Genomic DNA, 57,348 nt, shown 5'->3' with positions numbered 1-57,348 from the left:
CCCGGTGCCGATCGGCCCGGACGGGCCGGATACCCGCCGGATCGCCGAGTTGGTCGCGGCCGACCCGGCGATCAAGGGGCTGTGGGCGGTGCCCAACTACTCGAACCCGAGCGGCGTCGTCTTCTCCGAAGAGGTTGCGCGCGAGCTGGTCTCGATGCCGACGGCGGCGCCGGACTTCCGGCTGCTCTGGGACAACGCGTACGCCGTGCACCCGCTCACCGACACCGCGGCGCCGGTGCTCGACGTGCTCGGGCTCGCCGCGGCGGCGGGGAACCCGAACCGCCCGCTGGTCTTCGCCTCCACCTCCAAGATCACCTTCGCCGGGGCGGGGGTCAGCTTCTTCGGGGCCGCGACGCCGAACCTGGAGTGGTACCTGAAGCACGCCGGGAAGAAGAGCATCGGCCCGGACAAGATCAATCAGCTGCGGCACCTGCGCTTCTTCGGCGACGCCGATGGCGTGCGGGCGCACATGCAGAAGCACCGGGAAATCCTGGAGCCCAAGTTCGCGCTGGTGCTGCGCATTCTGGAGGACCGGCTCGGCGCCTCGAAGGTGGCGTCCTGGACCGAGCCCAAGGGCGGCTACTTCATCAGCCTCGACGTGCTGGAGGGCACCGCGGCCCGGGTGATCGCGCTGGCGAAGGATGCCGGGATCGCGCTCACCGCGGCCGGTTCGGCGTTCCCGTACAAGAAGGACCCGGAGGACCGGAACATCCGGATCGCCCCCAGCTTCCCCGGGCTGCCCGAGCTGGAGCAGGCCATGGAGGGGCTGGCCACCTGCGTGCTGCTGGCCGCCACCGAGAAGTACCTGGGTAACTGAGCCGGGGCGGGCGGCGGAGCGCAACCGCCGCCCGCGCGCGGCTAGGTGTTTTCCGGCTTGTGCGCGAGCACCGCGAACATGGTCACCGAGAGGTGGATGTCGCCGGACTCCGCGCCGCGGGCGAGCTCGGCGAGCAGCTCGTCGCGCTGCGCCTCGGTGATCCGGCCGCGGGCCACCGCCATGGCGGAGATCTTGGTGACCAGCGAGCCAGCCCCGGCGGCGCGCTCCTGCACCAGCGCGTGCGAGCCGATGTCGTCGATCGTCAGCCCCGCCCTGGTGAGCAGGCCGGGGAGCCTGCGCCCGGAGAGCGGGTTCGTGGTGCTGGCCAGCAGCGTCTCGATCACCTCGCGGGTGATCTCCCGTGCGCCGGGGTGCAGGATCGCGGTGCCCCAGTCCACATCCATCACCACCGCCCTGCCGCCGGGCCGCAGCACCCGCTCGATCTCCCGCGCCGCGCGCAGCGGGGTGGTCAGGTGCTGGAAGACCCGCTCGCAGAGCACCGCGTCGAAGGAGTTGGCGCGGAACGGAACGCCGTAGGCGTCGCCGGGATGGAACTCCGCGTGCGCGCCGAGCTGGGTACCGCGGCGCTGTGCGGAGGCGAGCAGGTTCTGATCCGGCTCGACGCCGATCGCGGAGCCGGTGGGGCCGACCGCGTCGGCGAAGGCGAAGACCTCCGAGCCGGTGCCGGAGCCGATGTCGACCGCGCGCTCGCCCGGTGCCAGCGCGAGCGCTTCGTGCGCCCAGGTGCGCAGCCGGTGGATACCCGGTAGCGCGGCTTGCAGGTCGCGAACGTCGACCAGCTGGTCGTGCCCTTCGCGGTCGAATCGATCCGGTCGCAACCCGTCGGTGTTCATGGTGTGCTTTCCGTCCGTCTGTGGCGCCGTCGGCTGTGGCAGGGGCGTCGTCTGAGGCATGGGGCGAGCCTACGTGGGGGGTGATGATCGCGCGCGGCCGGTTTGTGAGGTGGGTCACCAGCGGTTCGCCGGCGCGTGGGGTGCGATGATGGGGACGCCCGCCCCGACCGAGGAGTACCGATGAGCCGCACGCTCTGCCTGGCCCAGGAGCCGGAGGCCGACGCACTGCTCAGTGCCGATCACTTCGCCACCCTGCTCGGCATGCTGCTGGATCAGCAGTACCCGATGGAGCACGCCTTCCGCGGGCCGAAGAAGATCGCCGATCGCATGGGCGGCTTCGATATCCACCGCATCGCCGAGGCCGATCCGGCGGAGTTCGAGGAGCTCTGCGCCACGCCGCCCGCCATCCACCGGTACGGCCGGTCCATGGCGCGGCGGGCCCAGGAGCTGGCGCGCTACCTCATCGAGCACTACGACGGGCGGGCCGAGCAGCTGTGGACCGCCGGTGATCCGGACGGCGCCGAGGTGCTGCGCAGGCTGCGCGAGCTGCCCGGGTACGGGGAGCAGAAGGCGAAGATCTTCCTCGCGCTGCTCGGTAAGCAGCGCGGGGTCGAGCCGGCCGGGTGGCGGGAAGCCGCGGGGGCGTACGGCGACGAGGGGTCGCGGCGGTCGGTGGCGGATGTGACCGATGGTGAGACCTTGGCGCAGGTGCGGGAATTCAAGAAGCAGGCGAAGGCGGCGGCCAAGGATGCCGCGGGGGCGGCGCCGGCGAAGAAGGCGACGGCGAAGAAGGCGACGGCGAAACGGGCAGTCGCGACGAAAGCGACGGCCGGTGCGAAGAAGGCCACTGCGGCTCGGGGCGCGAAGAAGTCCGCCGCCGAATAGCGCGGTCCGAAAAGCCCTGTCCAGGGCGCTTGAAGCAAACCGCAGCGGATACTTCGCGCGGCGGAGTCTTTTCGCTCGGGATGGAAAGAAGTCCGCCCGTACAACCCCGGGCCCTTTGGAATCGCCGTGCTTTTTTCCCTCGTCGCGTGACCCTCCCGTAACACATGCTTTCCGGCGAAAGCTCTACGAGATGAGGAAAGCGCCATGAGGATGAGGAAGCTGGCCGTGGTCGCGGCCCTGGTCACCGCGGTGACGGGCGTCGTATCCGGTACCGCGGGGGCAGCACCGCACGTCCCCGCCGAGCCCGGCGGCGTCAATTTCACCGCGCACGCCACCGATACCCAGTCGATCATCGAGATCGACCGGGGCTCGCTGGTGGTCGAGGACAACGAATTCCGCATCAAGGCACCGGACGGCACCGTTGTCGCGGGCACCGCGCTCAATTTCCGGATCGACGAGTTCGAGTTCCCGATCGCCGCGAATATCGCCGGGAACTCCGCCACCCTGACGCCGCTGGTCGACCTGGCGCACGCGCAGTACCGGCCGGTGGCGCTGCCCTACGAGGAGAAGGCGCCGTGGAAGAACGAGTACGACCGTGAGGTCGCGGCCTGGACCAGGCTGACCAGCACCATCAGCGCGGGCGCCACCATCGGCACCCTGGTCGGCGGCCTGGTCGGCGGCGCCGCGGGCTGCGTGCTCGGCGGCATCGCGGGCGCCACCGTCGCCTCGGCCACCATCGTCGGGCTCTTCGGCCCGTTCGTCCCGGCGGCGGTCATCGGCTGCTTCGGCGGCATCATCGCCATCGGCGCGCTCGGCACGCTTGCGGGTCAGTTGCTGGTCACCGCGCCGGTTGCCGTCCTCGCGGCCGTGCAGTACTTCCAGACGATCAACGCACCGGCCCCGGCGCCCGCGAAGTAGGCAGCCGCCCGCCGCGCGCGGCCGTGCCGGAACGTCGGTCCGGCACGGCCGCGCATCCCACCACGAAGCCCCGCCCGGCGCCGCACCCGCCGAGCGGGGTTTCGTGCTGCCGGGAGAACGTCCGCCAGCCCACCCCGCTCACGAAAACTATTCTCAGCAGGGGTGATTCGGCACCGGAATGAATCCGATCGGAAGGTATTACCCGGTTTTTCACCCCCGAAAGCTTGGTGCGCCCACGACCCCGGTGTTACCGTCTAGTTATGCCTGCCAGCCGGACCGCCGCCCCGAAGGTCACGTACGTGACCTTCGCGCTCGGCCTTCGGCTGCCGCTGACCCGGGAACTGTGTTGTTCCCGCTGCCGCGGCTGAGCCCACACCAAGGGTTCGTGCTGCCTCGTTGCCGCACCCCGTAGGTTATTCGTCCCGATCGGGACATTGCATAAGGAATTCCGATGTCGTCTTCCACGATGTCCACCCGTACCGCCGAACGAACTTCGCGGTCCGTGTCGACTGTCCGCACGCGTACCCAGCGCCCTGTCGTGACCCCTGAGCTCCGGGTCGCCGACAACCCCGCCGCCGCGGTGCTCCGCGCGGCGACCACCGGCCCGGTCTCCCGCGACGATGCGGCCCGGAGCACCGGTTCCAGCATCGCCACCGTGAACCGCCAGGTCTCCGCGCTGCTGGCGGCCGGACTGCTGCGCGAGCGGCCGGATCTCACCGCCGCGGGCGCCGTCGGCCGCCCGCGGGTCCCCTTCGAGGTGGACCACGAGAAGTACCTGACCCTCGGGATCCACATCGGCGCCGCGGCCACCAAGATCGTCGCCGCCGACCTGCGTGGCCGGATCCTCGGCGGCCTCGCCATCGCCACCCCGCAGTCCGGCCAGCAGTTCGCGGTCAACACCGTGGCCCGCAGCGCCCGCGCCTTCCTGCAGCGCTGGCACCGGCGCAAACCGCTCTGGGCGGGCGTCGCCATCGGCGGCCGGGTCGATCCGGTCACCGGCGTGGTCGACCACCCCAAGCTGGATTGGCACGGCGCCGCCGTCGGCTCGGTGCTCGGCGAGGTGCTCGAGCTCCCGGTCTCGGTCGCGCCGCACGTCGAGGCCATGGCCGCCGCCGAACTGCTGCTCCCCGTTCCGGATTCGGCCCGCGTCGCGGAGCAGCCGGGCCGCAAGCCCGGCGGCACCGCGCCGGGCACCGGAAGCAGCCTCTACTTCTACGTCCGCGAGACCGCGGGCATCGCCGTCACCCTGGACGGCCGGGTGCACACCCCGAGCAACGGCCCCGGCTCCATCGCGCACCTGCCCACCGGCTCGGATGTGCGCTGCGGCTGCGGCCGGACCGGCTGCCTCGAGGTCACCGTCGGCGATCGCTCGGTACACTCCCGAGCCGTCGGGCGCGGGATTATCCCGGCGCACAATGGAACCGGCGGCACCACCATCGCCGATCTGTACCGGGCCGCCGAGGCGGGGTCGGAGCAGGCCCGCGAGCTGCTCGCCGAGCGCGCGACCATCCTCGGCCACACCGTCGCGCTGGTCCGCGACATGCTGAACCCGGACCGGGTGGTGCTCGGCGGCCAGGCCTTCACCGCCTACCGGCCCGCCGTGACGCACGTGGCGAAGGCATTCCAGCAGGGCAGCCAGCTGCCGCCCACCGATATCCGGATCAGCGGATTCGGCGGCAAGGTGCAGGAATTCGCCGCGGTGGTGACCGCGCTGAGCGTGCTCTACGCCGACCCGCTCGGCGCCGTCCGCCGGCTCTCCGCCTGAGGCGCGCGGCACCCGCTCAGCGGGTGCCGCCGCCGAAGAGCCGCTCCAGCGCGGTGATGAAGTACGGGAAGTGCCCGGCGAAGCGCCGCAGGTCGCGATCCCGGTCGAAGCCGCCGAACCAGTAGAGCCCCTGCTCGCCGTCGGCGGTCGGATCCAGCTCGCCGAATACCCGGATCCAGTGGTCACCGCGGCCACCGACCACCGTGAAGGGCAGGGCACGGGAGAACAGCAGCTCCTGCTGATCGACCGGCACGTCATCGCGGCGGACGTGCTCCAGCCCGCGCTGCATGGCGCGGAGCTGGGCGGCCAGCTCCCGGCCACGGTCGGTGCGCAGCGGCAGCCTGCTCGGCAGCAGCAGCGCGGCCACCCCGCCGAGCGCGATGGCGACGCCGACCAGCGCGTGCCCCGCGGTGAGCGCCAGGACCACGGTCACCGCGGCGCCGACCGCGATCAGCGCGGCGCCGAGGTAGCGCGGCAGTGCGCGGCTGCGCGGGTCGGTGAAGGTGCCGCGCGCGACGGCGTCGGCGATCAGCCCGGCGCGCAGCGCGTCCAGCGACATCCGGCCTGGCGCGCTGAGCTCGGAGAAGCGGACGGTGTCGGCCCCGGCGGGGAGCAGCGTCTCGTAGACGATCCGCTCGTAGTCGCGCAGCTGGTCGTCGGCGGGGTTCACCCGCTCGATCCGCCAGTCCGCCTCCGCGATCCGAGTGATCCGCAGGTAGCGGCGGACCGCCAGGTCGACCACGGTGGCGGCGAGGTCGACCGGGTCGGCGTGTTCGTCCAGCAGCAGCCCGGCCTCGCCGGGCAGTACGCCCTCCGGCGAGGTGAACTGCACGGTGTTGCCGTCCCGCAGCAGCGGATCGATCACCCGGGTGCCGTCGTCGGCCGCCCCGCGCCGCGCCCTGACGACCAGCGCCGCCATGCCCGCCAGCGCGGCGAGCAGCACGCCGAAGGCGATGAGCGCGGGTGCGGAGAGCGCGAAGGGCGAGCGGCCCGGCTCGGTGACGTCGGCATTGGCGGGCACCGTGTTCGGCGGCAGCTGCAGCCGCAGGTCGATGGCGTCGCCGCGCCGCAGCCCGGTCTGCTCCAGGTAGAGCACGCCGTCCGGCTCGATGTGCACGTCCGCGCAGGGCCGGGTGGCGCCGATCGGGCCGAGTTTGCAGTCCACCAGCGCCATCTGGTAGCTCGGCGCGATCACGGTGGCGCTGATCGAGGAGACGTCGGCGTTGAGCAGCCCGACCCAGTTGAAGACCTGGCTCTCCGGCGCCACGCCGACGGTATTGCGCACGTGGTAGCGGAAGGTCGACTCGCCGGGGTTCGCCTCGATGCTGAACTGGTCGTCGGCGAAGGTCGTCGTGCCGGTGCCCTCGGTCGCCACGTCGGTGACCTCGAAGCGGCGCTCCCTGCCGTCGCCGAGGTCGAGCCGCAGCGGCAGCGACATCCGGAACTGCCCGCCCGCGGGCACCGAAATCGTCTCGACCACCTCGAGCACGCCGTCCCGGTTCAGCTTCAGATCGGCGATGATCGCGGCGCCGGGCGCGGGCTGGGCGGCGGCGCCCGGCGCGGTGGCGAGCGCGCCCGCCGCGGCCACGAGCAGGAGTGCGGCTCGGGCGCCCCCCCGAAAACTCAGCATGGCTGGATACTCTAGACGGGTTGCTATCCTTCGTCGGCGGCTGTTGAACCTGTGAAGCGGAGGGGGACGGTGGAGTGACTCGACCTCCGCACGGCCATGGTCCTGGGTCCGGAGGTCAGGGCCCGCCCGGCCCCTACGGGCCGCGGCCCGGGCAGCGGCCTCCGTCGGGGTATCCGCAGCAGCCAGGGCAGCGCAGGTCGCCCGGCTCCGCCCCGCCGCCCGGATCGTCCGCGCCGCCCCCCGGCCGTTCCGCGTCGCCCGGCCATGCCGCGCCGCCGTACGGGAGGCCGGGTTCGCCACCGGGGCACCGGGCGTCGCCGAGCTATGTGCCGCCGCAGGCGTATTCGCAGCAGCGGCCGCCGCCGCCCTACGGCGCGCCGCCGCCGTACGGGGCGCCGCCGCCCTACGGCAGGCCGCCCGCGCCGTACGGCCCGCCGGGACGGCCGAGCCCGCCGCGCGGGTCGGGCGGCGGCAAGGTCGTCTTCATCGTGCTCGCCGCGGTGATCGCGGTGGTACTGGGGCTGGTGCGGCTCGGCGCCGCCGCGACCACCGCCGACCAGGCCACCGGCCCCGACCCGAGCTTCGGCTACCAGCCGCCGGGCGACACCGACGCGGGCCCGGCCGAGACCGCGACCAACCCGCTGCTCACCGACACCTCCGCCACCCTGCTGCCCGCGGACTGCGACTACGCGCCGTGGGGCACCGGGGTCGAGGTGGCGCGCACCTTCTTCGAGACCGCGGCCGGCTGCCTGGCCGACGCCTGGCGCCCGGTGCTCAGCGCGGCCGGGCTGCCGTTCTCCGACCCCGCGCTCTCGGTCACCGCCTCCACCGCGGGCGTCACCACCCCGTGCACCGGCACGACCAGCGAGTTCGCCGCGTTCTACTGCCCGGCGAACCACACCATCTACATGCCGATCAGCCAGCTGCAGACCGACCTCTTCGAGGACAACTGGGTGGTCTACCTGTCGGTCTTCGCGCACGAGTACGGCCACCACGTGCAGGCGCTGAGCGGCATCCTGCGCAAGGCGAACAGCGACCGGGTGGACGCCGGGGTGCGCAGCGCGCAGGGGCTGGAGCTCTCCCGCCGGGTCGAGCTACAGGCCAATTGCTTCGACGGCATGTTCATCGGCGCCTCCTCGGAAGCAGGGGCACTGAGTTCGACCCAGCTCAACGTGGCCAGGCGCGATGCCTACGGCCGCGGCGACCAGTCCGGCGACATGCGCGACCACGGCACCGCCGAGAACGGCGGCCAGTGGTTCGAGACCGGGGTCGAGCAGAACCGGACCGCCCGCTGCAATACCTTCACCGCCTCGGCGGGGCAGGTGAACTGAGCGCGGGTCAGCGCGCGGCGAGCAGCTTCCGCGCCAGCGGGCCCGGCGCGGGCAGGTCGTTCGGGGTGGTCAGCCAGCCCGCGGTGACCAGCCAGAGCCGCTGCACGTGCGCGTCGGCGGTGTCGAAGAAGACCCGGCGGCCGCGGTTGTCCCGCAGGTCGTGGGCGAGCGTGTTCCACCGCGGCGAGCGCTCGTACCTGGTGCGATAGCCGTCGACGAACCGGGCGACCAGGGTGCCGATGGTCTCCACCGGCTGCAGCGAGACCCGCTGGCCGTACTTGGCGGCGTGGAAGCGGCGGCCCGCGCAGAGCGACCGCGGGCTGGTGTTGTAGGCGACCCAGCCCGCCCGCTGCGCCCGCTCCAGCAGCCACAGGTGCCGAACCGCGGTCGGCTCGACATCGCCGACGTACTCGCGGATCGCGGTGTGCACGACGGGGGCGTCGAGGATGTCGCGCCTGGTCGGGCCCGCACCGTGCCGGATCCAGTGGTCGTGCGTGAGCCGGGCCAGGATGCGCCCGAAATCGTCGATGCCGCACTGCGCCAGCTCACCGAGCCGGCCGACCCGCTCGGACTCCACCAGGAGCTCCTGCTGCGCGATGTGCGTGCGGACGGCGGCGAGCGTCGGCACCTCGCCGTACTCCAGCAGTTCCAGGATGGCCGCGGCGGTGGCGGGCTCGGCGGCGGCGGTGATCGGGAGCGGCTCGGGCTCCTGCCCCGGGGGATCGATGGCCCGGCTCAGCAGGGCGACCGCGGAGCGGTCGGCGGCGAACTCGGTCTGCGCGAGCCAGGCTGCGGCGATGGTGTCACACGACGGCACGGCGATACACACTCCTCGAACGAATCGTGGCGATCGTGTCGCCGCGGGAATCCGTGGTGGCGCTGGGTATTCGGGGTAGCGATTCCAAGGTAACCAGCAGATTGCACCCGTGCGCCGAGCCAAACCTGATGCGCGCGAGCGCGAAACCGGCGCCAGGTCCGCTTATCGAGCAGTTCGGAGATCTCGATCGGGAGAAGGGAGGTTCCGGCGCACCTGCGGCAGGGGGATAGCTCTCCGATAGCCCCTTGCGGTGTGGGTCCGACCTGGGAAAAGGGTACGAGTAATAGTGTGATTTGCATCACATATTGTGCTTGTCGGTGCGTCGGCGCCCGTTCCGAAGAGCCGGAGCGCGGCTGGCCCGCTGTCGGTGGCCGCCGGTAACCTCTGGCCGTGGCTCTGTACCGGAAGTACCGACCGGCAACATTCGCTGAGGTGGTGGGGCAGGAGCACGTCACCGACCCGCTGCGCACCGCGCTGGACACCGGCCGTATCAGCCATGCCTACCTGTTCTCCGGCCCGCGCGGCTGCGGCAAGACCTCCTCCGCGCGCATCCTCGCGCGCTCGCTGAACTGCGTCGAGGGGCCGACCTCGACGCCGTGCGGGGTCTGCCCGTCCTGCGTCGCGCTCGGCCCGGGCGGGCCGGGCAACCTGGATGTCACCGAACTCGACGCCGCGAGCCACGGCGGCGTCGACGACACCCGCGAGCTGCGCGATCGCGCCTTCTACGCGCCCGCCGAATCCAGGTACCGGGTGTTCATCGTCGACGAGGCGCACATGGTGACGACGGCGGGGTTCAATGCCCTGCTCAAGATTGTCGAGGAGCCGCCGGCGCACCTCATCTTCGTCTTCGCCACCACCGAGCCGGAGAAGGTGCTGCCCACCATCCGCTCGCGCACCCACCACTACCCGTTCCGGCTGCTCCCGCCCGCCACCATGCGCGGGCTGCTCGGGAAGATCTGCGAGCAGGAGGCGGTGCCGGTCGAGGACGCGGTGTACCCGCTGGTCATCCGGGCGGGCGGGGGTTCGCCGCGCGACAGTCTGAGCGTGCTCGACCAGCTGCTGGCGGGGGCCGGGCCGGAGGGCGTCACCTACCCGAGGGCGGTGGCGCTGCTCGGGGTCACCGACGTCACGCTGATCGATGGGGCGATCGACGCGCTCGCCGCCTCCGACGGGGCCGAGCTCTTCGGGGTGGTCGAGCAGGTCATGGAGGCGGGACACGATCCGCGGCGGTTCGCGGTCGACCTGCTGGAGCGGCTGCGCGATCTGATCCTGGTCAGGGCGGTGCCGGACGCCACCGAGCGCGGGCTGGTCGCGAGCCCCGACGACGTGCTGGAGCGGTTGCGCGAGCAGGCCGGGCGGATCGGGCCCGCCACCCTCACCCGCTACGCCGAGCTACTGCACCAGGGGCTCGGCGAGATGCGCGGTGCCACCGCGCCCCGGCTGCTGCTCGAGGTGGTGTGCGCGCGGATGCTGCTGCCCGCCGCCTCCGAGTCCGACGCGGCGACGCTGCAGCGGCTCGAGCGGTTGGAGAAGGCCATGGCGGGCGGGGTGTTCGCGGCTCCGAGCGGTTCGGGCGCCACCGTCGTCGTGACGCCGGATCCGGTGCCCGTCGCGGGCGCGGATCAGCCGCCGCGGCGCCGCGGGGCGGAGGCGTTGGCGGCGTTGCGCCGGGGGCGCGGGGGTGAAGGGGACGGTTCGTCCGGTGCCGATTCGGCGCCGGATGCGTCGGCGGGGCAGGGTGCCGAGGTGTCCCGCGGCCGGGATGACGCGCCCGGCAGCCGGGGGGAACCGGCCGGTGCTCCGGATGAGGGCCGGCCGGCCGCAGCCGAGACCAGCGCGGACGATCGAGCGGCGCGCGCCGCGGATCCGGCTGTGGCGCCGCCGGTGGCCGAACCGGGGCATGAGGCGCCCGAGACCGCGCCCGGTCGTCGGCCGTTGCCGGGAGCCTCCGCGGTCGAATCCGTGGCGGGCGACGTCGAGGAGTCGCCCGGGACCGCCGTCGCCGACGCGGTCCGGCCGATGACAGGCGGTGATCGGCAGTCGCCCGGAGACGCCGCGGCGCCGACTGGATCGGCGGCAGGCGGTGGCGACGAGCCCGAGGCATCCGCCCCGAGCGAGCCCCGTGGCATCGCTGCCGAGGTGCCCGCGCCCGACTCGGCGACGACGGCCGCCTCCGCGCCCGCGCCAGCGGACGCGCCTGCGGACTCGCCCGACGCCGCATCGGCATCGGGCGGAGCGGGGGAATCGGACGCCGAGATCCAGCGCATCGTCGCCGACTCCTGGCAGGAGATCCGCGGCCGGGTCAAGGAGTTCAGCACGACCCTGCAGGCCCTGCTCTCCGGCGCCTCGGTGCTGCGGGTGGAGCGCGGCGTCGTGGTCTTCGCGCACCAGAGCCCGCCACTGGCCCAGCGCCTCGCCGACCCGCGCAATGTGGAGGCGGTGCGCTCCGCCATCCGTGCGGTGCTGAACCGCGAACTCGACCTGCGCTGGGAGGTGGGCGGCGCCCCGCCGCCGCGCCAGCAGCCCGCGGCCAGACAGCAGGGCCGCGCCGAGCGAAAACCGGAGAAGAGCGCCCCCCGCTACTCCCGCCCGAGCCAGAACCGGGAGGCGCAGCGCGAGCCCGCCCCTGAGGACCAGGAGGGCGAACCCGCCTGGGGCCCGGCCACCCGCCCCGACCCGAAGCCGCCCACCCGCCCCGCGCCTGCCACCGGCCGCACCATCGCACCCCCCGCGGGCCGCGGCACGGCCGCCCCTGCCACCCGCACCCCGTACGACGACGTCCCGCCCCCGGATTACCCCGACCTCCCCGACGACCCGGGCCCGGACGGCGCCTACCCGCCCGACCCCGCCGCCACCAACGGAAACGGCTCCGGCACCGCCATCCCGCCCACCACCGCGGAAGAGGAGCGGGAGATGCTGGCCGCCGCCGCGGAACCGGTGGCGCCCGGCGATCGGCGCGACCCGGACGAGGTGGCGCTCGAGCTGCTGCGCAGTGAGCTGGGCGCCACAAGACTCGATGGTTGACAACCCTTGCCCTCAACACGTTAAGTTAACCGGAGTTCGCACACGCGGTAGTATGGTCGGGTGGCCGAGCTAGGTCGGGGCGCTGAAACGCGCCGATCGCTGCATGACCGGTTTTGTACAGCGTCAGGACGGTCGGTCCCAGGGCCGGTCGGCGAGGTAACCCCCGCGTCCCCTACCGCTCGCGGTACGGACACGAAGCGTCTGGACGGACGAGAGTCCGCACCGCCGCACCCCTAGGAAGGAACACTCCGATATGACCACTGAGGCCTACATTTACGAGGCCATCCGCACCCCGCGCGGCCGCAACAAGAAAGGCACGCTGACCTCGGTCAAGCCGCTCGATCTGACCGTGGGTCTGGTCCAGGAGCTGCGCAACCGCTTCCCGAACCTCGACGAGGACCGGATCTCGGACCTCATCCTCGGTGTCGTCTCGCCCGTCGGTGACCAGGGCGCCGACATCGCCCGCACCGTGGTGCTCAGCGCCCAGCTGCCGGACACCGTCGGCGGCGTGCAGATCAACCGCTTCTGCGCCTCCGGCCTCGAGGCCGTCAACATGGCGGCGCAGAAGGTGCGCTCCGGCTTCGACGATCTGGTGCTGGCGGGCGGCGTGGAGTCCATGTCCCGCGTGCCGATGGGCTCGGACGGCGGCGCCTGGGCGCTCGACCCGGCCACCAACTACGACAACTACTTCGTCCCGCAGGGCGTCTCCGCCGATCTGATCGCCAGCATCGAGGGCTTCAGCCGCGACGATGTCGACGCCTACGCGGTGCGCTCGCAGGACCTGGCGGCCAAGGCCACCACCGGCGGCTACTTCGCCAAGTCCATCGTGCCGGTGAAGGACATCAACGGCCTGGTCGTGCTGGATCGGGACGAGCACATGCGCCCCGGCACCACGGTCGAGGACCTGGCCAAGCTGAACCCCTCCTTCGCGATGGTCGGCGAGATGGGCGGCTTCGACGCGGTGGCGCTGCAGAAGTACCACTTCGTGGAGAAGATCAACCACGTGCACCACGGCGGTAACAGCTCGGGCATCGTCGACGGCGCCGCCCTCGTGCTGGTCGGCAGCGAGGAGGCGGGCAAGGCCTCCGGGCTGACCCCGCGGGCGCGGGTCGTCGCCACCGCCACCTCCGGCGCGGACGGCACCATCATGCTCACCGGCCCCACCCCGGCCGCCAAGAAGGTGCTGGCCAAGGCCGGGCTGACGCTGGACGACATGGACCTGGTCGAGATCAACGAGGCCTTCGCCTCCGTGGTGCTCAAGTTCCAGAAGGACCTGAACATCCCGGACGAGAAGCTGAACGTCAACGGCGGCGCCATCGCCATGGGCCACCCGCTCGGCGCCACCGGCGCCATGATCACCGGCACCATGGTCGACGAGCTGGAGCGCCGGAACGCGCGCTACGCGCTGGTCACGCTGTGCATCGGCGGCGGCATGGGCGTCGCGACCATCATCGAGCGGGTCTGACCCCAACCGGCAGCTGGAAATAGGAGACACAGAGCTGTGAGCGAAACCAACATGATCGGTTGGGAGAAGGATTCGGACGGCATCGTCGTGCTGACGATGGACGACCCGAACCAGGGCGCCAACACGATGAACGAGCTGTACAAGAAGTCGATGACGGAGACCGTCGATCGGCTGGTCGCGGAGAAGGACGACATCGCCGGTGTCGTGCTGACCTCGGCCAAGAAGACGTTCTTCGCCGGCGGCGACCTGAAGAACATGATGAGCGTCGGGCCGAACGACGCCGAGGCGCTCATGGACGAGCTGACCGAGATCAAGGGCGCCCTGCGCAAGCTGGAGACCCTCGGCAAGCCGGTCGTCGCGGCCATCAACGGCGCCGCGCTCGGCGGCGGGCTGGAGATCGCGCTCGCCACCCACCACCGGATCGCGGCCGACGTGCCCGGCTCGCAGATCGGGCTGCCCGAGGCGACCCTCGGCCTGCTGCCCGCGGGCGGCGGCATCATCCGCACCGTGCGCATGCTCGGGCTGCAGACCGCGCTCATGCAGGTGCTGCTGCAGGGCCAGCGCAACAAGCCGGCCAAGGCCAAGGAGATCGGGCTCGTCGACGAGCTGGTCGGCTCGATCGACGAGCTGGTGCCTGCCGCCAAGGCGTGGATCAAGGCCAACCCCGAAGGCGGCGTGCAGCCCTGGGACAAGAAGGGCTTCAAGATCCCCGGCGGCACCCCGGCCTCGCCCGCCTTCGCGGCCAACCTGCCCGCCTTCCCGGCGAACCTGCGCAAGCAGCTCAAGGGCGCCAATATGCCCGCCCCGCGCGCCATCATGGCGGCCGCGGTCGAGGGCTCGCAGGTCGGCCTGGACGACGCCTCGCTGATCGAGTCCCGCTACTTCGTGCACCTGCTCACCGGGCCGGTCGCGAAGAACATGATCCAGGCGTTCTTCTTCGACCTGCAGACCATCAACAACGGTGGCTCGCGGCCGAAGGACGTGCCGAAGCGGGAGATCAAGAAGGTCGGCGTGCTCGGCGCGGGCATGATGGGCGCGGGCATCGCGTACGTCTCCGCCAAGGCCGGCTACGAGGTCGTGCTCAAGGACGTCACCATCGAGGCGGCCGAGCGCGGCAAGAACTACTCCGAGAAGATCGAGGCCAAGGCGCTCTCCCGGGGCAAGACCACCGAGGAGAAGTCGAAGGCGCTGCTCGACCGGATCAAGCCGACCGCCGACCCGGCCGACTTCGCAGGCGTCGACTTCGTGATCGAGGCGGTCTTCGAGAACACCGAGCTGAAGCACAAGGTGTTCCAGGAGATCGAGGACGTCGTCACCCCCGACGCGCTGCTCGGCTCGAACACCTCCACCCTGCCGATCACCGGTCTCGCGAACGGTGTGAAGCGGCAGGAGGACTTCATCGGCATCCACTTCTTCTCGCCCGTCGACAAGATGCCGCTGGTGGAGATCATCCGCGGCGAGAAGACCTCGGACGAGGCGCTGGCCAGGGTGTTCGACTACACCCTCGCCATCAAGAAGACCCCGATCGTGGTCAACGACAGCCGCGGCTTCTTCACCTCGCGGGTGATCGGCACCTTCGTCAACGAGGCGATCGCCATGCTCACCGAGGGCATCGAGCCCGCGACCATCGAGCAGGCGGGGCTGCACGCGGGCTACCCGGCCGCGCCGCTGCAGCTGACCGACGAGCTGAACATGAAGCTCATGCAGAAGATCGCCAGGGAGACCGAGGAAGCCGCCAAGCGCGGCGACATCACCCTCGGCGATGAGCGGCACCCGGCGCTCGACGTCATCGACTTCATGGTCGAGCAGGGCCGCCCCGGCAGGCTGGAGAAGGCGGGCTTCTTCGAGTACGACGAGGACGGCAAGCGCCTGCACATCTGGCAGGGCATCCGGGATCACTTCAAGACCAGCACCGAGCTGCAGGTCCCGTTCCAGGATCTGGTCGACCGGATGCTGTTCGCCGAGGCCATCGAGACCCAGAAGTGCTTCGACGAAGGGGTGCTGACCTCGACCGCCGACGCCAATATCGGCTCGATCTTCGGCATCGGCTTCCCGGCCTGGACCGGTGGCGTGCACCAGTTCATCGTCGGCTACCCGGGTGGGCAGGAGGCCTTCGTAACCCGTGCCGACTACCTGGCCGAGAAGTACGGCAGGCGCTTCGAGGTCCCGGCCTCGCTGCGCAAGTAATCAGCTAGCCCGACGGGCCCGTCACCGCGCCGCGGTGGCGGGCCCGCCGCGTTTCGCCCTGCACGGATCAGGGGGGCGCGCACCGCGTTTCGCTGTGGCGAAGAGCACGGTGTTGGTAACCGGACGGTTTGTGGTGCTCTTCACTCCTACTCGCGAGTTCGGCTATTTTGATCGCGTGTTGAGTGGGCGGACGGGTCGGGCCGTTGCAGGTGTATTGGCAGGTGCGGCGCTGCTGCTACCGGGGGGAGTGCCGACGGCGGGTGCGGCGCCCGCGCCGGTCCGGCTGCTCGGTGAACAGGTGCTGCCGTTCGGGTTGGAGTTCGGTGGCACGACGGTGGGCGGGCTCTCCGGGATCGATTTCGCCGCGCGCACCGGCGAATACGTTCTGATCAGCGATGATCGCTCGGAGCGCGACCCGGCTCGGTTCTATACCGCGCGGTTCGCGGTGGACGACGGGGGCATCGGCCCGATCACGTTCACCGGCACGCACCTGCTGCGGACCGCCGATGGCGGCGAATACGGCGCGCTCTCGGTGGATCCCGAGGAGATCCGGGTGGATCCGCGCACCGGCGACTTCGTCTGGACCCAGGAGGGCGAGCGGTTCGAGGACCTGCTCATCGACCCCGCCACCCGGATCGCGCACCCGGACGGCAGCTATGTGGGCGAGCTACCGATCGCGGCGAACACCGCCGTGCGCGCGAACTCCGGGCCGCGCCGCAATGCCGGGCCGGAGGGCGCCACCTTCGCCGCCGACGGCATGCTCTTCATGACCGCGCTGGAGGGGCCGCTGCTGCAGGACGGCCCTGCCCCGACCGCCGCCGCGGGCGCGCCGATCCGGCTCACCGTGCAGGCGCGCTCCGGCCCGGTGCTCGCGCAGTACGCCTACCCGGTGGAGCCGGTCTTCGCGCCGGGCGACGGCAACAACGGCGTCGCGAGCATCCTCGCCGAGAACTCCCTCGACCCCACCAAGCTGCTGGTGCTGGAGCGCGGGTACGTGGCCGGGCAGGGCAACCGGATCCGGATCTACCGGGCCGATATCGCCGCGGCGGGCAACGTGCTGGACAAGCCGATCGGGGGTGCCAAGCCGGTCGGTAAGCAACTGGTGGCCGATCTCACCGAGCTCGGCCTCGGCCACGTGGACAATATCGAGGGGATGACCTGGGGGCCGCGGCTCGCGAGCGGCGAGCGCACCCTGATCCTGGTGAGCGACAACAACTTCGACGACAAGCAGAAGACGCAGGTCATCGCGCTGGCCCTGCGCTGATCGACATCGTCGATCGGCCGGGCGCCGCCGCGCCGGGCCGAAGCGCACCACTCGGGCATCCGGCGCGCTACGTTGGAAGGTGTGTACCGCTGCGTCGAGTGAGGTCGAGGTGGTCCGGTGAACCGACCCTCGCCGGAACGGGCGGCCCCCGACCAGGGGCAGGCCGTATCCGAGACTCGACGGCACCTGCCCGACGCCGGCCCGGCCGACGATCTGGCCGAGATCGTCGCCGAACTGGCCGGGATGGGGCTGGCCGAGGCGGCGACCATCGGCCGCGGCGGCTTCGGCGTGGTCTTCCGCTGCGTGCAGGCCGCGCTCGGCCGGGTGGTCGCGGTCAAGGTGCTCTCCTCGGATCTGGACGCCGAGAGCCGGGCCCGCTTCCTGCGCGAGGAGCAGGCCATGGGCAGGCTCTCCGGGCACCCGAACATCCTGGACATCCTGCAGGTCGACGTCACACCGAGCGGGCTGCCGATCATCGTCATGCCGTTCTGCGTGCGCGGCTCGCTCGACGACACGCTGCGCGAGCAGGGGCCGCTCGGCTGGGCCGACACGCTGCGCGCCGGGGTAAGGCTGGCGGGCGCGATCGAGAGCGCGCACCGGGCAGGCATCCTGCACCGTGACGTGAAACCGGCGAATGTGCTGCTCAGTGCCTACGGCGAGCCGCAGCTCACGGATTTCGGCATCGCCCGCATCCCCGGCGGCTTCCGCACCTCGGGGAATCTCATCACCGGCTCGCCCGCGTACACCGCGCCGGAGGTGCTCGGCGGCCAGGAGCCGAGCGTGCGCTCCGACGTCTACGGCCTCGGCGCCACGCTCTTCGCGGTGCTCACCGGGCACGCCGCCTTCGAGCGGCAGGCGGGGGAGAAGGTGGTGGCGCAGTTCCTGCGGATCACCACCCAGCCCGTGCCCGACCTGCGCGAACACGCCATCCCGGACGACGTCGCCGACGTGATCGAGCGGGCCATGGCGCACGACCCGGACGAGCGCCCGGAGAGCGCCTACGCCTTCGGCGAGCTGCTGCGCGCGGTGCAGCGGGCGCACGGCAGGCCGCCGGACGAGATGGCGCTGCCGCTGGTCGCCGATGCCGGGTTCGGCGGGCCGGACGGCGGGGTCGTCGCCGCCGGCGAGGATGCCGGCCCCGAGCCGACCCGGCGCGGCACGCCACCGGCGGGCACCGTCCCGCCGACCCCGGCCACCAAGTTCCGGCCGCCGACCCCGCTGCGCGCGCCGGTGCGCCGCGGCGAGCTGCTGCACCTGCTGCGCGCGGGCGGGCTGCGCAGGCTGGCGCTGATCCACGCCCCTGCCGGGTACGGCAAGAGCACGCTGGCCGCGCAGTGGCGGGCGGAGCTGCAGGAGCGCGGGATCGCCGCCGCCTGGATCGGGATCGACGCCGACGACGACGCCGCGAGCTGGTTTCTCGCGCACATGATCGAGGCCATCCACCGGGTGCGCCCAGACATCGGGCTCGGGCTCTGCCAGGTGCTGGAGGAGCGGCCGGAGGACGGCGTCGGCTACGTCGTCGCCACCCTCATCGATGAGCTGCACAGCTCGGACGAGCCGGTGGTGGTGCTGATCGACGACTGGCACCGGATCACCGACGAGGGCGCCCGCGGCGTGCTCGACACCCTGCTCGGCAACGGCTGCCACCACCTGCGCTTCGTCCTCGCCACCAGGGAGCTCGGCGCGCTGCCGCTGAGCAGGCTCCGGGTCGACGACGAACTGGTCGAGATCGACGCCGCGCGGCTGCGCTTCGGGCCGGAGGAGACCGGCGAGGTGCTCGCGCACGGCGAGCCGCCGACGCTGACCGACGCCCAGGTGGCGGCGATCGCCGCGGCCACCGACGGCTGGCCCGCCGCGGTCGCGCTGGCCGGGCTCTCGCTGCGCAACGGCGCCGATCCGGAGCTCCTCGTGCAGAGCCCAGGCGCGCACGGCATCGGCGAGTACCTCACCGAGAACGTGCTGGATTCCCTGGAGCCGCGGCTGCTGGACTTCCTCATGGACGTCTCCGTGACCGAGCGGGTCTGCGGCGCGCTCGCCACCGCGCTCACCGGCGACCAGGAGGCCGAGCTGCTGCTCGCCGACGCGGAGTCGCGGGAGCTCTTCGTCACCCGCAGCCACCAGGACCCGAGCTGGTTCCGGATCCAGCCGCTCTTCGCCGAGTACCTGCGCGCCCGGCTGGACCGGGTGCGCCCCGGCCGCTCGCGGGCGCTGCACCGCAAGGCGTCGCGCTGGTTCGCCGAGCACCAGCAGTTGCGCAGGTCGGTGGATCACGCGCTCGCCGCGGCCGACCTCACCATGGCGCTCGACCTGCTCGAGGGCGGCGGCATGGACCTGATCGACGGGTCGCGGCTGGCCACGCTGCTCGGCACCGTCTCCAAGCTGCCGATGCAGCAGGTGGCGTCGCGCTCCAAGCTGCTCATGGCGGTGGCGCGGGCGAATGTGAACCTGCAGCAGTCCGGGGCGGCGCGCAGCACGCTCGGCAAGCTCTCCAACCTGCTGGCGCGCGGGTCGTCGGACGATGTGGAGGTGGTGACGCAGCGCTGCGAGGCCGAGGTGCTCGCCGCCGCGGACGAGGTCGCGCGGGACCACACCGACGGCGTGCTCGACCGGGTGGCGGACTGCCTGGCCCGCGCCGACGAGCTGCCCGCCTGGACCGTCTCCACCGCCGCCAACCTGGCGAGCTTCGTGCACTGGGCGGAGTTCGACTTCGCCGAGGCGGCGCGGGTGCAGCAGTGGGCCGCCGGGTACCACGCCGGGTCGAAGGACCCGCTCGGCGCGGTCTTCGGGCTCTGCGGGGAGGGGGCGATCGGGTACGAGCTGCTCGATATCGGCGCCGCCGACGACCGGTACCGGCGGGCCTACGAGCTGGCGCTGGCGAAGTCGGGGCCGCGCTCGCACGCGGCCCGGCTGGCGGCGGCCATGCTCGGCGAGCTGCGGTACCGGCAGGGTGACCTGGAGGCGGCGGGGGAGCTGCTGGACGAGAGCCATCGGCTCGCCACCCGGATCGGGCCGGTGGACTTCCTGATCCCGGTCTATGTGATCGGGGCGCGGGTGAAGGCGCTGCGCGGCGACCGGGACGCCGCGCTCGCCCGGCTGGACGAGGGCGCCCGGCTGGCCGCGGGCAACGACCTGGCGCGGCTCGGTGCGCTCGTGCGGGCCGAGCAGCTGCGGTTGGGGGTCTCGCTGCCGGGCGAGCCGGACGGTGCCCCGTACGGGGGTGGGCGGCGGCGCGGGGCGGCGGCGCTGGTGGCCGAGGCGGAGGAGATCGCGGCGGTGCGCACCCTGCTGGTGCGGCACGCCCGCGGAGCCGATGGCGATCCCGCGGATCGGGCCATCCGGCGGGCGCGGGCGCTGCGCAGCCGGACGGTCGAGCAGCAGCGGCCGCGGGCCGAGCTCGACACCACGCTTCTGCTGGCCGAGTGTCTGGCGGCGGCGGGGTGGGTCGGTGAGGCGGCGCATCTCGTGCGGCCCGTCGCCGCGACCTGTGCGGAGATCGGCTGGCCTCGGCCCCTGCTCGATACCGGGCCCGGTATCACGGCGATTCTCCGCGTACTCGGGGCAGAGGAGTAGGAATTCATTCCACCCCTACGGGGTGGAGCCCCCTGCGGCTCCCGCCGGCCCTGCGGGTGCTGCCGTCCGGCGGTCCGGCCCTTCGACTGCGGAGCGGGTGCGGCCGGCGGCAGGACAGGTCCCGATCCCGCTGCGCCCGCATCGGGCGCCGGGCGGGAGCGCCCAACCCCGAGGGGTGGCATGAATATTTGCCCACCCCTCGGGGGTGGAACCTACGGGTTCCACCAGGGGCGCAGCGGGACGTTCCAGAGCCCATCGGGGCCGAGCTTGACCCCGAGCACCTGGTGCAGCTGCACCACATTGCGCTGGAAGCCGAGCCGGCTCCCGGCCATGTACAGCCCCCACACCTTGGCGGTGCCCTCCCCCGCCTCGGCGACGCAGGCATCCCAGTTCCGCACCAGATTCTCGCACCACTCGGCGAGTGTGAGCGCGTAGTGCTCGCGCAGGTTCTCCTCGTGCAGCACCTCGAGCCCGACATTCTGGATGTCGCTGATGATCCGGCCGGAGCCGATCAGCTCGCCGTCCGGGAACACGTAGCGGTCGATGAAATCGCCCGCCTTGGTGGTCCTGGTGTTGTCGTGCCTGGTGATGCAGTGGTTCAGGAAGAGCCCGCCCTCGCGCAGCTTGTCCTGGATGAAGCGGAAGTAGCTCGGGTAGTTGTGCACCCCGATGTGCTCGGTGAGCCCGATCGAGGAGACGGCGTCGAACCCGGACTCCGCGATGTCGCGGTAATCGCTGTGCCGCACCTCGGCGAACTCGGAGAGCCCCTCGTCCGCGATCTTCTTCTGCGCCCATGCCGCCTGCTCGGCGGAGAGCGTCGCCCCGATCACCCGGACTCCCCGCCGGGCGGCGTAGCGCACCATTCCGCCCCAGCCGCAGCCGATGTCGAGCAGCCGGTCGCCCGCCTTCAGGTGCAGCTTGTCGAAGACCAGCCGGTACTTGTTCTCCTGCGCCTGCTCCAGCGTCCAGTCCGGCTCGCCGTAGGCGGCGCAGGTGTAGGTCATCGAGGGGCCGAGCACGTGCTCGTAGAAGGTATTGGAGACGTCGTAGTGGTGGTGGATCGCCTCGGCGTCCCTGGTCTTGGAGTGCCGCAGCCCCTCCAGCGCCACCCGGCGCCAGCGCGGCAGCGTCTCCTGCGGCGGCGGCGGGACCGGGCGCAGCCGCTCCCAGCCGAGCGAGCGCGCGATGGTCACCAGGGTGAGCGCCGACGGCCGGTGGAATTTCAGCGACTGCATGGCGCGCAGCGCCGGGTACGGGTCGCCCGGGTGCACGCCGTGCGCGATCATGTCGCCGGCGATGTAGGCCCGGGCGAGGCCGAGGTCGCCGAGCGCGTTCACCAGGTAGTTGATGCCGCGCGGATTGCGGATCTCCAGGACGAACTCGGAGTCCTCCGGGCCGGTCGCGCTGCCGTCGAACGCGGTGAATCGAATCGGCACCGGGCCGTCGACCAGCGTTTCGATGATCTCCGCGATCGTCAATTTCGTTCCGAGTTCGGCCAATACGTCGGATCGGTCTCGGAAAGTGGTCATTGTCTCTGCACCGCCTTCGCATACAGGTCCAGCAGCCGCTGGTCCGGGTCGTAGCGTTTTTTCAGCTCGGTGTAATGGCTGCCGCCGTAGAGCGCCGCGAATTCATCCTTGTCGTAGAAGGAATCCGAGTACAGCGATTTGTGGCCGTCGAACTCGGTGACGGTGCGCTCGATGGCGCGGTTGGCCGCGCCCTCCGGCTGCCCGGGAACGGTCGGCACCGCCGACCAGAATCCGACATTCACATACGTGCGGCCCGGCGCCAGCGGGTAGAGCGGCCAGGTGCGGCCACCCGCGTCGGTCTCGGCAGCGCCGTCGCGCAGGCGCAGCGGGCACAGCCAGATCGGCTCGATCGGGATCTCCCGCAGGAACCACTCGACGAAATCGGCGGTGCGCTCCACCGGCACCTCGATGTCCTGCACCACCCGCTCCTGCGGCGGGTTGCCCTTCCGCGCCCCGAGCCGGTCGGCGATCCCGTACTTGCGATCGAGCGCGACCAGCTTCCAGTAGAAGCTGCTGCGCCGGTACCGCTTCGGCCAGAACCGGCGGATGCGCGGATTCTGCGTGCCGAAGGCGCGGGAGCACCAGAACCAGTCGGTGTCCCAGCGCCAGAGGTAGTCGGCGATGGTGAGCCGGTCCCGCTGAGGGGTGGCGCTGTCGTGCCTGATCGACTGGTAGAAGATCGACATCCCGGTGTAATCGCTGGTCGGGCCCGGTTCGTCGGTCTGCCTGCCGAGGACGAGGTAGCTCTCGTCGGCGGTGAAGACCACGCCGTCCAGGTAGTCCACCCGCTCGCCGTCGTGCGCGCGGTCGAGCACGATCCTGGTCAGCGCCGCCTCCAGCGCGCGCAGGTCGTGGAAGCGCAGGTGCCGCAGCTCGACGTAGGGCAGCACCGGCTCCAGTTCGATCTTCAGCCGGACGGTGTAGCCGAGCGTGCCGTAGGAGTTCGGGAAGCCGCGGAACAGGTCGGCGTACTCGCCGTCCGGGCGCACGGTGCGGATCTCGCCGGAGCCGGTGAGCACATCCATTTCCAGCACCGACTCGTGCGGCAGCCCGCTGCGGAAGGAGGTGGACTCGATGCCGAGCCCGGTGACGGCGCCGCCCAGCGTGATCGTCTTGAGCTGCGGCACCACCAGCGGCGCCAGCCCGTACGGCAGCGTGGCCGCCACCAGGTCCTCGTAGGTGGTCATCCCCGCGACGTCGGCGGTGCGGGCCTCCGGGTCGACCGCGATCACCGAGGCGAGCCCGGAGACATCCAGCCCAGGCGCGGAATTGCGCGCCCTGGCGCGGAACAAATTCGAGGTCTTCTTCGCCAAACGGACATTCGCGTCGGCCGGAATGGCGCGATAGCTCGCGAGTAGTCGCTCGACGCCTTCCTGATGCGCTGCGAAACCGGATTCGCGTGCGGCCGGGACGTGGCCGGCCTTCCTCATCGGACTCACTGCCACCCCTCGACGCTAGTACGTCGAACCGGCACCGGCTACCACGTTCACCGTGTCGGCCGAGAAATGTCACGGTGGGAGGCGAACAGGGAACAAGCAGGTAACACGGCGGTGTTGAAGAAGCCTCGACAGTGGGCGCGCATTCGTGCGGCAATCCCGGATCGGGCAGGATCGCAGGCGTCCGGGCGTTCGAGCCCGGACGTTTCGGTCAGCTTGGGCGCCGCGCCGGCGTCCGGAGAAGGAGTGCGAAGTGGGACAGGTCAGCGCCAGCAGTTCGATCACGGTGCCCGCGGATCCGCAGCGGGTGCTCGCGGCCGTCGCCGACTACGACACCGTCCGTCCGCGCATCCTGAGCGCGCACTACCGCGACTACAAGGTGGTCGAGGGCGGTAAGGGCACCGGCACCGTCGCCGAGTGGATCCTGCAGGCCACCGAGAAGCGGCAGCGCAACGTGCGCGCGGTGGTGACCGCGGCGGACTCCACCGTCACCGAGAAGGATTCGAACTCCACCCTGGTCAACACCTGGACCGTGAGCCCCGACGGCACCGGTTCCACGGTCACGCTGGGCACCACCTGGAACGGCGCCGGCGGGGTCAAGGGCATCTTCGAGGGCATCTTCGCCCCGCTCGGGCTGAAGAAGATCCAGGCCGAGGTGCTGGAGAACCTGAAGCAGGAACTGGCGTAGGGGTCTCGCGGTATTCGATGGGCGAGCCGCTAGCGCGACTCGCCGATATCGAAGAGGTTTCCCTCGGGATCGCTCAGCGTGGTCCAGCGCGCGCCGTACTCGTCGAACTCGCCGAGCTGCTTCGCGCCGAGGGCGAGTGCCCGCTCGACCTGCGCCCGCCGCTCCGGCGTGTGCAGGTCGAGGTGCACCGAGTTCTTGCCCGGCGTCTTGTCCGGCACCTTGATGAACATGAGTGTCGGGGCGCCGCCGACGGTGGCGAAGTACTCCGACGCCTCCGGATCGACCTTCCGGTCCAGCAGTTCGGCGTAGAAGCCGGCCAGCGCGGCGGCGTTCTCGCTGTCGATGGTGACGTGCGCGAGCTCGAGTGACATCGGGTTCCTCCTGAATCAGCGGATGGGCCAGCAGATTTCGGTGCGGTAGCCGGCCGGGTCGGCGATCACGTCCGGCCCGGCCAGGTAGATCTCGCGGATCGGCTCCGGCAGCGAGCTGTCGTGCGCGGCGACGTGGCTGCCGAGCGCGCCGTAGCTGCGGTCGAAGTCCTCGAAGCCGCCCTCGTGCACGGTGACGGCGAAGCGGCCCGCGGGGAGTTCGGCGAGTACCGGGGCGGGGTGCGTGGCCGCGGCGGCGGGCAGCGGCCCCGCGGTGCCCGGCGGCACCGGGACGTAGGCCGTCACCGCGCCGGCGTCCTCCTCGAACCAGGCGGTGGAGTAGGTGGCGCCGCCCGGCCCGGCCGGGGCGACCCCCGCGGCCTCCAGCGTGCGGTAGAGCAGGGCGAAGGCGCTGCCGCACCACGGCCCGATCTCGGCGCGGGCCAGCCCCTCGGTGACGGTGAGCGCCGGGAAGGCGGCCGTGGTCCGGTACTCCACCTGCAGCGCGCGCGACCCGGGGGCAAGCAGAGCCCGCAGCGACGCGACCACGTCCCTGGTGCGGTTGAGCTCCTCCTCCATCCGGAGCAGGTGCGCGCGCACGGCCTCGTCCCGCGCCGCGGTGTCGCCCGCGCCGAGCACGGTGCGAATCTCCGCGACCGGCATGTCCAGCGCGCGCAGGCGGCGGATCAGGTGCGCGGCGGGCACCTGGTCCACCGAGTACCGGCGGTAGCCCGAGCCGGGGTCGATCGCCGCGGGCTCGAGCAGCGCGATGTCGTGGTAGTACCGCAGCGCCTTGATGCTGAGGTAGGTCAGCCGGGAGAACTCCCCGATCGGGACGGTCGCTGTCATGGGCTCCAGCGAACACCCTCCCGTGGCGGGAGAGTCAACCGATCACGGCGTGGCGACCACGAAGGTGAGCAGCAGGATGTTCTGCAGCGCGCCGAGCCACCACGAGTAGCCGAACCAGACGCCGGGCGAGACCTCGCGGATCTCGTCGTGCACCTGCGGGGTCGGCGACGGTGCGTAGTTCAGCACCCAGGCCCGGCGGCCGTCGAGCAGCGCGGTGCCGCGGTAGATGTTCGCGGGCCAGGCGGCGATGTCGAGGCCGGTGACCCGGTTGGTCAGCGTGCCGCCGTCCGGGCCGGTGGCGAAGGTCTTGCCGATCCAGAAGGCGGGGGTGATGCCCTGGAGGTAGCCGGGGCGCACCATCCAGCCGCTCGTGACGCCCCGCGGCGCGGCGCCCGGCGCGGCCTCGTGGAACAGCAGATCCTGCTGCTCCGGCGAGCAGCGGAAGCGGAGGGCGTCGATGGTCGCCGCCCGGTTGCCGGAGTCCAGGACGCAGCCGCCGCCGTAGTCGGCGACCCCGGGGTCGGCGTGGGCGGTGCCGACGCAGGCGAACAGCACCATCGTCGAAGCGGCTGTGGTGAGAACGGAATTACGGAGAAGCGGGGACATCGTCGGCTCCAGGGTCGCTACCGGTCATTGATTGGCACGCCGGGAAAATCGCCGTGCGGTAGCCGATGCGGCACAATTCCCGGGCCCGACCCGAGTTCCATGATAAATCCTCGCAAAACCGGCGATATACCGGTCTCCGGCGCGGACTAGTCTGGACGCTGACATCCCCGGCCCGCTGGAAGGAATTCTCTCGTGCAACCCGATGGCCAGTTCGACATGCAGCAGCTCCTCGCACAGGCGCAGCAGATGCAGCAGGCGGTGATGGAGGCGCAGGCCGAGATCGCCGCCTCCGAGGTGCAGGGGCAGGCGGGCGGCGGCCTCGTGCGGGTCACCATCAAGGCCTCCGGCGAGGTGGTCGCGCTGACCATCGCCCCCGAGGTCGTCGACCCCGAGGATGTCGACGGCCTGCAGGATCTGGTGATCGGCGCGGTCAACGACGCCATGGCGAACGCGCAGCAGCTCGCGGCGGATCGGCTCGGCCCGCTCTCCGGTGGCTTCGGCGGCGGCCAGCTGCCAGGGCTGTAGAGGCCGTAGGTGTACGAGGGCCCGGTCCAGGACCTGATCGACGAGCTGGGGCGGCTGCCGGGCGTCGGTCCGAAGAGCGCACAGCGCATCGCCTTCCACCTGCTCGGGGTGGAGGCGCCGGAGATCGACCGGTTGCAGGCGGCGCTGCAGAAGGTGCGCGACGGCGTGCGCTTCTGCGCCGAGTGCGGCACCGTCTCCGACGGCGAGCTCTGCCGCATCTGCGTCGATCCGCGCCGCGACCGCACCATGATCTGCGTGGTCGAGGAGCCGAAGGACGTGCAGGCGATCGAGCGCACCCGCGAGTTCCGCGGCCGGTACCACGTGCTCGGCGGCGCGCTCGACCCGCTCAACGGGGTCGGGCCGGATCAGCTGCGCATCCGGCAGCTGCTCGCCCGGATCGGAAATCAGCGGGACGGGGTGGATGTCAGCGAGGTCATCATCGCGACCGACCCCAATACCGAGGGCGAGGCAACGGCCACCTACCTGGTCCGGATGCTGCGGGATTTCCCCGGGTTGTCGGTGACCAGGCTGGCCTCCGGCCTGCCCATGGGCGGTGACCTGGAGTTCGCGGACGAGCTGACCCTCGGCCGGGCGCTGTCCGGGCGTCGCGCGCTGTAATCGGGGCTGGTGTGCCGCGGCCCGGTGGATTAGCCTGCGGGCAATGGGGATCGAATTCCTGCTGACCACCCTGATCATCGCGGCCACGCCGGGCACCGGGGTGCTGTTCACGGTGGCGGCCGGGCTGGCGCGCGGCGCGCGGGCCTCGGTGATCGCCGCCTTCGGCTGCACGCTGGGGGTGGTGCCGCACGTGCTGGCCGCGGTCACCGGGCTGGCGGCCCTGCTGCACACGAGCGCCGTGGCCTTCCAGGCGGTCAAGTACCTCGGCGTCGCCTACCTGCTCTACCTGGCCTGGAGCACGCTGCGCGATCGCGGCGCGCTGGCACTGCCCGAGCCGGGCGAGGCGCCGTCACCGCGCCGGGTGATCGGCTCCGCGGTGCTGCTGAACCTGCTCAACCCCAAGCTGACGCTGTTCTTCGTCGCCTTCCTGCCGCAGTTCGTCCCGCTGGACGCGCCGCACGCGTACCGGCCCATGCTCGCCGCGGGGGGCGTATTCATGGCCGTCACCTTCGTGGTCTTCGCCTGCTACGGGCTCGGCGCGGCGGCCGTGCGCGCGAACGTCCTGGCCCGGCCGCGCGTGGTCACGTGGCTGCGCCGCGCCTTCGGCGCCTCGTTCCTGCTGCTGGCCGGTCGGCTCGCGGTGCAGGAGCGCTGAGCCTCAGAGCTCGACCGGGGCCCAGGTGACCGTGTCGAAGCTGCCGCGTTCGCCGCGGGCCCAGTCCCAGATGAGGGCGGCGACGGCTGCGGGGTCGGGGAGCGTGGTGCCGAAGTGGCGGTCGGGGGCGCCGTCGCGGTACTCCAGGGTGTACTCGCCGGACTCCTCGCGGTAGGTCTGGATGTAGTCGTGCGGGCCGCGATCGACCACCAGGTAGGGGTTGGGCGGGGCCAGCCCGGCCACCCAGTCGTGGGCAAGGCGCTCGGTGAGGTACGGGAACTCACCGGCGCCGCCGTGGCTGACGGCGAGCGGGAGGTGCCCGGCGGGGTCGATGAGCCAGGCCAGCTGGGGGTCGAAGAGCGCGTAGCCGCGGGGCGTGGCGAGCTCGAAGAGCAGGGCGCGGCCGAAGCCGATGGCGTCGTAGGGCATCGGCACCGGGAGGGTGGCGCCGGTGGCGTGGCCGCCGACGGGCGCGACGCTGAGGAACGAGTCGTCCTCCGGCAGCTCGCCATTGCGCCGGTTCAGCTCGGCGGCGATCTCGGCGATCACCGCCGACTCCGGCGCGCCCTCGTTGGCGTCCAGGAACTCCTCCGCCTCCGGCACCGTGGACGCCGCCCCCGATGGCAGCAGGACCAGGTCGTAGCTCACCCGGCGAGCCTACCGAGCCCGCGCTCCGCGCAGGCGCAGCCACCCGCCAGATCGGTGCACTCCACCACGAAGGCGTGCCGCACCACCTCGAACTCGAAGCAGCCGCCCTCGGTGCACTCGGCGAAGCGCCCGGCGTGCGCGATCAGCGTCCCGTGGCAGTGATCCGTTCCGGCCGCGCAGGCCGGGCATGCGTTCGCTCCCATGTGCTCCGGTCTACCACCGGACACCGACAGCGCGGATCAGGCGCGCAGCCGCTCCCGGCGCAGCTGCTCCACCTCGGGCAGCGGCAGCGGCGGCAGCTCCGCGACGCCGAGCGCCCGGCAGAGCAGCAGGTCGGCCAGCTCCGGGTTGCGGGCCAGCGCGGGGCCGTGCATGTAGGTGCCGATCACCGAGCCCTGCACCACGCCCTCCAGCCCGTCTCCGACGCCATTGCCGACGCCGCGCGTCACCCGGGCCAGCCCGGCCGCGTCGCCGCCGAGCTTCGTTCCGCCCCTGTGGTTCTCGAACCCGGTGAGCGGGGCGGTGAGCCCGGCGATGGCAGGCGCGGTGGTGACCTCGCCGATGGCCCGCTTCTCCTGTGGCGCGGTGGTGACGTCGATCATCCCGACGCCGTCCACCCGCTCGCCGGTCGAGGTCTCGTACCACTGCCCGAGCACCTGGATGGCGGCGCAGATGGCGAGCACCGGGGTGCCCTTCGCGGCCGCCTGCTGCAGCCCGGGGTAGCGCTGCAGGTGCCGGGTGGCGAGCCGCTGCGCGGAGTCCTCGGCGCCGCCGAGGGTGTAGATGTCCAGCGAGTCCGGCACCGGGTCGGCGAGCGTGATCTCCACGATCTCGGCGTCGTGGCCGCGCATCCGCAGCCGCTGCCGCAGCACGAGCGCATTGCCGCCGTCGCCGTAGGTCCCCATCACATCGGGCAGGACCAGCCCGATCCGCACCGTCACGAGACGTCCTCCAGATCGCGGTTGAGATCGCGGAACGCGGTGTAGTTTGCCAGCACCTCGACCTTGCCCGCCGGGCAGGAGGCGATGGCCCGCACCGGGTCGGCGACCGTGGTGTGCTCGACGCCGGCGTAGGTGAGCCGCACCGCGAGGTCGGTGGCGCGCTCACCCGCCGCCACCACCTGCACGCCCTCGAAGTGCTCGAATCGCACGTCCCAGAGCCAGGAGAGGTCCTCGCCGTCCGGCACCTGCCCGTTCACCGCGATGACCAGCCCGGCCGAGTCCGGGTCGATCATGGAGAGCGCCTCCTGCCAGCCCGCCGGGTTCTTGGCCAGCAGCAGCCGGGCGGCGTGCTCGCCGACCTGCACGGTGCGGTAGCGTCCGGCGATCTCGCGCACGGTGCCCGCCGCCGCGGCCGCCTGCGCCGCGTCCGCGCCGAGCGCCACCGCCGCCGCGACGGCCTGCGCCGCATTGCCGCGGTTGGCCCGGCCGGGCAGCGCGAGGGTGAGCGGCAGCCGCAGCTCGTCCGGGCCGCGCAGCTCGGTGCCGTCCAGCCACCACTGCGGCTCCGGGCGCTCGAAGTCGGCGCCGGTGCTGCGCCAGTGCGCGCCCTCCCAGACGATCGGCTCGCCGCTGCGCGGACAGCTGGTGGCATCCATCGACCAGCCGCTGCCCGCCGCCACCCAGACCACGTTCGGGTGGTCGTAGGCGATCGAGGTGACCAGCACGTCGTCGCAGTTGGCGATCACGACGGTGTCCGGGTGCCGCGCCAGCCCGGCGCGCAGCTTGCGCTCGATCATATTGATCTCGCCGACCCGGTCCAGCTGGTCGCGGCTCAGGTTGAGCAGCACCACCGCCTCCGGGTTCAGCGCGTCGGTGACGTGCGGCAGGTGCAGCTCGTCCACCTCGATGGCGGCCAGCGGGGCGGTGCGCTGCGTGCTCAGCGCGGCCACGATGCCCGCGTCCATATTCGCGCCGTCGGCCTGGGTGGCGACGGCGCCGAGCGTGCTCAGCGCCGCGGTGGTCATCCTGGTGGTGGTGGACTTGCCGTTGGTGCCGGTGATCAGCACGGTCCGCCTGCCGCGGCCGAGCTGGTCCATGAGCGAGCCGTCGATCTTCAGGGCGATCAGCCCGCCGATCATGGACCCCTTGCCGCGCCCCGCCCGCTGCGAGGCCCACGACGCCAGCGCCGCCGCCCGCAGGGCGAGCCGCCCGCGCACCGAAATATCCGCCATCCCGGTGAGTCTAGGGTGCGCGCCGGAGCTGCTCGCGCCGAGTGAGTGCGGCCACTCTCAGCCCCGGTACAGCTTCTTCTCGTACGCCTCGGGGGAGTAGTAGCGCTCCAGCTCCTCGACCGACTCGGTGACTCCGCTCTGCACCTCTTTCACCAGCCGGGCGGCGCTCGGCAGGGTGTCGTCCGGCCACTGCTCCGGCTGCCACAGCCCGCTGCGCAGGAACGCCTTGGCGCAGTGGAAGAAGATCTGCTCGATCGCCACCTCGACCGCGAGGATCGGCCGGTGCCCGCGCACCACCATGTCGTCGAAGTAGGGGGCGTCCCGCACCAGCCGGGCCGAGCCGTTGATGCGCAGCGTCTCGTTCCGCCCCGGGATCAGGAAGATCAGCCCGACGTGCGGGTTCACCAGGATGTTCCGGTACCCGTCGGCGCGCCGGTTGCCCGGCCGCTCCGGCACCGCGATGGTGTGCGCGTCCAGCACCCGGACGAAGCCGGGCGGGTCGCCCTTCGGCGAGGCGTCGCAGGTGCCCGCCGCGTCGCTGGTGCACATCACCACGAACGGGCTGAGCCCGATCCACTCCCGGTCGCGCGGGTGCAGCGCGGCGCGATCCTTGTTCGCCGCACGCGGATTCACCTCGCCGAGCAGCTCCCGCAGCTCGGCCTCGTCCGTGATCTCGCGCTCGAGCTCATTACCTGGGAGCGAGGGCCATTCGTGGCCACGCTCCGCTACCGCCTCCGGGCCCGACTCGCTCATAGGGTCCGATTGAAGCACCGCTCAGGGGCGGACGTCGAACACATTCGGCAGCCCCGACGCGTATCGATCGGCGTCCAGCTGCCGCACGGGCTCCAGTTCCGGCGAGCGCCACAGCGTGAAGCGCGGGCAGCGCGGCGCATCCGACCCGGCCACGTCGAGCAGCGCGTTCACCGCGCCGCGCGCCGATTCGTTGGCGCCCTCCATGGTCGCCAGGTCGATGCCGGTGCGCACGTAGTCGCCTGCGAGGAAGAGGTTCTCCAGCGGCCCGTGCGGCTCGGGGCGGGCATCCCACGACCCGGCGGTATTGATCAGCAGCGGGTCGGCATTGGTATTGCGGCCGCGCTCGGCGTTCCACGTGATGCCGGGGTCGATGAACCAGGAGTGCAGGTCGGCGTCGCGCAGCACCTCGCCGCCGTCGTTCAGGTGGGTGCGCAGCTGCGCCCACACCTCGCGGGCGATCTCCTCCGGGCTGCACTGCTCGGCCGGCTTGCCGTAGAGGATGCCGGGGGTGTGCCAGTCCGAGATGTCCACCGAGAGGCAGTCGCCGACCGTGCCGTCGCCGTACTCCGGCAGCTTGCGCCGCCACACCTGGTTCTGGTTGATCGAGGTCAGCGCCCACGGCGCGTCCACGAAGGCGGCGTGGCCGCGCACGATGTCGACCGGGGTGCGCAGGTAGTACTGGATGCCGTTCATCCAGTCCACGACCAGCCGGTCCATCGCCTGCAGCTGCGGCCAGACCGCGAGCACCTCGGCGGTCCAGAGCGTGCGGGCCTGCTCGGCGGGGAGCGCGACCACCACGTAGTCCGCCTCCACCGTGCGCGGGCCGTCCGGGGTGTTGATCCTGGCCGCGGCGATCCTGCGGTCCCGCACCGCCAGCTCGCGCACCTCGCTGCCCAGCTCCAGCCGGACCCCGAGCGAGCGCAGGTGCGCCAGCCACGGATCGATCCAGGCGGCGTTGGTCGGGCCGTTCAACGCCCGGTCCAGCGGGCCGTCCGCCGCGATCTCCAGCGGGTTGCCGAGGAACTGCTCGCCCATGGTGCCGATGGTGCGCACGCTGGCCAGGTTCTCCTTCGCCGCGACGAGCAGGCTGGTGAGTGCGCGGGAGAGCAGCGCGCGGAACTCGTGCGAGCGGGCGTGCCCGTCCACGAAGTCGAACCAGGAGGTGTACTCCCACTGGCCCAGCCTGCGCGCGTCGGAGCTGGTGTTGAAGACGAGCAGCCGGTTGGCGAAGAACAGCGCCTCGTCGTCGGTCATCCTGGTGGCGGCGGTGATCGCGCCGCTGACCGTCTCGCGGAAGGTGTCCGGGGTGAGCTTCACCGGCGCCCGCGCGCCGAGCGGCACCCGGAGATCGGCGCCGTCCGCGCGGGCCAGCCGCATCTCGGTCATGCCGACCAGGTTGTCCCGCACGCCATTGGCATTGCCGGGGAACGGGATGCGCCGCATGGTGTCCGGGATGTGCCGGTAGAAGCCGGGGAAGAAGCGGAAGCCGTGCTCGCCGGGGAGGTCGGGCCTGCCGTCCCGCGCGCTGCCCGGCACCGGCACGCTGCGCGCCTTGCCGCCCCAGGCCCGCTTCTCGTACACGGTGACCTCGAAGCCGCGCTCGGCCAGCTCGTGCGCCGCGGTGAGCCCCGCCACCCCGCCGCCGAGCACCGCGACCCGCCTGCCCTGGCTCGCGAAGGCCGGTACCGGCCGCGCCGTACTCGCGATGGCCCCCGCCACCCCCGCCGTGACCGTGCCCCTGAGGAGGGTCCTGCGCGACACGGTCGACCGCTGTTCTGTCATACGTGTTCTGCTGCCTCGTATTTCGGGCCAGCCGCGATCGGCGGCCCTGCTCGTGTTCGAACCTCCGCGCGCCGTGCCGCCCACCGCGCGCGCCGTGCCCCGGTCGCCGTCCCGGCGGACTCGGGCGGTTGCGACAGTACCGGGGCCAGCAGCGGCCCGTGCGCCGATGGCGGCGATTGCCGGGACTTCGCTTGACTGGGGCGTGTTTCAGATTGGTGTGGTCAGGGAGTTTGCCGCTCATTCGCCAGATTCGGTGCAAGGGGGATTGCGTGGTGGCGGTCACCCGGCGCGGGCCGCGCCGCGGTCAGGCCGTGCCTGCGCCGACCGGTTGCGGGGACGGTGCGGGCTGGGCAAGGGGTCCGCGCGCCATGGTCGCCGCACCGGCGCCCGCGATCACCACCAGCGCGCCGAGCACCGCGAGTCCGCTCGGCCGCTCGCCGAAGGCCGCCCACGCCGCGCTCATCCCCACCACCGGCACCAGCAGCGAGTACGGCGCCACCGAGCTCGCCGGGTAGCGGCTCATCAGGTAGGTCCACAGCCCCGACCCGGCCAGCGTGCCGAGCACGACGATGTACCCGAGCCCGGCGAGCGCGAGCAGCCCGTCCCCGCTGAAACTCGTCGCCAGCGCGTGCAATCCCGTGCCCGGCCCCTCGGCCGCCACCGAGAGCGCGAACATCGGCAGCGGCGGGATCACCGACATCCACATGGTCAGGTGCAGCGGATTCACCCCCGGCGCGTCCGTGGTCGCCAGCCGCGTCCCGATATTGCCGAAGGCCCACCCGAGCCCGGCCGCCAGCGTGAGCAGCACCGGAAGCAGCCCCGCGTACGGCAGCTGATCCCACCCGATCAGCGCCATCCCGCCCAGCGCCGCCGCGATCCCCGCCGCCTGCACCGGCCGCAGCCGCTCCCGCGCCACCAGCGCCCCGAGCAGCACCGTGAACGGCGCCGACGACTGCAGCATCAGGGCGGCCAGTCCCGTCGGCATCCCGATCCGCATGGCGGTGAAGAGGAAGGCGAACTGCGCGATCCCGAACCCGCCGCCGTAGAGCAGCAGCCACCGCGTCCGCACCCGTGGCCGCGGCACGAAGAGCAGCACCGGCACCGCGATCACCGCGAAGCGGAGCGCCGCGAAGAAGAAGGGTGGGAAGTGGTCGAGGCCGACCCGGATGGCCAGGAAGTTCAGCCCCCAGAGCACGACCACGGTCAATCCGAGCAGGCGGTCACGAGCGGTCACGCCTCCCATGCTGAGCCCGGCTAACCATCAGAACAACCGAATTGTTCCGAAGCGTATCGGTAGCATTTCTTCATGGTTGACGGCACGCCCATGGCGCCCGAGCGGCTCCGGGTCCTGCGCGAACTCGCCGACCGCGGCACCATCGCCGCCGTCGCCGCCGCGCTGCACACCACCCCGTCGGCGGTCTCGCAGCAGCTGAAGGTGCTGGCCAGGGAGGCGGGCGTGCCGCTGCTCGAGCCGGCGGGCCGCCGCGTCCGGCTCACCGACGCCGGCCGGGCGCTTGTGCTCCGCGCCGACGAGGTGCTGGCCGCGCTCGACCGCGCCGCCGCCGAGATGGCCCGCTACCGCGGCACCGCCCGCGGCCGGGTCCGGGTGGCGCTCTTCCCCTCCGGCGCGGCGCTGTTGCTGCCGAAGGTGCTGGCCGCGCTCGCCGACAGCGCCGTCGACCTGATCGCCAGCGACGAGGACCTCCCGCCCACCGAGGTGCCGCGGCTGCTCGCCGACTACGACGTCGTCCTCACGCACCGCGACGAGCGCGCCCCCTCGGTGGCGGGCCCCCGCGTGCGCGCCCTCCCGCTCATGCGCGAGCCGACCGACGTGGTCGTCGCCCCCGGCCACCGCCTCGCGCACCGCACCGCCGTCGACCCCGCCGAGCTCGCCGACGAGACCTGGGTGAGCGTGCGCGGCGGCTTCCCGGTCGACGACGTCCTCCGCTCGATCGCCACCATCACCGGCGTGCAACCACGGATCACGCAGCGCCTGAACGACTTCCGCGTGCTGGAGAGCCTGGTCGCCGCAGGCTACGCCATCGCCCTCATGCCCCGCTGGGCGGTGGCGCACCCCGACCTGGCGGTGCTGCGCCTGAGCGGCGTCCGCGCCGCCCGCCGCTACGAACTCGCCCTGCGCCCGCACACCGAGCACATCCCCGCGATCGCCGCCGTCCTCGCCGCCTTCGCCGCCGCGGCCCGCGACGTCGCAGGCCCGGACCCACTACAGTCCGGAACGGATCGCCCCGACCCGATGGAGCACCCATGACCGAACTCGACGGCGGCTACCTAGCCACCCCCACCGGCGACGGCCCCTTCCCCGGCGTCGTCGTCCTGCACGACGCCTTCGGCCTGACCGGCGAACTCCGCCGCGTCACCGACCACCTCGCCGCCAACGGCTACCTCGCCCTCGGCCCCCGCCTCTACCGCCGCGGGCTCTGCGTCCAGCAGGTCTTCCGAGGCCTGCTCCGCGACACCGGCCCGGTCTTCGACCAGATCCAGCGCGCCCGCGATACCCTCGCCGCCCGCCCCGACTGCACCGGCCGGGTCGGCGTCATCGGCTTCTGCATGGGCGGGCGGTTCGCCATCGTCACCGGCGGACGAGGCATGTTCGACGCCGCCTCCGTCAACTACGGCCTGCTCTTCTCCGGCAAGCCGGTCGACCACCTGCTCACCGCCCCCTGCCCGGTGGTGGCCAGCTACGGTGACAGCGATCCCTACGTCGCCACCGCCGATATCGAGCGGTACCGGAACGCGCTCGATTCAGCCGATGTCGCTACCGACTTCAAGATCTACCCGGGAGCGAGCCACTCCTTTTTCCAGGACTACTCCGGGGTGCCAGGCCTCTACATGAAAGTCATGGGCACCACCCACGACCCCGACGCGTCAGCCGACGCCTGGTCCCGCATCTTCACCTTCTTCACCGAGCACCTGAATTAGGTACTCCGCCCGATATTCGCGGTGTTGTCCTGCTCGGTGGCGGCATACGCTGCGCCTGCTTTGCGGAACATGTCGGCCATGGATTGGACGACGAGTATGTGGTCTTGCAAGGACGTACTCAGAGAGCCGGGACCTTCCCCGGTTGCGAGATCCCGGAACTTTCCTCCGAGCAGTCTCGCGGACTCCAGAGTGCCGAAAGATTCTACGAAGACCAGATCAGAGGTGCGTGCTCGGAGACCGATCAGAACTTGCACGTACTGATCACACTGTTGTGCGCAGGACTCCGCGACCTCTGCAGTGATCAGAAGCTGCCCGTCGGTCGCCGCACCCGCGAGTTCGGTGAATGCATTCTTCATCGCGGGATCCACTGGTCCACCGCCTTTGCTGCCCGGAGAGCCACGCCGCACGGATCCGCTAGCTCATCGCCCAATCCGTCGTCGACCAGATATATCTGGATGGTGCCCTGCGTCGTGGCGTAGAAGACACCGCAGTTGTTGGACTCTGTGGCTGCGCTTTGCAAGAAGAAGGTGGCATCCCGGCCCGGCAGCTCGGCGGCTCGAAGATCCTTCAGCTGATCGTTGCTCCGAAACTCGTCGGGGGTCCTGGTCGTCGCGAAGATGCGCAGTGCGTATCCATCGGACCCCCACCGGCATCCCCGCCAGCCGGTTCGAGGTACGCCGAAGGGATTGTCGTCCTTCCGCGCCGGATCCCCGCCGGCTGCGGCGATCGCGCTGTCCGGCAGCGTGCACGAATCGAACAGCGCCTCGGGCGCAACCGACGACGGCACGGCCGTCCCGCCGGTCCCCGACTCACACCCCGCAACCAACGGCACCACCGCAAGCACGCAAACGAGCGCGAAACAACCCCGCATCATCCCCCCTCCGTAGAAAGACCTAGCCCGGCCCGTGCCGATACTGCTGCGCCGCAACGTAACCGAAGTCATCCGCCACCATCGCAGCCAGTTCGAGCAACGCGCGCCGAGTCGGCTTGGACACCAGCTCCAGATCGATCTCGGCCCCCTCGGCGAGATGATCGTCGAACGGCACGACCTGGACGGCCCGGGTGCGATCGAGGAAGAGGCGACGGAGCTGGTCGAGATCGACGGTGGAGGCGCCGCGCCGGGAGGCGTTGACGACGACGACGGTGCGCTCGACGAGCTTGCTGTGCCCGTGGTGATCGAGCCAGTCGAGGGTGGCCGAGGCGCTGCGGGCCCCGTCGATGGCGGGCGAGGTGACGAGGACAAGGGAGCTGGCCATGTCGAGGACGCCCGCCATGGCGGAGTGCATGAGCCCGGTGCCGCAGTCGGTGAGGATGATGTTGTAGAAGGACTGCAGGATGCCGATGGCCTTGCGGTAGTCGGCTTCGCTGAATGCCTCGGAGACGGCCGGGTCCTGCTCGCTGGCGAGCACTTCGAGCCGGCTCGGGGCCTGCGAGGTGTGCGCCCTGACGTCCGAGTAGCGGGTGATGTGCTGGTCTTCGAGCAGGTTGCGCACGGTGGAGCGGGTCTGCCGCGGCACCCGGTGCGCGAGCGTGCCGAGGTCGGGGTTGGCGTCGATGGCGATCACCCGGTCGCCGCGCATGGAGGCGAAGGTGGAGCCGAGGCCGACGGTGGTGGTGGTCTTGCCGACGCCGCCCTTGAGCGAGAGGATCGCGATCCGGTAGTCGCCGCGGACCGGCTGGTTCACCCGGTCGAAGAGTTCGCGGTAGACCAGGTCGGCGGAGGATTCGCCGGGGTTGATCATGCCGCCGGAGACCTTGTGCACGGCCCGGCGCCACCCGCTGCGCGGCGCCCGGCGGGCCCGCTTGAGCAGGTTGAGGTCGTTCACCGAGTGCCCGGGCTGGCCGGGGGCGGGCACGTGCTGCGGCTGAAAAGGCTGCGGGTTGCCCTGCTGCCAGCCGGGGCCGCCGAAGCCGGGGCCGGGACCGGGACCGGGACCCTGCTGCGGCGGGGGGCCGGGCGGCATGCCGTAGCCCTGCGGGCCGGGGGCGCCGAGCATTCCGGGCGGCGGGCCCGGCTGCTGCGGCGGCTGGTAGGGGGGCTGCTGCGGGGGCGGCGGCGGAGCCCAGCTGTAGATCGGCCCGCTCGACTGCTCGGGCTCACGGTTCGGCCCTTCCGGGCCGAGATCGCCGTAACCCGCACCGGCACCGGGGTTCTGCGGCTGCACCGGATGCGCGCCGCTGCGGTACGGCTGGGCGAACTGACCCGACCCGGAGGGGTCACCCGGGGCGCTCGGCGGTGCGAAACCGTCGGCACCGCCGGGACCTTCGGGGAATCCGGCCGACGAGAACCCGCCCGGCTGCTCCGGGGCGAACCCACCGGGGCGCTCGGCGCTCGGCGGCTCGGCGGCGAACCCACTCGAACCACCGAACTCGCTCGCCGGCTCGGCGGACTCCGGCGCATCCTCCGCCCGCTCACCCGGCGAATCGTCCTGCGCCCGGCGCGCTCCGGCGTCGGTGTCGACATCACCCGCGTCCGCAGGCGCACTCTGCAGCCAGGGCGGCGAAGTCGGATTGTGGTCGTTGGTGGTCACAGTTCCCCCATCTGCTCGGTTTCTCGAGCAGAGAGCTCGGCCTGATTGCGAATCCACGCTAGCACGGGGGAGTTGGCCCCGCGCCCCGGTGTTGAGCCGCCCCCTGCCCCGGCGACGCGCCGATGAACAGCAGGTGACGATGCGAAACGGGGGTGGCTCCCGCACCCGGAGCCACCCCCGTTTGCACAGGCGTCAGTGCGCGCGATTCACCGCGGAGACGACGGCCCGCAGCGAGGCGGTGGTGATCGAGGTGGCGATCCCGACCCCCCACAGCACCGTGTCGCCGATCGCGACCTCGACGTAGGCGGCGGCCTGCGCGTCGTCACCGGCGGACATGGCGTGCTCGGAGTAGTCCAGCACCTCCACGTCGTAGCCGATCCCGGCCAGCGCGTCGACGAAGGCGGCCAGCGGGCCGTTGCCGGTGCCGCTGATCTCCTGCTCGACCCCGTCCACCTTCACCACCGCGGAGATGGCGTCGGTGCCGCCGTCGGTCTCGGCCGCGGTCACCTTCTGCCGGATCCGCTCCAGCGGCCGGATCGGGCTGAGGTACTCCTCGTGGAAGACGTCCCACATCTCCTTCGGGGTGACCTCGCCGCCCTCGCCGTCGGTGATCTTCTGGATCGCCTGGGAGAACTCGATCTGCAGCCGCCGGGGCAGCGCCAGCCCGTGGTCGGTCTTCATGATGTAGGCGACGCCGCCCTTGCCGGACTGCGAGTTCACCCGGATCACGGCCTCGTAGGTGCGGCCGACGTCCTTGGGGTCGATCGGCAGGTACGGCACCTCCCAGGTCAGATCCGCGACGTCGGTGTCGGCGGCGTCGGCCGCCGCCTTCATGGCGTCCAGCCCCTTGTTGATGGCGTCCTGGTGGCTGCCGGAGAAGGCGGTGTACACCAGGTCGCCGCCGTACGGGTGCCGCTCGTGCACCGGCAGCTGGTTGCAGTACTCGACGGTGCGCCGGATCTCGTCGATGTCGGCGAAGTTGATCTGCGGGTCGATGCCGCGGGAGAACAGGTTCATCCCCAGCGTGACCAGGCAGACATTGCCGGTGCGCTCGCCATTGCCGAACAGGCAGCCCTCGATCCGGTCGGCGCCGGCCTGGTAGCCCAGCTCGGCGGCGGCGACGGCGGTGCCGCGGTCGTTGTGCGGGTGCAGCGAGAGCACGATGGAATCGCGGCGGGCCAGGTTGCGGCTCATCCACTCGATGGAGTCGGCGTAGACGTTCGGCGTCGCCATCTCGACGGTGGCGGGCAGGTTGATGATCAGCGGCTTGTCCGGGGTCGGCGCGATGATCGCGGAGACCGCGTCACAGACGTCGAGCGCGTACTCCAGCTCGGTGCCGGTGTAGGACTCCGGGCTGTACTCGTAACGCCAGTCGGTGTCGGGGTAGCGCTGCTCGATCTCCAGGCACAGCGCGGCGGCATCGGTGGCGATCTTCTTGACCGCCTCGCGGTCGGCCCGGAAGACCACCCGGCGCTGCAGGATCGAGGTCGAGTTGTAGAAGTGCACGATCACATTGCCCGCGCCCGCGCAGGCCTCGAAGGTGCGCTCGATCAGCTCGGGGCGGCACTGGGTCAGCACCTGGATGGTGACGTCGTCCGGGATGGCGCCGTCGGTGATGATCTCGCGGACGAAGTCGAAGTCGGTCTGGCTGGCGGCCGGGAAGCCGACCTCGATCTCCTTGTAGCCCATCCGCACCAGCAGGTCGAACATGCGGCGCTTGCGGGCCGGGCTCATCGGGTCGATCAGCGCCTGGTTGCCGTCGCGCAGGTCGACGGCGCACCAGCCGGGCGCGACGTCGATGACCCGGTCCGGCCAGGTGCGGTCCGGCAGCGTGATCGGCTGGACCTCCTCGGCGTACGGCCGGTACCGGAAGGACGGCATGGCGGAGTTCTGCTGCCGGTTCCAGCCGGGCTGGTCGGCGGGGGCCGGCTTGGCGGGCGCGGTGATGGTGCGCGTGCCGGATACGAATGCATCAGCGGGGGACATGGAATTTTCTCCGTGGGTGTGGTGGATCCCAGTCAAGGGGGCGACCGACGCGGCAGAACCCCGCGGCGGGAGCCGGTCCGTTCAGACCCCGCCGCGGCGGCCGAGAAGAAGAGTCCGCTGCATGATGGCCGCGAGTTTACCGCGTCGGGGTGGAGCAGCCAAAGGAGGTCCCGTCTCGGGGTCGTCCGGACACAAGGCTAGCGTTCGAGCCGGAGGGAAGGAACGCCGCATGACACCGCTGGAGATGCTCGCCGTGCTGGTGGCGGGGATGGCCGCCGGAACCATCAACACGGTGGTCGGCTCCGGCACGCTGATCACCTTCCCGGTGCTGCTCGCCTTCGGCCTGCCGCCGGTGACGGCCAATGTCTCGAACACCATCGGGCTGGTGCCCGGCTCGATCAGCGGGGTGATCGGGTACCGCAGGGAGCTGTCGGGGCAGGGTGCCCGGCTGGCCCGGCTCGGGGTCGCCTCGCTGGTCGGCGGGCTGATCGGCGCTGTTCTGCTGTTGCGGCTGCCGGAGGGTGCGTTCGCGGCGATCGTGCCGGTGCTCATCATCCTGGCGCTGATCCTGGTGGTGGTGCAGCCGCGGCTCTCCCGCTGGGTGGCGCGCAGGCGCGAGCAGGACGCGGCGCCGGAGCACGGCGGGCCGGTGCTGTTCGGCGCGGTCTGCGCCACCGGGGTCTACGGCGGGTACTTCGGCGCCGCGCAGGGCGTGCTGCTCATGGGGCTGCTCGGGGTCTTCGTGCACGACGACCTGCAGCGGCTCAACGCGGTGAAGAATGTGCTCGCGCTGATCGTTAACGCGGTCGCCGCGGTGTTCTTCCTCGTGGTCGCCGAGGTGTCGTGGGAGGCGGTGGCGCTGATCGCGGTCGGCTCGATCATCGGCGGGCAGATCGGGGCCAGGGTCGGGCGGAAGCTGCCGCCCGCGGTGCTGCGCGGGGTGATCGTGGTGGTCGGGCTGGTCGCGGTCGCGCGAATGCTGCTCGGCTGACCGAACCGGCCACCCTGCCCCGGCGGATACAGCGGGCTGGTCGCCCATGCCCGCGGCCGGTAACCTTCGCTGCGCCCGAGGACGCAGGAGGTGGCCGGGTGGACAGACGCGCCTTTCTCAAGGCGACGGGTGCGGTGGCGCTCGGCGCGGCCGCGGGCGGCGCCACGGCGCATGCCCCGGCGAGCGCGAACCCGATCTGGAACGGGCTCTTCGAGGAGTGGGTGCCGGAGATCTTCGCCCCGCTCCCCGACGCCCCCGACCACTCCGAGGCGCTGATCGTCGGCTCCGGCTTCGGCGCCGCCGCCACCGCGCTGCGGCTGGCGCAGGCCGGCGTCGCCACCACCGTGCTGGAGCGCGGCTCGCGCTGGCCGAACGATCCGAAGCGCGAGATCTTCACCGGCGACGACCTGCCGGACGGCCGCGGCTTCTGGCACCGCACCAGCTTCACCGGGGTCACCAAGGTGCCCATGCACTTCGCCTCCTTCGGCGGCGTGCTGGACTGCACCGAGTACCCGGGCATCGATGTCTGGCGGGCGGCCGCGGTCGGCGGCGGCTCGGTGATCTTCACCGGCGCCATGATCGCGCCGGAGCGCCGCTTCTTCGACGAGGTCTTCCGCGGCGCGGTCGAGTACGGCGAGCTGGACCGGGTCTACTTCCCCCGGGTGCGCGAGATGCTGCGGCTCAGCCCGATGCCCGCCGACATCTACGGCTCGTCCCCGTTCACGCACTCCCGCGCCTGGGACGACCAGGTGCGCAAGGCCGGCTACCAGCCGCAGGCCAACGACTCCATCTTCAACTGGGACGTGCTGCGCGCCGAGCTGAACGGCAGCTCCAAGCCGTCGGCCACGGTGGCGCGCAGCAACCTGGGCAACTCCAACGGCGCCAAGTTCGACCTGAACCAGAACTACCTGAAGTACGCCGAGGCCACCGGCAACTGCGGCATCTTCCCCGGCCACCGGGTCGACTCGATCGGCAGGGACGGCAGCCGCTACACCGTCACGCTGACCAAACTCGACCCCACCGGCGCCGTGCTCGCCACCCGCACCCTCACCGCGGACCGGCTCTTCCTCGGCGCCGGCTCGATCGGCAGTACCGAGCTGCTGGTGCGCGCCCAGGCCACCGGCGCGCTGCCGAACCTGAACGAGCACGTCGGCGACGGCTGGGGCACCAACGGCGACGTCGTGCTGGCCCGCGGCGCGAGCTCGCTGGCCGGGCTCGGCCAGGGCGTGCCGAGCGCGAGCCGCATCCTGGACGAGAGCGCCGTCCCGCTCACCCTGGAGAGCTGGTACATCCCCGGCATCCCGTTCGAGACCGGCGCGCTGGCCTCGCTCGGAATGGTGCTCGACACTGCGCGCACCCGGCTCGGTTACGACGGCGCGACCGGCCGGGTCGGGCTCACCTGGTCGCAGCGCAACCGGGAGGACGTGGTGGCCGCGGCCCGCGCGGTGGACCGGAGGATCGCCGAGCGGGCAGGCGCCATGGTCGAGTACAGCGCGCTCGGCTACGACGCCAATGCCCTGTTCACCGCGCACCCGCTGGGCGGCGCGGTGCTCGGGAAGGCGACCGATGGCTACGGCCGGGTGCACGGCCACCCCGGGCTGTACGTCGTCGACGGCGCGGTGATCCCGGGCAGCACCGGGACGGTGAACCCGTCGCTGACCATCACCGCGCTGGCCGAACGCAATATCGAGGAGATCATCCGCGCCGGCCGCTGAGGCGCGGATTACTCTCGGCGACAACGTTGTCGAAGGGAAGTGACGTGTCCGCTGGCATCCCCGAGCCGGCTCCTCAGGAGCCGGAGGACTACCCGCGCAAACCCCCCGCGCTCTGGACCGATCTCGCCATGCTGCTGCTGGCGATCGTCTCGGTGGTGCTGGTCGTGTGGATCACCTTCTTCCCCGTGACCCCGGAGACGCACCGGGTGATCGTGATCCTGGACGTGAGCATCTGCGGCGTCTTCGCCGTCGAGTTCCTCTGGCGCTGGCGCCGCGCCGGGTGGCCGTGGACCTTCCCCTTCGTCTACTGGTACGAAGTGCTCGGCATGATCCCGGTGACCAGCCCGATCTTCCGCACCTTCCGGCTGCTGCGGATCGTGGTGGTGCTGGTCCGGCTGGCCCGGGTGGCCGACCGCGCCTTCGGCGACCGGGTGACGGCGGCGGTGCTCAACCGCTTCGTGCGCACCATCGTCGAGGTGATCAAGAAGCCGATCACCATGGCGGTGCTGGACGAGGTGGCCTGCGCGCTGCGCACCGGGCACTACACCCGCAATATCGCGGCGGCGCTGGAGGAGAACCGCTCCGAGCTGGACGAGATGATCGTCGACCTGATCAAGAACGACCCGCAGACCCGCCGGGTGCGGTACGTCCCCTTCCACGACGACATCATCCGCCTGATCGCCGACACCACCTTCCGGCTCACCTTCCAGGTGCTGGCCGACCCGCGCACCGACGAGCTGGTGGCCGACATGATCCGGGAGAACGTGGACCAGATCCGCCGGGCGCTGGCCGACGGCGTGAAGGTGGAGCCGTCGGCCTACGGCCCCACCGCCGCCGAGTTCTCGGTGCGGCACAAGACCGCGCACCTGTAGCGCTCAGGCCGCCGTGCCGTGCCGCAGCTGCTCCCTGGGGTCGGCGTAGCGCACCGTCTCGTACCCGATCAGCACCAGCAGCACCGCGCAGAGCAGGCCGAGCGAGGCCAGCGCGGGCAGCGCGGTCGCGAGCGGGGTGAGCGCCACGAGGACCACCACCGCGACCGCGCGCTGCACGCCGAACTCCCCGGTGGCGTAGTGCTTGGCGCCGATCAGCCCGGCCAGGAAGAGCACCACGCCGCCGTAGAGGCAGTAGAGCGGAATGCCGTAGAGCGCGTCGTGCAGCGTGTGGTGCGAGGCGTCGCCGACGTAGTAGAGCACCTTCTTCAGCCCCAGCGAGAGCGCGATGACGCCGACGATCATCGGGAAGTGCCAGAAGGTGTACGAGCCGCGCGCGATCTTGATCTGTCGCTCGCCGGTGGCGTGCTCGAGCTCGTGCTCCACCGCGATCGCCGCCACGTCGAAGTAGGCCCACCAGAGCAGCCCGGAGATGGCGAGGCCGAGCAGCGCGGCCAGCGTGATCGGCCAGGAGATGGGCAGCGCCCGCACCCCGATGCCGATCGAGACGATGGATTCGCCGAGCGCGACGATGATGATCAGGCCGTGCCGCTCCGCGAAGTGGCGCGCCGAGTTGAGCCGCCAGCCATTGCCCGCGATCAGCGTCCAGAGGTAGTCGCCCGCGATGGCGGCGACCCAGAGCGCGATCTGCACGGTGCCGTGCGTGGTGGCCGCGATCAGCAGCAGCGTGGTGCCGATGGTGATCGAGCCGAGCGCCCAGCGCACCACCTGGGTACGCAGCTGTGAGTCGTCGGCGCTGCACAGCCAGAACATCACCAGATGCACCAGCCGCACCACCAGGTAGGCGATGGCAAAGACCAGCGGGCCGTACCAGCCGCCGGGCAGGTCGGTGAAGGCCTCCGGGATGGTGAGCGCCGCGATGAAGCCGCCGCCCATGGCGGCGAACATGGCGATCCGCATGATGCCCTCGTCGGCCCTGACCACATTGCCGAGCCACGAGTAGGCGATCCACACCCACCACATGAGCGCGAGTACCAGCAGCGCGCGGACCAGGTTCTTCGCGCTGGTGTCGTCGGCGGCCAGATCGGTCACCACCGTGAAGGCGAAGACGAGCACGAGATCGAAGAACAGTTCGAGCTGGGTGACCGAGGATCCCTCGCTCATCGGCTGCAGCCGCAGCCGCTTGGCACCTGTCATGGCGACCATCGTCGCACCGACGGCGCTCAGACGGCGGTCTCTACCTCCGGAAATCGCTCCGCGAACGCCGCGAAGCGGAGTACCACCTCCTCCTGCGCCCGCTTGTTCTGGCGGTGCACCAGGAAGCCGGGAAGCGGGACCGGGAGCTGCTGTTCGACGTGCTGCCACACCTCGGTGCCGTCCGGGCGGGGAACCACCTCGTACCAGCCGCGACCGCGGACACCGCGGGTGCTGTCCGCGACCTCCCAGGAGCAGCGGTCCGGCGTCCAGCTGTACTCGAGCACCTGCAGATCCGAGCCGCCGGGGAGAGCTGCGGTGACGAAGACCCGGGCGGGCCGGTCGCGCTGGTCCCTGGTCGCCACCCGGACATCGCTGTAGGTGGACGACCACTCGGGCAGCAGCTCGACCGCGGCCAGCGCGGCCATCACCTGCTCGGGATCGGCGTCCACGACGACACGGACATCAGTCTTCGTTCGCATGCCATTCCTCCGCCCCTGGGGGTACCTCAGAGGCCGATTGTCACCAAATCGTGATCCCTCGTCAATACCGGGCAGAAGTCGCACTATTGCGAACTTGCGGCAGCTCAGGGTCTGTTTTGGGGCGTCGGAAGGGGCCGCCGGTTGCGGAAACGGCTGCCCGGCAAGCGTTCAGCGTCCGGGCGGGATCACCAGGAGTCGTTCCACGGCGGCCGCGACGAGCGCGCGGCCCTGCTCCTCGGTGAAGACGTCGGGCAGCGTGAGCCGATCCACGATCAACCAGTTCAGCGCGAGATAGAGCAGCAGAACGGTGGTCTCGTCGCCGGGCATGCCCGCGTCCAGGTGGGTGCGCACGTTGAAGTCGATATCCGCGCGCACCCGCTCGGTGAGCAGCCTCCGTAACTCGGGCCTGCGGGTGGCCTCGAGCCGGAGCTCGAGCAGGGCCAGATAGCCGCTCCGGAAGGCCTCTATCCGGTCCACGATGGTCTGCATGAGCCGGGTGACGGTGGCGCGGTCCTTCGGCTCCTCGACGAGCGGGCGCAGCAGCTCCGGGCCGGGCGTGAGCCGCTCGTAGAACCGGCTGCCCGCCTGGGTCAGCAGGTCGTCGCGGTCGGCGAAGTAGTTGGAGGCGGTGCCGGGCGGCACCGCGGCCCTGCGGTCGACCGCGCGGAAGGTGAGCCCGCGCGCGCCGTCGTCGGCGAGCACCTCGAGCGCGGCGTCGAGCAGCGCGTTCCGGCGCTCCGGATTGGTCCGCATATTGACACCACTCCATCTGTAGTACTACGGTCAAACCACTTCAATCAGAGTACTATGAATGGTGGTTCCGGTGCGCAAGCTGGTGTACTACGTGGCCGTCACGCTGGACGGCTATATCGCCGGGCCGGGCGGCGAGTTCGATTTCTTCCCGGTCAGCGCCGAGCAGGGCGCCGCGCTCAATGCCGACTACCCGGAGTTCGTGCCCAGGGCCTACCGAGGTCCGGCGGGGATCGCCGAGGACGAGCCGAACGCCCGGTTCGACACGGTGCTCATGGGTCGCCGCACCTACGAGGTGGGCGGCAGCAACCCCTACGCGCACCTCACCCAGTACGTCTTCTCGACAACGCTGGGCGCCGACCCGGACCCGGCGGTCCGGGTGGCGGGCGGCGATCCCGCCGCCTTCGTCCGGGAGCGGAAGGCCGAGCCGGGCGGCGATCTCTGGCTCTGCGGCGGCGGCGCGCTGGCCGCGGCGCTGCTGCCGGAGATCGACGAGCTGATCCTCAAGACCTACCCGGTGGTGGCAGGCGCGGGCGTGCCGATGATCGCGGGCGGCTTCCGGCCGGGGCTGTTCCGCCCGGTGCGGCGCCGCGAATTCGACAACGGCGCGCTGGTCGGCTGGTTCACCCGGGCCTGAGCCCGCGACTGCAAGGAGTACCCCATGCCCGAACTCGTCTACTTCGTCGGCGTCTCGCTCGACGGCTACATCGCAGGCCCGGCCGGCGAGATCGACTTCTTCCCGCTCGGCCCCGACTTCGTCCAGTGGCTCGGCACCGACTACCCGGAGACGCTGCCCGCGCACGCGCACCAGCACTTCGGCATCGCGCCCGGCACGCCGAACCGGCACTTCGGCAGCGTGCTCATGGGCAGGGCCACCTACGAGCCCGGCTCGGCCGCCGGCTTCCCGAGCCCGTACCCGCACCTCGCGCAGTACGTCGTCTCGACCACGCTGACGGCGTCGCCCGCTCCCGGCGTCCGGGTCGTCACCGACCCGAAGGCACTGGTCCGGGAGCTGAAAGCGGAGGAGGGGCACGATATCTGGCTGGCAGGCGGCGGCCGGCTCGCCGCGGCGCTGACCGCGGAGATCGACACCCTGGTGATCAAGCGCTACCCGGTGCTCGCCGGGGCCGGCATCCCGCTCTTCGCCGGGGAGTTCCGGCCGACGCTGTGGACGCCGGTGCACCGGCGCGGTTTCGAGAACGGAACCCAGGTGAGCACCTTCCGCCGCGCGGGCTAACCGCGCAGGAAGGAGAGCCGCACCTGCCGCTCGGGGTTGTCCACATTGAGGTCGACGAGGGCGATGGACTGCCAGGTGCCGAGTTGCAGCGCGCCGCCGAGCACCGGGACGGTGGCGTACGGCGGGATCAGCGCGGGCACGACGTGCGAGCGGCCGTGCCCGCGGCTGCCGTGCGCGTGCCGCCAGCGGTCGTCGGCGGGCAGCAGGTCGCGCAGCGCGGCGAGCAGGTCGTCGTCGCTGCCCGCACCGAGTTCGATGATCGCGATCCCGGCGGTGGCGTGCGGCACGAAGACGTGCAGCAGGCCGTCGCCACCCTGTTCGCCGGCGAACTCCGCGCAGCGCGGGGTGAGGTCGACGACCACCTCCCGGCGGCCGGTGGTCACGTCCAGGATGATGCTCTCCATGCGTGCGACGCTCCTTTCCGGGTGCGCGGTACCCCACCGGACACTCGCTATTCGGAATGCTCCACAGCTGTGTGCTTTTCCACAGGAGCCGGAGGTAGCGGCCGGAACGGCGGGGTCCGGCCGGTACCCTTGGAGCCTGTTACCTGCACGTTGCCGACCCTGGAGGACCCGCTGTGGCTCTCGTAGTTCAGAAGTACGGAGGATCCTCGGTGGCCACCGCCGAGCGTATCCGGCGCGTCGCTGAACGGATCGTCGAGACCAAGAAGCAGGGTCACGACGTCGTGGTGGTGTGCTCCGCCATGGGCGATACCACCGACGAACTCCTCGACCTGGCGCAGGAGGTCTCGCCCTCGCCGCCGGTGCGCGAGATGGACATGCTGCTCACCGCGGGCGAGCGCATCTCCAACGCGCTGGTCGCCATGGCCATCCACTCGCTCGGCGCCGAGGCCAGGTCGTTCACCGGCTCGCAGGCTGGGGTGATCACCACCGGCGCGCACGGCAAGGCCAAGATCATCGATGTCACCCCCGGCCGGCTCCGCGAGGCGCTGAACGAGGGCACCATCGTGCTGGTCGCCGGCTTCCAGGGCGTCAGCCAGGACAGCCGCGACGTCACCACGCTCGGCCGCGGCGGCTCCGATACCACCGCCGTCGCGCTGGCCGCGGCGCTGGAGGCCGACGTCTGCGAGATCTACACCGATGTGGACGGCGTCTTCACCGCCGATCCGCGCATCGTCGCCGACGCGCAGAAGCTGGACCAGGTCTCCTACGAGGAGATGCTGGAGATGGCGGCCTGCGGGTCCAAGGTTCTGATGCTGCGCTGCGTCGAGTACGCGCGCCGCTACAACGTGCCCGTGCACGTCCGCTCGTCCTACACCGACAAGCAGGGCACCTACGTCTACGGATCGATGGAGGACATCCCCTTGGAGCAAGCAATCCTCACGGGCGTCGCGCACGACCGCAGCGAGGCCAAGGTGACGGTGGTCGGGCTGCCGGACGAGCCGGGGTACGCCGCGAAGGTATTCCGCGCGGTCGCCGACGCCGAGATCAATATCGACATGGTGCTGCAGAACATCTCCAAGATCGAGACCGGCAAGACCGACATCACCTTCACGCTGCCCAAGGACGACGGCGCGCGTGCGGTCGAGTTCCTCACCAAACGGCAGGGCGAGATCGGCTTCTCCCAGGTGCTCTACGACGACCACATCGGCAAGGTGTCGCTGGTCGGCGCGGGGATGAAGAGCCACCCCGGCGTCACCGCGACCTTCTGCGAGGCGCTCGCCGAGGCGGGCGTGAACATCGACCTCATCTCCACCTCGGAGATCCGGATCTCGGTGCTGGTCAAGGATTCCGAGCTGGACCACGCGGTGCAGGTGCTGCACCGCGCCTTCGATCTCGGCGGCGACGAGGTCGCCGTCGTGCACGCGGGAACGGGGCGCTGACATGGTCGGGTCGAGCCCGGAGGCGGTAGCGGAGCGCAGCCACGGCGGGCTCCCGACCAGGTCGAAAGGAGCATGAGCCCATGGGTGTTCGGGTAGGAGTCGTCGGCGCGACCGGGCAGGTCGGCGCCGTGATGCGGAAGCTGCTGGAAGAGCGGAATTTCCCGGCCGACGAGGTGCGGTTCTTCGCCTCCGCTCGCTCGGCGGGGAAGAAGCTGCCGTGGCGCGGCGGCGAGATCGAGGTGGAGGATACCGAGACCGCCGATCCCAGCGGGCTGGATATCGCGCTCTTCTCGGCGGGGGCGACCATGTCCCGGGTGCAGGCGCCGCGGTTCGCGGCGGCCGGCGTCACGGTGATCGACAACTCCTCGGCCTGGCGCAAGGATCCCGAGGTGCCGCTGGTCGTCTCCGAGGTGAACCCGGAGCAGACCCGCAACCTGGTCAAGGGCATCATCGCCAACCCGAACTGCACCACCATGGCCGCCATGCCGGTGCTCAAGCCGCTGCACGACGCGGCCGGGCTGCGGCGCCTCATCGTCTCCAGCTACCAGGCCGTCTCCGGCTCCGGGCTGGCCGGCGTCGAGGAGCTGGCCGGGCAGGTGCGCGCGGTGATCGACGATGCCGAGCGGCTGGTGCACGACGGCAGCGCCGTCAGCTTCCCCGCGCCGAACAAGTATGTCGCGCCGATCGCCTTCGACGTCATCCCGCTGGCCGGGGCCATCGTGGACGACGGCAGCGACGAGACCGACGAGGATCAGAAGCTGCGCAACGAGAGCCGCAAGATCCTCGGGCTGCCGGAGCTGCTGGTCAGCGGCACCTGCGTGCGCGTCCCGGTCTTCACCGGGCACTCGCTCTCGATCAATGCCGAGTTCGCCGAGCCGCTCTCGCCGGAGCGCGCGAAGGAGATCCTCGGCAAGGCAGCCGGGGTGCGGCTGGTCGACGTGCCGACGCCACTGCAGGCCGCGGGGGCCGACGAGTCGCTGGTCGGCCGCATCCGCCGCGATCCCGGCGTGCCGGAGGGCCGCGGCCTCGCGCTCTTCGTCTCCGGCGACAACCTGCGCAAGGGCGCCGCGCTGAACACCATCCAGATCGCGGAGGTCCTGCTCAGCGAGCGCTGAAACGAGGTCGCCCGGCGCGGGCGGCGGCTGCTAGCCTGCGCCGATGGCGAATCCTCATGCCCAGGTGTTCTTCGGTGACCGGCTCGTCCCCGCCGCCGCGGCGACCGTCGGCGTCGCCTCCTCGGCGGTGCTGTACGGGCTGAGCGTCTACACGGTCTTTCCGGTGCACCGGACCGACGGGGTGCGCACCGCGTTCCGGCTGGCGGATCACTTCCGCAGGCTGGCGGAGTCCTGCAAGATCATCGGGATCGACCGGTTCGCGCTGGAGTGGGATTACCCGCGGTTCGAGGCCACGGTGCGCGAGCTGGTCGCGGCGAACGAGCCGCACGACGAGGTGTTCGTCCGTGCCTCGGTGCACGTGGTCGAATCGCTCCCCGGCACGCGGGTGCGCGGTACCGCCATCGCGGTGAGCATGTTCGTCTACGACGCGGTGCCGATCGTCCCGCAGGACGGCATGCGGCTGAAATCCAGCCCGTGGCGGCGCATTCCGGACAACGCCATTCCGTCGAGGGCCAAGGTGAACGGCGCCTACGTGAACTCGGTGCTGGCCAAGCAGGACGCCATCGACTCCGGCTACGACGACTGCATCTTCCTGGACGGCAACGGCCACGTCTGCGAGCTCAGCGCCGCCAATATCTTCCTGGTGCGCGGTACCACGCTCATCACGCCCGACGTCAGCTGCGACATTCTCGATGGGATCAACCGCCGCACCGTGCTCACGCTGGCGGCCGAGGACGGTATCCCGGTGCTGGAGCGCACCGTCGACCTCACCGAGCTGTACATCGCCGACGAGGTCTTCGTCACCGGCACCTCGGCGGGGGTGGCGCCGGTGCTCGAGGTGGACGGCCGGGTCGTCGGCGACGGCAGGCCGGGCCCGATCTCGCAGGCGCTGCGCAAGCGGCACCACGCCGCGCTGCGCACCGACGACGCGCACGGCTGGCGCACCCGCCTGGACTGATCAGCGAATGCCGGGCGTGCGCGGGTCGGTGCCGAGACAGGCGAGTACCGCGCACCCGGGCGGCGCGTCCGCGAAGGGCGGCGCGAGCGGGGCGCCCAAGCAGCTGAACACGGTGCAGCCCGGGTAGGCGGCCAGGCCGATGCCGAAGACGGCGAGCAGCAGCGTGCCGTCGATGAACTCGCCGGGATCCTGGGTGAGCGGCGGCTCCACGTAGGGGCCGGGGTCGGGCTCGCCGAGCGCGGGCAGCAGCCTGCGGAAGAACTCGTGCGGCAGCTCCCTGGTGTTCTGGATGACGCCGCTCGGGCCGTACCGGCTGACATTGCCGTACGCGCCGGTCCACACCACCATGAGGTCGAGCTCGGGCAGCACGAAGACGTTCTGCCCGCCGAACCCGGCCATGGAATACACCCCGGCGGGCAGGAAGTCGGGGATCTCGGCGCAGCCGGGGCCGAGCCAGAAGAGGTGGCCGTAGCACTCGTTCGCCGGTGACGGGGTGCGGGCCGCGTCCAGGTACGCGGCGGAGACCAACTGCTCGCCGCGCCAGCGGCCGTCGTTGCGCACCAGCATGCCGATCCGGGCGAGATCGACCGGCGGGATGAAGAGGTGCGCGTAGCCGTAGGTGGTGCCGGAGCGGTCGCGCGCCCAGTAGTAGTCGCCGCGCGGAATGCCGATCGGGTCGAAGAGCTCGCGCTGCGCGAACTGCTGCAGCGGCTCGCCGAGCGCGCGCTCGAGGGTGTAGGTCAGCAGGTCGACGGTGCGCTGGCTGTAGCTGAAGGTGGTGCCGGGTTCGTGCTCGAGCGGGACGCCGAGCGCCTGCACGGCGCTGTTCGGGTCGAGCGGGATGACGCCGGTCAGCCCCTCGGTGATCACCCCGACCCGCATGCCCGAGGTCTCGGTGAGCAGGTCGCGCACGGTGATGGCGCGGTGCGCCGCATCGCCGAGGCCGGGCGGCAGGTAGCGGTCGATCGGGGCGTCCAGGTCGATGAGCCCGCGGTCCCAGGCCATGCCGGTGAGCACCGAGACGACGCTCTTGGTGGCGCTCCAGACATTCCACGGCACGTGTGCGGTCTGCGCGTTCCCCCGCCCCTCACCGATCAGGCAGTTGTGCCGGAACACCTGGACGCTGAGCCGATTCCGGCCGGCGGCGAAGTCGAGCGCCGCGGCCAGCTGCCCGCTGTCCACGCCGACCTCTTCCGGTGTGGCCCTGGCGAATTCGCGGCCTGCGGGCTCGCCGCAGGATGTCGCCGCCGCCGCGCTGCCAACGGCCACGTGCCCGGTCAGCAGTGCGAAGGTGGCGAGCACGACCAACCAAGCCGCCCGACGAGTCATGGGGGAAAGGCTAGTCGGGCAGTGGCGGTGTCGAAACAGCAACACGGGGTAACCGTGCGAACACGAACGTTGGGGTGTCGACGCCCGGCAAGCGCCTCTCGGCGAGTGGTCGCTCGCAGCGACGAAGTGGATGCGGCCCGGGGCTGCCCAAGAGCGCCGACAGCTTCATTCAACCGCGCCCCGGTCGACGATCTTCCGGGAACGGAGGTGACCTGCGACACAACCCTCAGTTTTCTGGAGTAGCTAGTTTTCTTGACTAATTCCAGAAAGGCGGCATACTCGAACCCATGGAGACCGAACCCCGCGACTGGCTGCGCCGGGCGAACCTGCGGGTCACCGCCCCGCGGCTGGCGGTGCTCGAGGCGGTCGCCGCACATCCGCACTCGGATGCCGACCGGATCGCCGCCGCCGTGCGGAGCTCGCTCGGCACGGTCTCCACGCAGGCCGTCTACGACGTGCTGCACGCCTGCGTGCGGGCCGGAATCCTGCGGCGCATCGAGCCGGCCGGCTCGCCCGCGCGCTACGAGACCAGGATCGGCGACAACCACCACCACCTGGTGTGCCGCGGCTGCGGCGCGGTCGCCGATGTGGACTGCGTCGCCGGCGCGGCCCCCTGCCTGCACCCGAGCGACGCGCACGGCTTCGTCCTCGACGAGGCCGAGGTCGTCTTCTGGGGTCGCTGCGCCGCCTGCGCCCGTTCCACCGAAAGCCAGAGGAGGCTTCCGCTATGACCAAGCCGACCACGACCAACTCCGGTATCCCGGTCGAGAGCGACAACGAATCGCTGACCGCGGGTGCCACGGGCCCGATCCTGCTGCACGATCACTACCTGATCGAGAAGCTCGCCCAGTTCAACCGGGAGCGGGTGCCGGAGCGGGTGGTGCACGCGAAGGGCGCTGGTGCGTACGGCGAGCTCGTCGTCACCGCCGATGTCAGCCGCTTCACCAAGGCGAAGCTGTTCCAGCCGGGTGCGCGCACCGAGTCGCTGGTGCGGTTCTCCACCGTCGCCGGTGAGCAGGGCAGCCCGGACACCTGGCGCGATCCGCGCGGCTTCGCGGTGAAGTTCTACACCGAGGACGGCAACTACGACCTGGTCGGCAACAACACCCCGGTCTTCTTCATCAAGGACCCGATCAAGTTCCCCGACTTCATCCGCTCGCAGAAGCGGCTGCCGGGCAGCGGGCTGCGCGACCACCACATGCAGTGGGACTTCTGGACCCTGCGCCCGGAGTCGGCGCACCAGGTGACCTGGCTGATGGGCGACCGCGGTATCCCGAAGACCTACCGGCACATGGACGGCTTCGGCTCGCACACCTACCAGTGGATCAATGCCGCGGGCGAGCGCTTCTGGGTGAAGTACCACTTCAAGACCGACCAGGGCATCGACTACCTGACCCAGGACGAGGCCGACCGGGTGGCAGGCACCGACCCCGACTACCACCGCAAGGACCTCTGGAACAGCATCGAGAACGGCGACTTCCCGAGCTGGACGCTGCACGTGCAGGTGATGCCGGTGGCCGAGGCCGAGACGTACCGGTTCAACCCGTTCGACCTGACCAAGGTCTGGTCGCAGCGCGACTACCCGCTGATCGAGGTCGGCAAGTGGACGCTGAATCGCAACCCGGGCAACTACTTCGTCGACATCGAGCAGGCCGCCTTCGAGCCGTCCAACACGGTGCCCGGCATCGGCTTCTCGCCGGACAAGATGCTGCTGGGCCGAGTCTTCGCCTACGCCGACGCGCACCGCTACCGGGTCGGCACCAACTACGCGCAGCTGCCGCCGAATCGAGCGCGCGCGGCCGAGGTGAACTCCTACTCCAAGGAGGGCGCCATGCGCTTCGACTACAACGACGCGAACACCCCGGTCTACGCGCCGAACTCCTACGGCGGCCCGCACGCCGAGCCGGAGCTGGCGCCGGACGGCGGCCGCTGGGATTTCGACCCGACCATGGTCCGCGCCGGGTACCTCCAGCACGCCGAGGACGGTGACTTCACCCAGCCGGGGACGCTGGTCCGCGAGGTGCTCTCGGACGAGCAGCGCGACCGGCTGGTCGGCAATATCGTCGGGCACGTGCTCGACGGGGTCGAGGAGCCGGTGCTGAGCCGGGTCTTCGAGTACTGGCGGAATGTCGACGCCGAGCTGGGCAAGCGAGTGGAGGACGGCGTGCGCGCCGGGCTCGACGAGAGCTGACCCGACAGACGCGAAGGGCGGGCGGTGCCACCGGCACCGACCGCCCTTTCGCGCGTTCCGCGGGGCCCGTCTAGAGCAGCCCCCACCAGTACAGAACGCAGGCGAGCACCCAGACGACCACGGTTTCCATCGCTTGCTCCACTCTCCTCGATGTCGCTGTCCTCCATCATTCCCCTCCTGGCCGCCCACCGTTACGGCTCGCGCAAATTCCGGCATTTCCGCCCGCAAGGTCTTGTTAAGCGGGCCATGAGCGGCGGGTCGCACAGTGGTTCCCGTACCGGATCGCTTCTGAGGGGTTGCGAAACGGAACGAGGGGACGTCCGGCCGGACCGGTGCACGAGGGGTGATCGGTCCGGTCGGTGCGTCGGGGACTGATGTGCAGCAGGCTCTTCCGGGTGCTGAAGGAGCCGGCGCCGCGGGAGGCGGCCGACCGGCCACTGCCGAAGGTAACCGTTGCCGCCACTGCCCGACCCGTCCCATCGCGCGGCCGGGCCGGCCCCCGGGGGCCGGCCCACGGGGTCAGCGGGTTGCCAGGTAGGCCTTCCAGCCGCCGTGCTCGGTGATGTCGGTGCCTGCCACCGCGGCGTCGTAGCCGCAGCCGAAGCCGACGACGCTGCGCCCGTCCGCGAGATCGACGCTGGTCAGCGCCATGGGTGCGGGCAGCGCGGCAAGGAAGGCGCCGAGTCCGGCCCGCGAGATCAGGAAGAGTTCGCCCGCGATCGGGGCGCCGAGCCCGGGGCCGTGCCGCACCAGCCCCGGCTTCGGCGGCATCGTGTCCAGCGCGGCCAGCCGGTAGGCGTCGGTGGTGGCGATCTCCCCGGCGAAGCGCGCGTGCGCCGCGGTGAGCTGGTGGTGCAGCGGCTGCCCGCGCAGGTGCGCGCCGAAGACCGCGAGCGGCACCGCGTCCGGGATGAGCAGCGGCGGCTCGTCGCCGGTGAGCAGCGCCGCGATATCGACGGCGAGCTGGTCGGCGAAGGCGGGGACCACCACCATGACGCCGAACGGGAGCCCGGCCGCGGTCGGCACGCCTGGCACCGCGATCGAGGCCATGTCGAGCAGGTTGCAGAAGTTGGTGAAGGTGCCCATGCGCCGGTTCACGGTGTGCGGATCGGCCTGGATCTCGGCGATCGCCGGGTGCTCGGTCGTGGTCGGGAGCAGCAGCCCGGCGAAGCCGTCGAGTACCGCGGCCGCCTGCGCTTTCGTCCGGGCGAGGGTGTCCAGGTCGGCGGCGAAGGCGGCGGCGCTCGGGGTGGCGGCGGCGCCGATGATGGCGGCGACGGTGGGGTCGGCGCCGGGTGGGTCGGTGGCGAGGAACGCGCCGACCGCGGCGTACCGCTCGGCCACCAGGGCGCCGTCGTAGAGCAGCCGCGCGGCGTCGAGCAGCGGGGCGATATCGACCTCGGCGAGCTCCGCGCCACGCTCGCGCAGCAGCTCCAGCGTGCGCTCGAAGGCGGCGCGGTACTCGGGGGAGAGCGCGGTCAGGTTCGCCTCGACCGGCACCGCGACGCGGGGGGCGGCGGCGAGCGGGACGTCGGCGGGCCAGCTCCGGCTGCGCGGGTCGCGCGGCTCCGGGCCCGCCATCACCCGGATGGCGGCGACCGCGGGCGGGAGCCCGGCGGCGAAGACGGTGACGGCGTCGTAGTCCGCGCAGGCGGGGAGCACGCCGTGCGCGGGCACGATGCCGAGTGTCGCCTTGACCCCGACGATGCCGTTCAGCGCGGCGGGCACCCGGCCGGAGCCCGCGGTGTCGGTGCCGACGCCGATATCGGCGATGCCGAGCGCCACCGCCACCGCGGAGCCGGAGCTCGAGCCGCCGGAGACCAGCTCGGGGTGGTGCGCGTTGCGCACCGCACCGTACGGGCTGCGGGTGCCGACCAGCCCGGTGGCGAACTGGTCGAGGTTGGTCTTGCCGAGCAGTACCGCGCCCGCCGCGGTGAGCCGCTCGACGGCGGCGGCGGTCTCGGCCGGGTGCCTGGCGAAATCGGGGCAGGCGGCGGTGGTCGGCACCCCGGCCACGTCGATATTGTCCTTCACCGCGA

Annotated in this window: 50 protein-coding genes and 1 pseudogene (2 of these 51 running past the window's edge); 26 read left to right on the top strand and 25 right to left on the bottom strand. The window is 71.5% G+C overall.

Annotated features, from left to right (window positions below):
• On the top strand, positions 1–817 hold the 3' portion of the coding sequence (locus NH2_RS03950) for an aspartate aminotransferase type Ic (protein ID WP_067648293.1). It extends 473 nt beyond the left edge of the window; the window shows 817 of its 1,290 coding nt (coding positions 474–1,290); its start codon lies off the left edge, out of view; the stop codon is at positions 815–817.
• A 41-nt stretch (positions 818–858) separates the two neighbouring features.
• Here NH2_RS03950 and NH2_RS03945 read toward each other — a convergent pair whose 3' ends face one another.
• Complete coding sequence (locus NH2_RS03945) at positions 859–1,671, bottom strand: methyltransferase domain-containing protein (RefSeq protein WP_067648290.1); 813 nt, start codon at positions 1,669–1,671, stop codon at positions 859–861.
• Positions 1,672–1,851: 180 nt separating this feature from the next.
• On the opposite strand from NH2_RS03945, the pseudogene NH2_RS03940 reads away from it, so the two are divergent.
• The 3 genes and pseudogenes from NH2_RS03940 to NH2_RS03930 all read left to right on the top strand — a co-directional run.
• A pseudogene (locus NH2_RS03940) lies at positions 1,852–2,424 on the top strand (HhH-GPD-type base excision DNA repair protein); the annotation flags it as partial.
• 336 nt (positions 2,425–2,760) lie between these two features.
• Complete coding sequence (locus NH2_RS03935) at positions 2,761–3,474, top strand: DUF8020 domain-containing protein (RefSeq protein WP_067648287.1); 714 nt, start codon at positions 2,761–2,763, stop codon at positions 3,472–3,474.
• Positions 3,475–3,940: 466 nt separating this feature from the next.
• Positions 3,941–5,239, top strand: a complete 1,299-nt coding sequence (locus NH2_RS03930) for an ROK family transcriptional regulator (RefSeq protein WP_245650447.1) — start codon at positions 3,941–3,943, stop codon at positions 5,237–5,239.
• 16 nt (positions 5,240–5,255) lie between these two features.
• Here NH2_RS03930 and NH2_RS03925 read toward each other — a convergent pair whose 3' ends face one another.
• Positions 5,256–6,869 (bottom strand): DUF2207 family protein, encoded by a 1,614-nt coding sequence (locus NH2_RS03925; protein ID WP_067648281.1) that lies wholly within the window; start codon positions 6,867–6,869, stop codon positions 5,256–5,258.
• A 326-nt stretch (positions 6,870–7,195) separates the two neighbouring features.
• Between NH2_RS03925 and NH2_RS03920 the strand changes: the two genes are divergently transcribed.
• Entirely contained in the window at positions 7,196–8,200 is a 1,005-nt protein-coding gene (locus NH2_RS03920; protein ID WP_084505195.1) for a neutral zinc metallopeptidase, read from the top strand.
• Positions 8,201–8,207: 7 nt separating this feature from the next.
• Here the strand turns inward: NH2_RS03920 and NH2_RS03915 are convergent, their stop codons facing one another.
• Complete coding sequence (locus NH2_RS03915; protein ID WP_067649236.1) at positions 8,208–9,017, bottom strand: hypothetical protein; 810 nt, start codon at positions 9,015–9,017, stop codon at positions 8,208–8,210.
• Positions 9,018–9,407: 390 nt separating this feature from the next.
• Here NH2_RS03915 and NH2_RS03910 point away from each other — a divergent pair, with 390 nt between their 5' ends.
• The 5 genes from NH2_RS03910 to NH2_RS03890 all read left to right on the top strand — a co-directional run bounded on the left by NH2_RS03910 (position 9,408) and on the right by NH2_RS03890 (position 20,527).
• Complete coding sequence (locus NH2_RS03910; RefSeq protein WP_067648277.1) at positions 9,408–12,041, top strand: DNA polymerase III subunit gamma and tau; 2,634 nt, start codon at positions 9,408–9,410, stop codon at positions 12,039–12,041.
• 253 nt (positions 12,042–12,294) lie between these two features.
• The gene (locus tag NH2_RS03905; RefSeq protein ID WP_067648274.1) at positions 12,295–13,506 is read left to right on the top strand and encodes an acetyl-CoA C-acetyltransferase; all 1,212 of its coding nucleotides are present in this window, start codon (positions 12,295–12,297) and stop codon (positions 13,504–13,506) included.
• Between the two features lie 36 nt (positions 13,507–13,542).
• The gene (locus NH2_RS03900; protein ID WP_067648271.1) at positions 13,543–15,693 is read left to right on the top strand and encodes a 3-hydroxyacyl-CoA dehydrogenase NAD-binding domain-containing protein; all 2,151 of its coding nucleotides are present in this window, start codon (positions 13,543–13,545) and stop codon (positions 15,691–15,693) included.
• A 214-nt stretch (positions 15,694–15,907) separates the two neighbouring features.
• Positions 15,908–16,957, top strand: a complete 1,050-nt coding sequence (locus tag NH2_RS03895) for an esterase-like activity of phytase family protein (RefSeq protein ID WP_245650413.1) — start codon at positions 15,908–15,910, stop codon at positions 16,955–16,957.
• Between the two features lie 186 nt (positions 16,958–17,143).
• On the top strand, positions 17,144–20,527 hold the full coding sequence (locus NH2_RS03890; RefSeq protein WP_439951737.1) for a protein kinase domain-containing protein: 3,384 nt from the start codon (positions 17,144–17,146) through the stop codon (positions 20,525–20,527).
• 212 nt (positions 20,528–20,739) lie between these two features.
• Here NH2_RS03890 and NH2_RS03885 read toward each other — a convergent pair whose 3' ends face one another.
• Both NH2_RS03885 and NH2_RS03880 read right to left on the bottom strand, forming a co-directional pair.
• Complete coding sequence (locus NH2_RS03885) at positions 20,740–22,056, bottom strand: class I SAM-dependent methyltransferase (RefSeq protein WP_067648265.1); 1,317 nt, start codon at positions 22,054–22,056, stop codon at positions 20,740–20,742.
• Positions 22,053–23,486: an FAD-binding oxidoreductase gene (locus NH2_RS03880; RefSeq protein ID WP_067648262.1), complete on the bottom strand. Its 1,434-nt coding sequence runs from the start codon at positions 23,484–23,486 to the stop codon at positions 22,053–22,055. Before NH2_RS03880 ends, NH2_RS03885 begins: the two co-directional genes overlap by 4 nt.
• Before the next feature lie 259 nt (positions 23,487–23,745).
• Here NH2_RS03880 and NH2_RS03875 point away from each other — a divergent pair, with 259 nt between their 5' ends.
• On the top strand, positions 23,746–24,180 hold the full coding sequence (locus tag NH2_RS03875) for an SRPBCC family protein (RefSeq protein WP_067648258.1): 435 nt from the start codon (positions 23,746–23,748) through the stop codon (positions 24,178–24,180).
• 29 nt (positions 24,181–24,209) lie between these two features.
• Here the strand turns inward: NH2_RS03875 and NH2_RS03870 are convergent, their stop codons facing one another.
• Genes NH2_RS03870 through NH2_RS03860 form a run of 3 tightly spaced genes read right to left on the bottom strand, consistent with a single transcriptional unit; the run spans position 24,210 to position 25,955 of the window.
• Complete coding sequence (locus tag NH2_RS03870; protein WP_067648255.1) at positions 24,210–24,551, bottom strand: VOC family protein; 342 nt, start codon at positions 24,549–24,551, stop codon at positions 24,210–24,212.
• Positions 24,552–24,566: 15 nt separating this feature from the next.
• Positions 24,567–25,397: a MerR family transcriptional regulator gene (locus NH2_RS03865; protein ID WP_067648252.1), complete on the bottom strand. Its 831-nt coding sequence runs from the start codon at positions 25,395–25,397 to the stop codon at positions 24,567–24,569.
• A gap of 42 nt (positions 25,398–25,439) precedes the next feature.
• Positions 25,440–25,955, bottom strand: a complete 516-nt coding sequence (locus NH2_RS03860; protein WP_084505193.1) for a hypothetical protein — start codon at positions 25,953–25,955, stop codon at positions 25,440–25,442.
• Between the two features lie 240 nt (positions 25,956–26,195).
• Here NH2_RS03860 and NH2_RS03855 point away from each other — a divergent pair, with 240 nt between their 5' ends.
• From NH2_RS03855 to NH2_RS03845, 3 genes are read left to right on the top strand one after another with little or no spacing between them, the layout of a single operon-like run.
• Positions 26,196–26,528, top strand: coding sequence for a YbaB/EbfC family nucleoid-associated protein (locus NH2_RS03855; RefSeq protein ID WP_067648246.1), 333 nt, complete (start codon positions 26,196–26,198; stop codon positions 26,526–26,528).
• Positions 26,529–26,537: 9 nt separating this feature from the next.
• Entirely contained in the window at positions 26,538–27,146 is a 609-nt protein-coding gene (gene recR / locus NH2_RS03850; RefSeq protein WP_067648243.1) for a recombination mediator RecR, read from the top strand.
• 43 nt (positions 27,147–27,189) lie between these two features.
• Positions 27,190–27,801, top strand: a complete 612-nt coding sequence (locus tag NH2_RS03845; RefSeq protein ID WP_067648240.1) for a LysE family translocator — start codon at positions 27,190–27,192, stop codon at positions 27,799–27,801.
• Between the two features lie 3 nt (positions 27,802–27,804).
• Here NH2_RS03845 and NH2_RS03840 read toward each other — a convergent pair whose 3' ends face one another.
• The 7 genes from NH2_RS03840 to NH2_RS03810 form a co-directional block, all read right to left on the bottom strand.
• Positions 27,805–28,449, bottom strand: coding sequence for a hypothetical protein (locus NH2_RS03840; protein ID WP_067648237.1), 645 nt, complete (start codon positions 28,447–28,449; stop codon positions 27,805–27,807).
• Positions 28,446–28,652, bottom strand: a complete 207-nt coding sequence (locus NH2_RS03835) for a hypothetical protein (RefSeq protein WP_067648234.1) — start codon at positions 28,650–28,652, stop codon at positions 28,446–28,448. The genes NH2_RS03840 and NH2_RS03835 overlap by 4 nt, the downstream gene beginning before the upstream one ends.
• Before the next feature lie 36 nt (positions 28,653–28,688).
• A complete protein-coding gene (locus NH2_RS03830) occupies positions 28,689–29,390 on the bottom strand; it encodes a type 1 glutamine amidotransferase (protein ID WP_084505192.1) in 702 nt (233 codons plus the stop codon).
• A complete protein-coding gene (locus NH2_RS03825) occupies positions 29,387–30,622 on the bottom strand; it encodes a MurT ligase domain-containing protein (protein WP_067648231.1) in 1,236 nt (411 codons plus the stop codon). Before NH2_RS03825 ends, NH2_RS03830 begins: the two co-directional genes overlap by 4 nt.
• Before the next feature lie 57 nt (positions 30,623–30,679).
• Positions 30,680–31,375, bottom strand: a complete 696-nt coding sequence (locus tag NH2_RS03820) for a pyridoxamine 5'-phosphate oxidase family protein (RefSeq protein ID WP_084505191.1) — start codon at positions 31,373–31,375, stop codon at positions 30,680–30,682.
• A 21-nt stretch (positions 31,376–31,396) separates the two neighbouring features.
• Complete coding sequence (locus NH2_RS03815; protein WP_067648228.1) at positions 31,397–33,157, bottom strand: hydroxysqualene dehydroxylase; 1,761 nt, start codon at positions 33,155–33,157, stop codon at positions 31,397–31,399.
• A 304-nt stretch (positions 33,158–33,461) separates the two neighbouring features.
• Positions 33,462–34,391 (bottom strand): EamA family transporter, encoded by a 930-nt coding sequence (locus NH2_RS03810; RefSeq protein WP_067648226.1) that lies wholly within the window; start codon positions 34,389–34,391, stop codon positions 33,462–33,464.
• A 90-nt stretch (positions 34,392–34,481) separates the two neighbouring features.
• Between NH2_RS03810 and NH2_RS03805 the strand changes: the two genes are divergently transcribed.
• Together NH2_RS03805 and NH2_RS03800 are read left to right on the top strand one after the other, a co-directional pair.
• Positions 34,482–35,426: a LysR family transcriptional regulator gene (locus NH2_RS03805; protein ID WP_067648225.1), complete on the top strand. Its 945-nt coding sequence runs from the start codon at positions 34,482–34,484 to the stop codon at positions 35,424–35,426.
• Positions 35,423–36,097, top strand: a complete 675-nt coding sequence (locus NH2_RS03800) for a dienelactone hydrolase family protein (RefSeq protein WP_067648223.1) — start codon at positions 35,423–35,425, stop codon at positions 36,095–36,097. Before NH2_RS03805 ends, NH2_RS03800 begins: the two co-directional genes overlap by 4 nt.
• On the opposite strand, the gene NH2_RS03795 is transcribed toward NH2_RS03800, so the two are convergent.
• The 4 genes from NH2_RS03795 to leuA form a co-directional block, all read right to left on the bottom strand.
• Positions 36,094–36,453, bottom strand: a complete 360-nt coding sequence (locus tag NH2_RS03795) for a hypothetical protein (protein WP_067648220.1) — start codon at positions 36,451–36,453, stop codon at positions 36,094–36,096. The genes NH2_RS03800 and NH2_RS03795 overlap by 4 nt on opposite strands.
• Entirely contained in the window at positions 36,450–36,941 is a 492-nt protein-coding gene (locus NH2_RS03790) for a DUF3558 domain-containing protein (RefSeq protein ID WP_157103592.1), read from the bottom strand. The genes NH2_RS03795 and NH2_RS03790 overlap by 4 nt, the downstream gene beginning before the upstream one ends.
• Before the next feature lie 49 nt (positions 36,942–36,990).
• Positions 36,991–38,628: a MinD/ParA family ATP-binding protein gene (locus NH2_RS03785; protein WP_245650411.1), complete on the bottom strand. Its 1,638-nt coding sequence runs from the start codon at positions 38,626–38,628 to the stop codon at positions 36,991–36,993.
• Between the two features lie 192 nt (positions 38,629–38,820).
• Positions 38,821–40,614, bottom strand: a complete 1,794-nt coding sequence (gene leuA, locus NH2_RS03780) for a 2-isopropylmalate synthase (RefSeq protein ID WP_067648215.1) — start codon at positions 40,612–40,614, stop codon at positions 38,821–38,823.
• Positions 40,615–40,843: 229 nt separating this feature from the next.
• On the opposite strand from leuA, the gene NH2_RS03775 reads away from it, so the two are divergent.
• From NH2_RS03775 to NH2_RS03765, 3 genes are all read left to right on the top strand, one after another.
• On the top strand, positions 40,844–41,605 hold the full coding sequence (locus NH2_RS03775) for a sulfite exporter TauE/SafE family protein (protein WP_067648212.1): 762 nt from the start codon (positions 40,844–40,846) through the stop codon (positions 41,603–41,605).
• A 98-nt stretch (positions 41,606–41,703) separates the two neighbouring features.
• The gene (locus NH2_RS03770; RefSeq protein WP_067648209.1) at positions 41,704–43,320 is read left to right on the top strand and encodes a GMC oxidoreductase; all 1,617 of its coding nucleotides are present in this window, start codon (positions 41,704–41,706) and stop codon (positions 43,318–43,320) included.
• A gap of 44 nt (positions 43,321–43,364) precedes the next feature.
• Positions 43,365–44,192, top strand: coding sequence for an ion transporter (locus NH2_RS03765; protein WP_067648206.1), 828 nt, complete (start codon positions 43,365–43,367; stop codon positions 44,190–44,192).
• A 3-nt stretch (positions 44,193–44,195) separates the two neighbouring features.
• On the opposite strand, the gene NH2_RS03760 is transcribed toward NH2_RS03765, so the two are convergent.
• The 3 genes from NH2_RS03760 to NH2_RS03750 form a co-directional block, all read right to left on the bottom strand.
• Positions 44,196–45,407 carry a low temperature requirement protein A gene (locus tag NH2_RS03760; RefSeq protein WP_067648203.1) on the bottom strand — a complete coding sequence of 404 codons (1,212 nt, stop codon included), beginning with the start codon at positions 45,405–45,407 and terminating at the stop codon, positions 44,196–44,198.
• 26 nt (positions 45,408–45,433) lie between these two features.
• Positions 45,434–45,886: an SRPBCC family protein gene (locus NH2_RS03755; RefSeq protein ID WP_067648200.1), complete on the bottom strand. Its 453-nt coding sequence runs from the start codon at positions 45,884–45,886 to the stop codon at positions 45,434–45,436.
• A 168-nt stretch (positions 45,887–46,054) separates the two neighbouring features.
• On the bottom strand, positions 46,055–46,639 hold the full coding sequence (locus NH2_RS03750) for a TetR/AcrR family transcriptional regulator (protein WP_067648198.1): 585 nt from the start codon (positions 46,637–46,639) through the stop codon (positions 46,055–46,057).
• Positions 46,640–46,709: 70 nt separating this feature from the next.
• On the opposite strand from NH2_RS03750, the gene NH2_RS03745 reads away from it, so the two are divergent.
• Entirely contained in the window at positions 46,710–47,273 is a 564-nt protein-coding gene (locus tag NH2_RS03745; RefSeq protein WP_067649224.1) for a dihydrofolate reductase family protein, read from the top strand.
• 24 nt (positions 47,274–47,297) lie between these two features.
• The gene (locus NH2_RS03740) at positions 47,298–47,873 is read left to right on the top strand and encodes a dihydrofolate reductase family protein (protein WP_067648195.1); all 576 of its coding nucleotides are present in this window, start codon (positions 47,298–47,300) and stop codon (positions 47,871–47,873) included.
• Here the strand turns inward: NH2_RS03740 and NH2_RS03735 are convergent.
• Positions 47,870–48,277: a YjbQ family protein gene (locus tag NH2_RS03735; RefSeq protein ID WP_067648192.1), complete on the bottom strand. Its 408-nt coding sequence runs from the start codon at positions 48,275–48,277 to the stop codon at positions 47,870–47,872. The two genes, NH2_RS03740 and NH2_RS03735, sit on opposite strands and share 4 nt — an antisense overlap.
• A 173-nt stretch (positions 48,278–48,450) precedes the next feature.
• Between NH2_RS03735 and NH2_RS03730 the strand changes: the two genes are divergently transcribed.
• The 3 genes from NH2_RS03730 to NH2_RS03720 all read left to right on the top strand — a co-directional run bounded on the left by NH2_RS03730 (position 48,451) and on the right by NH2_RS03720 (position 51,789).
• On the top strand, positions 48,451–49,716 hold the full coding sequence (locus tag NH2_RS03730; protein ID WP_067648190.1) for an aspartate kinase: 1,266 nt from the start codon (positions 48,451–48,453) through the stop codon (positions 49,714–49,716).
• A gap of 80 nt (positions 49,717–49,796) precedes the next feature.
• Positions 49,797–50,831 carry an aspartate-semialdehyde dehydrogenase gene (locus NH2_RS03725; protein WP_067648187.1) on the top strand — a complete coding sequence of 345 codons (1,035 nt, stop codon included), beginning with the start codon at positions 49,797–49,799 and terminating at the stop codon, positions 50,829–50,831.
• A 43-nt stretch (positions 50,832–50,874) separates the two neighbouring features.
• The gene (locus NH2_RS03720; protein ID WP_067648184.1) at positions 50,875–51,789 is read left to right on the top strand and encodes an aminotransferase class IV; all 915 of its coding nucleotides are present in this window, start codon (positions 50,875–50,877) and stop codon (positions 51,787–51,789) included.
• Here NH2_RS03720 and NH2_RS03715 read toward each other — a convergent pair whose 3' ends face one another.
• On the bottom strand, positions 51,790–53,118 hold the full coding sequence (locus NH2_RS03715; RefSeq protein WP_067648181.1) for a serine hydrolase domain-containing protein: 1,329 nt from the start codon (positions 53,116–53,118) through the stop codon (positions 51,790–51,792).
• Between the two features lie 287 nt (positions 53,119–53,405).
• Between NH2_RS03715 and NH2_RS03710 the strand changes: the two genes are divergently transcribed.
• Both NH2_RS03710 and NH2_RS03705 read left to right on the top strand, forming a co-directional pair.
• Positions 53,406–53,849: a Fur family transcriptional regulator gene (locus NH2_RS03710; protein WP_067648178.1), complete on the top strand. Its 444-nt coding sequence runs from the start codon at positions 53,406–53,408 to the stop codon at positions 53,847–53,849.
• Complete coding sequence (locus NH2_RS03705; protein ID WP_067648175.1) at positions 53,846–55,309, top strand: catalase; 1,464 nt, start codon at positions 53,846–53,848, stop codon at positions 55,307–55,309. Before NH2_RS03710 ends, NH2_RS03705 begins: the two co-directional genes overlap by 4 nt.
• A gap of 519 nt (positions 55,310–55,828) precedes the next feature.
• On the opposite strand, the gene atzF is transcribed toward NH2_RS03705, so the two are convergent.
• Positions 55,829–57,348, bottom strand: partial view of an allophanate hydrolase gene (atzF, locus tag NH2_RS03700; RefSeq protein ID WP_067648173.1) — the 3' portion only. Its footprint extends 199 nt past the window's final position; the window shows 1,520 of its 1,719 coding nt (coding positions 200–1,719); the start codon falls outside the window, past its right edge; it ends in the stop codon at positions 55,829–55,831.

Origin of the sequence: Nocardia harenae NBRC 108248, assembly GCF_001612885.1 — a bacterium.
In the GTDB taxonomy this organism is placed as follows: domain Bacteria; phylum Actinomycetota; class Actinomycetes; order Mycobacteriales; family Mycobacteriaceae; genus Nocardia; species Nocardia harenae.
This window is presented reverse-complemented; position numbering and strand designations above follow the sequence as displayed.

Bases quoted from the DNA above. Each gene is read 5' to 3' on its own strand.
- NH2_RS03945 (WP_067648290.1), bottom strand. From the start codon at position 1,671: ATGAACACCGACGGGTTGCGACCGGATCGATTCGACCGCGAAGGGCAC.
- NH2_RS03935 (WP_067648287.1), top strand. From the start codon at position 2,761: ATGAGGATGAGGAAGCTGGCCGTGGTCGCGGCCCTGGTCACCGCGGTG.
- NH2_RS03930 (WP_245650447.1), top strand. From the start codon at position 3,941: ATGTCCACCCGTACCGCCGAACGAACTTCGCGGTCCGTGTCGACTGTC.
- NH2_RS03925 (WP_067648281.1), bottom strand. From the start codon at position 6,869: ATGCTGAGTTTTCGGGGGGGCGCCCGAGCCGCACTCCTGCTCGTGGCC.
- NH2_RS03905 (WP_067648274.1), top strand. From the start codon at position 12,295: ATGACCACTGAGGCCTACATTTACGAGGCCATCCGCACCCCGCGCGGC.
- NH2_RS03885 (WP_067648265.1), bottom strand. From the start codon at position 22,056: ATGACCACTTTCCGAGACCGATCCGACGTATTGGCCGAACTCGGAACG.
- NH2_RS03880 (WP_067648262.1), bottom strand. From the start codon at position 23,486: ATGAGGAAGGCCGGCCACGTCCCGGCCGCACGCGAATCCGGTTTCGCA.
- NH2_RS03870 (WP_067648255.1), bottom strand. From the start codon at position 24,551: ATGTCACTCGAGCTCGCGCACGTCACCATCGACAGCGAGAACGCCGCC.
- NH2_RS03865 (WP_067648252.1), bottom strand. From the start codon at position 25,397: ATGACAGCGACCGTCCCGATCGGGGAGTTCTCCCGGCTGACCTACCTC.
- NH2_RS03860 (WP_084505193.1), bottom strand. From the start codon at position 25,955: ATGGTGCTGTTCGCCTGCGTCGGCACCGCCCACGCCGACCCCGGGGTC.
- NH2_RS03845 (WP_067648240.1), top strand. From the start codon at position 27,190: ATGGGGATCGAATTCCTGCTGACCACCCTGATCATCGCGGCCACGCCG.
- NH2_RS03835 (WP_067648234.1), bottom strand. From the start codon at position 28,652: ATGGGAGCGAACGCATGCCCGGCCTGCGCGGCCGGAACGGATCACTGC.
- NH2_RS03825 (WP_067648231.1), bottom strand. From the start codon at position 30,622: ATGGCGGATATTTCGGTGCGCGGGCGGCTCGCCCTGCGGGCGGCGGCG.
- NH2_RS03820 (WP_084505191.1), bottom strand. From the start codon at position 31,375: ATGAGCGAGTCGGGCCCGGAGGCGGTAGCGGAGCGTGGCCACGAATGG.
- NH2_RS03815 (WP_067648228.1), bottom strand. From the start codon at position 33,157: ATGACAGAACAGCGGTCGACCGTGTCGCGCAGGACCCTCCTCAGGGGC.
- NH2_RS03805 (WP_067648225.1), top strand. From the start codon at position 34,482: ATGGCGCCCGAGCGGCTCCGGGTCCTGCGCGAACTCGCCGACCGCGGC.
- NH2_RS03800 (WP_067648223.1), top strand. From the start codon at position 35,423: ATGACCGAACTCGACGGCGGCTACCTAGCCACCCCCACCGGCGACGGC.
- NH2_RS03795 (WP_067648220.1), bottom strand. From the start codon at position 36,453: ATGAAGAATGCATTCACCGAACTCGCGGGTGCGGCGACCGACGGGCAG.
- leuA (WP_067648215.1), bottom strand. From the start codon at position 40,614: ATGTCCCCCGCTGATGCATTCGTATCCGGCACGCGCACCATCACCGCG.
- NH2_RS03775 (WP_067648212.1), top strand. From the start codon at position 40,844: ATGACACCGCTGGAGATGCTCGCCGTGCTGGTGGCGGGGATGGCCGCC.
- NH2_RS03760 (WP_067648203.1), bottom strand. From the start codon at position 45,407: ATGACAGGTGCCAAGCGGCTGCGGCTGCAGCCGATGAGCGAGGGATCC.
- NH2_RS03755 (WP_067648200.1), bottom strand. From the start codon at position 45,886: ATGCGAACGAAGACTGATGTCCGTGTCGTCGTGGACGCCGATCCCGAG.
- NH2_RS03750 (WP_067648198.1), bottom strand. From the start codon at position 46,639: ATGCGGACCAATCCGGAGCGCCGGAACGCGCTGCTCGACGCCGCGCTC.
- NH2_RS03740 (WP_067648195.1), top strand. From the start codon at position 47,298: ATGCCCGAACTCGTCTACTTCGTCGGCGTCTCGCTCGACGGCTACATC.
- NH2_RS03735 (WP_067648192.1), bottom strand. From the start codon at position 48,277: ATGGAGAGCATCATCCTGGACGTGACCACCGGCCGCCGGGAGGTGGTC.
- NH2_RS03725 (WP_067648187.1), top strand. From the start codon at position 49,797: ATGGGTGTTCGGGTAGGAGTCGTCGGCGCGACCGGGCAGGTCGGCGCC.
- NH2_RS03720 (WP_067648184.1), top strand. From the start codon at position 50,875: ATGGCGAATCCTCATGCCCAGGTGTTCTTCGGTGACCGGCTCGTCCCC.
- NH2_RS03715 (WP_067648181.1), bottom strand. From the start codon at position 53,118: ATGACTCGTCGGGCGGCTTGGTTGGTCGTGCTCGCCACCTTCGCACTG.
- NH2_RS03710 (WP_067648178.1), top strand. From the start codon at position 53,406: ATGGAGACCGAACCCCGCGACTGGCTGCGCCGGGCGAACCTGCGGGTC.
- NH2_RS03705 (WP_067648175.1), top strand. From the start codon at position 53,846: ATGACCAAGCCGACCACGACCAACTCCGGTATCCCGGTCGAGAGCGAC.